This window comes from Pseudomonas retamae (genome assembly GCF_043496865.1).
GTDB classification, from domain to species: Bacteria; Pseudomonadota; Gammaproteobacteria; order Pseudomonadales; family Pseudomonadaceae; genus Aquipseudomonas; species Aquipseudomonas retamae.
Genome location: NZ_JBIEIL010000001.1, coordinates 56,384 through 114,054, shown reverse-complemented (window position 1 = coordinate 114,054; position 57,671 = coordinate 56,384). Strand labels below are relative to the sequence as shown.

At 61.7% G+C, this 57,671-nt stretch carries 42 protein-coding genes and 1 pseudogene (2 of these 43 running past the window's edge); 32 read left to right on the top strand and 11 right to left on the bottom strand.

The features are described 5' to 3' along the window. From ACGSLL_RS00490 to ACGSLL_RS00405, 18 genes and pseudogenes are all read left to right on the top strand, one after another. A pseudogene (locus ACGSLL_RS00490) lies at positions 1–82 on the top strand (methyl-accepting chemotaxis protein) (its annotated part extends 446 nt beyond the left edge of the window); the annotation flags it as partial. A 238-nt stretch (positions 83–320) separates the two neighbouring features. Next, positions 321–767 carry a DUF411 domain-containing protein gene (locus ACGSLL_RS00485; protein WP_394502074.1) on the top strand — a complete coding sequence of 149 codons (447 nt, stop codon included), beginning with the start codon at positions 321–323 and terminating at the stop codon, positions 765–767. Beyond that, positions 767–1,201: a YqaA family protein gene (locus tag ACGSLL_RS00480; RefSeq protein ID WP_394503057.1), complete on the top strand. Its 435-nt coding sequence runs from the start codon at positions 767–769 to the stop codon at positions 1,199–1,201. Before ACGSLL_RS00485 ends, ACGSLL_RS00480 begins: the two co-directional genes overlap by 1 nt. A gap of 87 nt (positions 1,202–1,288) precedes the next feature. Beyond that, complete coding sequence (locus ACGSLL_RS00475) at positions 1,289–2,332, top strand: alpha/beta fold hydrolase (protein WP_394502072.1); 1,044 nt, start codon at positions 1,289–1,291, stop codon at positions 2,330–2,332. A gap of 13 nt (positions 2,333–2,345) precedes the next feature. Further along, complete coding sequence (locus ACGSLL_RS00470) at positions 2,346–3,314, top strand: D-2-hydroxyacid dehydrogenase family protein (protein WP_394502069.1); 969 nt, start codon at positions 2,346–2,348, stop codon at positions 3,312–3,314. 601 nt (positions 3,315–3,915) lie between these two features. Next, positions 3,916–5,502, top strand: coding sequence for a glycogen synthase GlgA (gene glgA, locus ACGSLL_RS00465; protein ID WP_394502067.1), 1,587 nt, complete (start codon positions 3,916–3,918; stop codon positions 5,500–5,502). A 17-nt stretch (positions 5,503–5,519) separates the two neighbouring features. Continuing rightward, positions 5,520–7,316 carry a malto-oligosyltrehalose trehalohydrolase gene (gene treZ, locus ACGSLL_RS00460; protein WP_394502065.1) on the top strand — a complete coding sequence of 599 codons (1,797 nt, stop codon included), beginning with the start codon at positions 5,520–5,522 and terminating at the stop codon, positions 7,314–7,316. Next, positions 7,313–9,391 carry a 4-alpha-glucanotransferase gene (gene malQ / locus ACGSLL_RS00455; RefSeq protein ID WP_394502063.1) on the top strand — a complete coding sequence of 693 codons (2,079 nt, stop codon included), beginning with the start codon at positions 7,313–7,315 and terminating at the stop codon, positions 9,389–9,391. Before treZ ends, malQ begins: the two co-directional genes overlap by 4 nt. After that, positions 9,388–12,156: a malto-oligosyltrehalose synthase gene (locus ACGSLL_RS00450; RefSeq protein WP_394502061.1), complete on the top strand. Its 2,769-nt coding sequence runs from the start codon at positions 9,388–9,390 to the stop codon at positions 12,154–12,156. The genes malQ and ACGSLL_RS00450 overlap by 4 nt, the downstream gene beginning before the upstream one ends. A 27-nt stretch (positions 12,157–12,183) precedes the next feature. Next, positions 12,184–12,531 (top strand): DUF2934 domain-containing protein, encoded by a 348-nt coding sequence (locus ACGSLL_RS00445; protein ID WP_090283722.1) that lies wholly within the window; start codon positions 12,184–12,186, stop codon positions 12,529–12,531. A 225-nt stretch (positions 12,532–12,756) separates the two neighbouring features. Beyond that, positions 12,757–14,916 (top strand): glycogen debranching protein GlgX, encoded by a 2,160-nt coding sequence (gene glgX / locus ACGSLL_RS00440; protein ID WP_394502058.1) that lies wholly within the window; start codon positions 12,757–12,759, stop codon positions 14,914–14,916. Between the two features lies 1 nt (position 14,917). Continuing rightward, positions 14,918–15,916 carry an acyl-CoA dehydrogenase family protein gene (locus ACGSLL_RS00435; protein WP_394502055.1) on the top strand — a complete coding sequence of 333 codons (999 nt, stop codon included), beginning with the start codon at positions 14,918–14,920 and terminating at the stop codon, positions 15,914–15,916. Then, a complete protein-coding gene (locus ACGSLL_RS00430; RefSeq protein ID WP_394502053.1) occupies positions 15,913–16,671 on the top strand; it encodes a PIG-L deacetylase family protein in 759 nt (252 codons plus the stop codon). Before ACGSLL_RS00435 ends, ACGSLL_RS00430 begins: the two co-directional genes overlap by 4 nt. Further along, positions 16,668–17,267, top strand: coding sequence for an SAM-dependent methyltransferase (locus ACGSLL_RS00425; protein ID WP_394502050.1), 600 nt, complete (start codon positions 16,668–16,670; stop codon positions 17,265–17,267). The genes ACGSLL_RS00430 and ACGSLL_RS00425 overlap by 4 nt, the downstream gene beginning before the upstream one ends. Further along, positions 17,264–17,950: a glycosyltransferase family 2 protein gene (locus tag ACGSLL_RS00420; RefSeq protein ID WP_394502048.1), complete on the top strand. Its 687-nt coding sequence runs from the start codon at positions 17,264–17,266 to the stop codon at positions 17,948–17,950. The genes ACGSLL_RS00425 and ACGSLL_RS00420 overlap by 4 nt, the downstream gene beginning before the upstream one ends. A 150-nt stretch (positions 17,951–18,100) precedes the next feature. After that, positions 18,101–18,859 carry a PIG-L deacetylase family protein gene (locus ACGSLL_RS00415; RefSeq protein ID WP_394502046.1) on the top strand — a complete coding sequence of 253 codons (759 nt, stop codon included), beginning with the start codon at positions 18,101–18,103 and terminating at the stop codon, positions 18,857–18,859. Between the two features lie 214 nt (positions 18,860–19,073). Further along, positions 19,074–19,856 (top strand): endonuclease/exonuclease/phosphatase family protein, encoded by a 783-nt coding sequence (locus tag ACGSLL_RS00410; RefSeq protein WP_090283735.1) that lies wholly within the window; start codon positions 19,074–19,076, stop codon positions 19,854–19,856. A gap of 387 nt (positions 19,857–20,243) precedes the next feature. Next, the gene (locus ACGSLL_RS00405; protein ID WP_394502043.1) at positions 20,244–21,287 is read left to right on the top strand and encodes an autotransporter domain-containing protein; all 1,044 of its coding nucleotides are present in this window, start codon (positions 20,244–20,246) and stop codon (positions 21,285–21,287) included. A gap of 126 nt (positions 21,288–21,413) precedes the next feature. On the opposite strand, the gene glgB is transcribed toward ACGSLL_RS00405, so the two are convergent. The 3 genes from glgB to ACGSLL_RS00390 form a co-directional block, all read right to left on the bottom strand. After that, positions 21,414–23,648 carry a 1,4-alpha-glucan branching protein GlgB gene (gene glgB, locus ACGSLL_RS00400; RefSeq protein WP_394502041.1) on the bottom strand — a complete coding sequence of 745 codons (2,235 nt, stop codon included), beginning with the start codon at positions 23,646–23,648 and terminating at the stop codon, positions 21,414–21,416. 2 nt (positions 23,649–23,650) lie between these two features. Continuing rightward, positions 23,651–26,992, bottom strand: a complete 3,342-nt coding sequence (gene treS, locus ACGSLL_RS00395; RefSeq protein ID WP_394502039.1) for a maltose alpha-D-glucosyltransferase — start codon at positions 26,990–26,992, stop codon at positions 23,651–23,653. Positions 26,993–27,161: 169 nt separating this feature from the next. Further along, on the bottom strand, positions 27,162–29,156 hold the full coding sequence (locus tag ACGSLL_RS00390) for an alpha-1,4-glucan--maltose-1-phosphate maltosyltransferase (protein ID WP_394502037.1): 1,995 nt from the start codon (positions 29,154–29,156) through the stop codon (positions 27,162–27,164). A 217-nt stretch (positions 29,157–29,373) separates the two neighbouring features. Between ACGSLL_RS00390 and ACGSLL_RS00385 the strand changes: the two genes are divergently transcribed. Then, a complete protein-coding gene (locus tag ACGSLL_RS00385; RefSeq protein WP_258449191.1) occupies positions 29,374–29,532 on the top strand; it encodes a hypothetical protein in 159 nt (52 codons plus the stop codon). 317 nt (positions 29,533–29,849) lie between these two features. Here ACGSLL_RS00385 and ACGSLL_RS00380 read toward each other — a convergent pair whose 3' ends face one another. Beyond that, positions 29,850–30,362 carry an MgtC/SapB family protein gene (locus ACGSLL_RS00380; RefSeq protein ID WP_394502034.1) on the bottom strand — a complete coding sequence of 171 codons (513 nt, stop codon included), beginning with the start codon at positions 30,360–30,362 and terminating at the stop codon, positions 29,850–29,852. Between the two features lie 124 nt (positions 30,363–30,486). Between ACGSLL_RS00380 and ACGSLL_RS00375 the strand changes: the two genes are divergently transcribed. From ACGSLL_RS00375 to mapR, 3 genes are all read left to right on the top strand, one after another. Further along, positions 30,487–30,735 carry a DUF3203 family protein gene (locus ACGSLL_RS00375; RefSeq protein WP_394502032.1) on the top strand — a complete coding sequence of 83 codons (249 nt, stop codon included), beginning with the start codon at positions 30,487–30,489 and terminating at the stop codon, positions 30,733–30,735. Between the two features lie 195 nt (positions 30,736–30,930). Further along, complete coding sequence (gene ccoG / locus ACGSLL_RS00370; protein ID WP_394502030.1) at positions 30,931–32,373, top strand: cytochrome c oxidase accessory protein CcoG; 1,443 nt, start codon at positions 30,931–30,933, stop codon at positions 32,371–32,373. A 132-nt stretch (positions 32,374–32,505) separates the two neighbouring features. Then, on the top strand, positions 32,506–33,915 hold the full coding sequence (gene mapR / locus ACGSLL_RS00365; RefSeq protein WP_093101296.1) for a GntR family transcriptional regulator MpaR: 1,410 nt from the start codon (positions 32,506–32,508) through the stop codon (positions 33,913–33,915). A gap of 131 nt (positions 33,916–34,046) precedes the next feature. Here mapR and ACGSLL_RS00360 read toward each other — a convergent pair whose 3' ends face one another. From ACGSLL_RS00360 to tpx, 7 genes are all read right to left on the bottom strand, one after another. Beyond that, entirely contained in the window at positions 34,047–34,793 is a 747-nt protein-coding gene (locus ACGSLL_RS00360; RefSeq protein WP_394502027.1) for an SDR family oxidoreductase, read from the bottom strand. 121 nt (positions 34,794–34,914) lie between these two features. Continuing rightward, positions 34,915–36,996: a putative bifunctional diguanylate cyclase/phosphodiesterase gene (locus tag ACGSLL_RS00355; protein WP_394502025.1), complete on the bottom strand. Its 2,082-nt coding sequence runs from the start codon at positions 36,994–36,996 to the stop codon at positions 34,915–34,917. Between the two features lie 351 nt (positions 36,997–37,347). Next, on the bottom strand, positions 37,348–38,817 hold the full coding sequence (locus tag ACGSLL_RS00350) for an efflux transporter outer membrane subunit (RefSeq protein ID WP_394502023.1): 1,470 nt from the start codon (positions 38,815–38,817) through the stop codon (positions 37,348–37,350). Further along, positions 38,814–41,921, bottom strand: coding sequence for an efflux RND transporter permease subunit (locus ACGSLL_RS00345; RefSeq protein ID WP_394502020.1), 3,108 nt, complete (start codon positions 41,919–41,921; stop codon positions 38,814–38,816). The genes ACGSLL_RS00350 and ACGSLL_RS00345 overlap by 4 nt, the downstream gene beginning before the upstream one ends. Positions 41,922–42,057: 136 nt before the next feature. Then, complete coding sequence (locus ACGSLL_RS00340) at positions 42,058–45,159, bottom strand: MdtB/MuxB family multidrug efflux RND transporter permease subunit (RefSeq protein ID WP_258449183.1); 3,102 nt, start codon at positions 45,157–45,159, stop codon at positions 42,058–42,060. Next, the gene (locus ACGSLL_RS00335; RefSeq protein WP_394502018.1) at positions 45,156–46,463 is read right to left on the bottom strand and encodes an MdtA/MuxA family multidrug efflux RND transporter periplasmic adaptor subunit; all 1,308 of its coding nucleotides are present in this window, start codon (positions 46,461–46,463) and stop codon (positions 45,156–45,158) included. Before ACGSLL_RS00335 ends, ACGSLL_RS00340 begins: the two co-directional genes overlap by 4 nt. Positions 46,464–46,637: 174 nt before the next feature. Further along, the gene (tpx, locus tag ACGSLL_RS00330) at positions 46,638–47,138 is read right to left on the bottom strand and encodes a thiol peroxidase (protein ID WP_203418250.1); all 501 of its coding nucleotides are present in this window, start codon (positions 47,136–47,138) and stop codon (positions 46,638–46,640) included. Between the two features lie 322 nt (positions 47,139–47,460). Here tpx and ACGSLL_RS00325 point away from each other — a divergent pair, with 322 nt between their 5' ends. The 10 genes from ACGSLL_RS00325 to ACGSLL_RS00280 all read left to right on the top strand — a co-directional run. Further along, positions 47,461–47,892 (top strand): YciI family protein, encoded by a 432-nt coding sequence (locus tag ACGSLL_RS00325; RefSeq protein ID WP_394502015.1) that lies wholly within the window; start codon positions 47,461–47,463, stop codon positions 47,890–47,892. 229 nt (positions 47,893–48,121) lie between these two features. Then, entirely contained in the window at positions 48,122–49,498 is a 1,377-nt protein-coding gene (locus ACGSLL_RS00320; protein ID WP_394503055.1) for a DUF1254 domain-containing protein, read from the top strand. An 11-nt stretch (positions 49,499–49,509) separates the two neighbouring features. Continuing rightward, positions 49,510–50,460 (top strand): SphA family protein, encoded by a 951-nt coding sequence (locus ACGSLL_RS00315; RefSeq protein WP_394502013.1) that lies wholly within the window; start codon positions 49,510–49,512, stop codon positions 50,458–50,460. Between the two features lie 24 nt (positions 50,461–50,484). Continuing rightward, positions 50,485–51,465 carry an AAA family ATPase gene (locus ACGSLL_RS00310; RefSeq protein ID WP_394502011.1) on the top strand — a complete coding sequence of 327 codons (981 nt, stop codon included), beginning with the start codon at positions 50,485–50,487 and terminating at the stop codon, positions 51,463–51,465. After that, on the top strand, positions 51,462–52,397 hold the full coding sequence (locus tag ACGSLL_RS00305) for a DUF58 domain-containing protein (RefSeq protein WP_394502009.1): 936 nt from the start codon (positions 51,462–51,464) through the stop codon (positions 52,395–52,397). Before ACGSLL_RS00310 ends, ACGSLL_RS00305 begins: the two co-directional genes overlap by 4 nt. After that, on the top strand, positions 52,394–52,975 hold the full coding sequence (locus tag ACGSLL_RS00300; RefSeq protein WP_394502007.1) for a DUF4381 domain-containing protein: 582 nt from the start codon (positions 52,394–52,396) through the stop codon (positions 52,973–52,975). Before ACGSLL_RS00305 ends, ACGSLL_RS00300 begins: the two co-directional genes overlap by 4 nt. Then, a complete protein-coding gene (locus ACGSLL_RS00295) occupies positions 52,962–53,954 on the top strand; it encodes a vWA domain-containing protein (protein WP_394502005.1) in 993 nt (330 codons plus the stop codon). Before ACGSLL_RS00300 ends, ACGSLL_RS00295 begins: the two co-directional genes overlap by 14 nt. Before the next feature lies 1 nt (position 53,955). Then, positions 53,956–55,539 carry a VWA domain-containing protein gene (locus tag ACGSLL_RS00290; RefSeq protein ID WP_394502002.1) on the top strand — a complete coding sequence of 528 codons (1,584 nt, stop codon included), beginning with the start codon at positions 53,956–53,958 and terminating at the stop codon, positions 55,537–55,539. Then, the gene (locus ACGSLL_RS00285; protein WP_394502000.1) at positions 55,536–56,975 is read left to right on the top strand and encodes a hypothetical protein; all 1,440 of its coding nucleotides are present in this window, start codon (positions 55,536–55,538) and stop codon (positions 56,973–56,975) included. Before ACGSLL_RS00290 ends, ACGSLL_RS00285 begins: the two co-directional genes overlap by 4 nt. Beyond that, positions 56,972–57,671: the 5' portion of an HAD family hydrolase gene (locus ACGSLL_RS00280; RefSeq protein WP_394501998.1), read on the top strand. It continues 323 nt past the right edge of the window; 700 of the gene's 1,023 nt are visible here — the first part of the coding sequence; the start codon lies at positions 56,972–56,974; its stop codon lies beyond the right edge, outside the window. Before ACGSLL_RS00285 ends, ACGSLL_RS00280 begins: the two co-directional genes overlap by 4 nt.

Below are 57,671 nucleotides of genomic sequence, written 5' to 3'. Positions count from 1 at the left end.
GACCAGCGAACTCAACACTCGCCAGTTGCTGGAAGCCAATAGCCGGGTCAGCGCGATCATGGGGCGGTTCAAGGTTCGCTGAATCACGCACCCACGGGGATTCAGAGGTTGCACGAGTCCCTGTGGGAGCGAGCCTGCTCGCGAAAGCGATCTGTCAGTCACTCCTTCATTGTCTGGATAATTGCATTCGCGAGCAGGCTCGCTCCCACAGGGGTCTGCTGATGTTTTTGCAACAACCTGAAACACTGCGTTGATGCCACACAGCGAAAACCGGGCAAAATGCGCTCTCTTCTGACCGCCACCCGAGCCGAGAATCCGTCATGCGAACCCACCTGCGTCTGCTCGCCCTCAGCGCCCTGTTCATCTCCTCCCTCGCCCAGGCCGCCGACCTTATCCCGATCGAAGTCCACCGCGACGCCAACTGCGGCTGCTGCAAAAAATGGATCAGCCACCTCGAAGCCAACGGTTTCAAGGTCGACGATCACGTCGAAAGCGACATGAGCAGCTTCAAGCAACAGCACGGCGTGCCGCCCCGTCTGGCCTCGTGCCACACCGCAATCATCAACGGCAAGTTCGTCGAAGGCCACGTCCCGGCTGAACGGGTGCTGGCCCTGAGCAAGCGCGACGACCTCCTCGGCGTGGCGGCGCCAGGCATGCCGATGGGCTCGCCGGGCATGGAAATGGATGGCATGAGCGATGCCTGGCAAGTGATCGGTCTGAACAAGGACGGCGCTGATGTCGTCGTGGCGGATTACCCGGCGCATTGATCGGGGCCGCTTACGCCGGGCTGTTCCTTGCTGCGTTCGGCGCCGCGACGCTGCTGCCCCTGCAATCGGAAGCGCTGCTGATCGGTTTGATCGTCAGCGAGCGTTACTGGCTGTGGGGACTGCTGGCCGTGGCGACGCTGGGCAACGTCCTCGGTTCGCTGGTCAACTGGTGGCTGGGCCGAGGGCTTGAACGCTTTCAGAACCGGCGCTGGTTTCCGGTCAGTTCACAACACATGGCCAAAGCTCAACAGCATTACCAGCGCTTCGGTCATTGGTCGCTGCTGTTCAGTTGGCTACCGGTGATTGGAGATCCGTTGACGCTGATCGCCGGGGTCATGCGCGAGCCGCTCGGGCGCTTCCTGCTGATCGTGACCCTGGCCAAAGGCGCCCGTTACGGCGTGCTGGCCATGCTGACCCTGGGCTGGCTCGGTTGAACCATCGGCCACGATCATTGCCTGTTTTTAACGTCGCCATAATCCGGCCGTTCGAGCATCGGCCCATTTCAAACGGAGTTTGACCTTATGCCTGTCTCGTTTTCCCGCTGGCTGCCCGGCCTGCTTCTTTGCACTGCCCTGCCCTTGTCCGCTCAGGCTGCCACACCCGCCGCAGCCGAAGGCCCGGCCTACGGCCCCGAGCTGCAAGGCTTCGATTACCCCTACACACTGAAACACTTTGCCTTCGAATCCCAGGGTAAATCGCTGCAGATGGGTTACATGGACGTCGCCGCCAACGGCAAGGCCAATGGCCGCACCGTGGTGCTGATGCACGGCAAGAATTTCTGCGCGGCAACCTGGGACAGTTCGATCAAGGCGTTGAGCGAGGCCGGTTACCGGGTGATTGCGCCGGATCAGATCGGCTTCTGTACCTCCAGCAAACCCGAGCACTACCAATACACCTTCCAGCAGCTGGCGACCAACACGCAGCAGTTGCTCAAAGCGTTGGGCATTCAAAAAGCCACGCTGCTGGGCCATTCCACCGGCGGCATGCTCGCTACCCGTTATGCCTTGCAATACCCCGAGCAGGTCGAGCAGCTGGCGATGGTCAATCCGATCGGCCTGGAAGACTGGAAAGCCCTCGGCGTGCCGTATCGCACTGTCGATCAGTGGTATCAGCGCGAACTGAAAGTCAGCGCCCAGGGCATTCGCGACTATGAACGCACCACCTATTACGACGGCCGCTGGAAGCCGGAATTCGACCGCTGGGTCGACATGCTCGCCGGGCTGAGCAAAGGCCCGGGCAAGACCCAGGTCGCGTGGAACTCGGCGCTGATCTACGACATGATCTTCACCCAGCCGGTGTATTACGAATTCAAGGACCTGAAGATGCCGACGCTGTTGCTGATCGGCACCTCCGACACCACCGCGATCGGCAAGGACATCGCCCCGCCGCAAGTCAAAGCGAAGATCGGCCACTACGACGTGCTCGGCAAGCAAGTCGCCGAACTGATCCCGCAATCGACACTGGTGGAGTTTCCCGGCATGGGCCATGCACCGCAAATGGAAGAACCGGCGCAGTTCCACAAGGCCCTGCTCGACTGGCTGAATACATCCAATCCCGTTCGTTGATGAGGTAAGGCTGATGGCGGTGCAGATCGCAGTGATTGATGACTGGCAGGACGTGGCCCGCGACGTGGCCGACTGGTCAGTCCTGGACAGCATCGGTGAAGTGACTTTCGTGCATGACTACCCGGCGGACAACGTCACCCTGGCCGAACGTCTGGGCCGCTATCAGGTGATCTGCGTGATGCGTGAGCGCACGCGTTTCGACGAGAACCTGCTCAAGCGCTTGCCGGCGCTCAAGTTGCTGGTCACCGGCGGCATGCGTAACGCAGCACTGGACATGTCGGCGGCGGCAAAACTCGGGATCAAGGTCTGCGGCACCGACAGTTACAAGCACGCCGCGCCCGAGTTGACCTGGGCGCTGATCATGGCTGCCACGCGCAATCTGCACAACGAAGCCAACGCCTTGCGCAACGGTCAATGGCAGCAAGGGCTGGGCGGTGACCTGCATGGCAAGACCCTCGGCATTCTCGGGCTGGGCAGTATCGGCCAGCGCGTGGCGCAGTTCGGTCAGGTGTTCGGCATGCGCGTGATTGCCTGGAGCGAAAACCTCACTGCCGAACGCGCCCAACAGGTCGGCGTGACTTACGTCAGCAAGCAGGAACTGTTCGAGCAGGCCGATGTGCTGTCGGTGCACCTGGTGCTCAGCGAACGCAGCCGCGGGCTGGTCGACGCCCAGGCGTTGGGCTGGATGAAGCCGACTGCGTTGCTGGTCAACACCGCGCGCGGGCCGATCGTCGACGAAGCCGCGTTGATCAAGGCATTGCAGAAACAACAGATTGCCGGGGCAGCGCTGGATGTCTTCGACCAGGAGCCACTGCCGGCCCTGCACCCGTTTCGCACACTCGAAAACGTGCTGGCGACGCCGCATGTGGGGTATGTCAGTCGGCAGAACTATGCGCAGTTCTTTACGCAGATGATCGAGGATATTCAGGCATGGGCTGCGGGGGAGCCGGTTCGCCTGTTGAATCAAGACATCCATGGGTAACGGTGGTGTCCCGCCCATCGCATTCGCGAGCAGGCTCGCTCCCACACTGGATCATGCCAGGCACCACGTTTCGAGGTGCCCTGAGGTCCAACGTGGGAGCGAGCCTGCTCGCGAAGCGGCCAGCACAGTCCTTGCCCCCGAACACATCGCACCACAACAGTGCAGTCGCCCTCCCCACTAGCACAAAATCGTGACCGCTCAGTCACCATTTTGGCCCTCCGTCGTAAAAATACCTGCCCTTCGTCGGTGCGTTTGCGCCGATACAGCAAAATTTTCTTCCGCACAAACCGATTGTCGAACAATTTACCCATTTGCTCTGGCCCGCTCTAGGATCTGGCCTAGACTGATTTTCGCAGGGTGAAACCGCCCGGTCACATCGTCGAAAAAAACTCGAAACTTTTGCATCGCGCGTCGGGTCATCAAGAAGACAGAGCCAAAACGACTGGTGCAATCCTTGCAATGGCTTCACCACCCATTCTGCTTGCGCGTGTTGGGTAGCGTTTGCTCACCGATGCGTGGCGCGTTTGCGCCCGGTCACAGGACGTGGCTCTGAACTTCGTTTGTACGAGACAAGAACAGATCAACACTACGGGAGATACATATGATCAGTGCGGCATTGGATATTCAGGGAGAGCGTGCTCACCAGGTGATTGGCGACTCGAGCACCGTCAGCGTTCCCGGCAGCCGATCGATCAACGTTCCCGGCACCCGGACGCTGGCTCCGGTCGCGAGCCAGAATCCCAACAAGAAAAAGGTTTTGTTTGTCACGTCGGAGATCGCCGATCTGGTGAAAACCGGCGGCCTGGGCGACGTCTCCGCCGCCCTGCCCCGCGCCATGGCACATCTGCACGATGTGCGCGTGCTGATTCCCGGTTATCCGCAAGTGATGCACAGCGAGAACCCGATTCACATCATCGGCGAACTCGGTGGCCATGCTGCGCTGCCACCGTGCAAGATCGGGCGCATGGACATGCCCGATGGTCTGGTGATCTACGTGTTGATCTGTCCCGAACTGTACGAACGTGAAGGTGGCCCATACGGCGCCAACAACGGCCGCGACTGGCCGGACAACCATATTCGTTTCGCCCGCCTGGGGCTGGCCGCTGCCGATATCGCCGCCAACCTCGCGCAGATTCACTGGTGCCCGGATCTCGTTCACGCCCACGACTGGCCAGCGGGTCTCGCCCCGGCCTACATGCACTGGCGCGGGCAGCGTACGCCGACGCTGTTCACCATTCACAACCTCGCGTACCAGGGCGTGACCAGCCTCGGTTCCTGCCCGGAACTGGGTATTCCCGCCCACGCCCTGCAGCAGGAAGGCATGGAATTCTACGGCAAGATGTCGTTCCTCAAGGCCGGCATGGCCTATTCCAGCCACATCACCACGGTCAGCGCCACCTACGCGCAGGAAATCACCACCCCGGATTTCGGCTGCGGCCTCGACGGTTTCCTTGCCGCCAAGACCCAGCAAGGCTTGCTCAGTGGCATCCCTAACGGCATTGATGAAAGCTGGGATTCGGCCACCGACCCGCACCTGTTCGCGCCATTCGCCATCGGCGACTGGGAAGGCAAAGCGGTCAACGCCGCCCATGTTCGCGAGCTGTTCGGCCTCAACGACTCCAGCGGCCCGCTGTTCGCCGTGGTCTCGCGTCTGGTCTATCAAAAAGGTCTGGACCTGACTGAAGCGGTGTCCGAGTTCATCGTGCAGAACGGTGGCCAGATCGCAATCATCGGCCGTGGCGAGCCGGAGGAAGAACAGGCCATGCGTGAACTGGCGCTGCGCTTCCCTGGCCAGATCGGCGTGCGCATCGGCTTCAATGAAACTGACGCACGGCGCATGTTCGCCGGTAGCGATTTCCTCTTGATGCCTTCGCGTTACGAGCCCTGCGGCCTGAGCCAGATGTATGCCCAGCGCTTCGGTTCGTTGCCGGTGGCGCGCAATACCGGCGGGCTGGCCGACACCATTGAAAATGGCGTGACCGGCTTCCTCTTCGATGAATCCACCGTCGACAGCTACAAGGAAGCCCTGAGCCGCGCGTTCAAGGTCTTCGCCTTCCCCGAGCTGCTCAATGCCATGCGTTGCCGGGCAATGGCGGCGCCATTCAACTGGAGCAAAGCGGTCGAACCGTACGCCGAACTCTACGAAAAACTGGTGGCCAAGGCATTGGGTAAAGCCAGCCACAAATAATCAGGGAGGTTTCCAAGATGCCGTCAAGGACCCAAGAAACCTGGCCCCACGGCGCGATCGTGCTGGACGCCGAACACACGCAATTTGCTCTGTGGGCTCCCGATGCGTTTTACGTCAGTGTTGAACTGGCCGATGGTCAATCACTGCCCATGCTGCCGCAGGGTGATGGATGGTTTGTGATAAAGGCCCGCTGTCCGGCGGGCAGTCGCTACCGCTACTGTATCGATGGCGAGCTGGAGGTGCCGGACCCGGCTTCCAGGGCTCAGGATGGCGACCTCGATCGCCACAGCGTGGTAGTCGACCCGCACGCTTACACCTGGCGCCACAGCGCCTGGAAGGGCCGGCCGTGGAACGAAGCGGTGATCTACGAGCTGCACGTCGGTGCGCTCGGTGGCTTTGCCGAAGTCGAGCAACATCTGGCCCGGCTCACTGCACTGGGTATCACCGCCATTGAATTGATGCCGCTGGCGCAGTTTCCGGGTGATCGCAACTGGGGTTACGACGGCGTCCTGCCCTACGCCCCGCAAGCCTCTTACGGCACGCCGGAACAACTCAAACACCTGATCGACACCGCCCATGGTCATGGTCTGGCGGTGATCCTCGACGTGGTCTACAACCACTTCGGCCCGGACGGCAACTATCTGCACCGCTACGCGAAAAGCTTCTTCCGTGAGGACCAACATACGCCGTGGGGCGCGGCGATCGATTTCCGCCGCAGTGAAGTGCGCGAGTTCTTCATCGAAAACGCCCTGATGTGGGTACTCGAATATCGCTTCGACGGCCTGCGTCTGGATGCCGTGCATGCGATTGGCGACTCCGACTTCCTCCGTGAAATGGCCCAACGGGTGCGACAACAGGTCGATCCGAGCCGTCACGTCTGGCTGACTGTCGAAAACGAGCTGAATCAGGCCAGCCTGCTGGAGCACGATTACGACGCGCAATGGAACGATGACGGGCACAACGCCCTGCATGTGCTGCTGACCGGGGAAACAGACGCCTATTACGCTGACTACGCCGAGCAACCGACTGAGCAACTGGTGCGCTGCCTGAGTCAGGGGTTTGTTTTCCAGGGTCACGTCAACCGTCATGGCGAACGGCGTGGCGAGCCGAGCGAGCATTTGCCGTCCACGGCATTCGTATTGTTTCTGCAGAACCATGACCAGATCGGCAACCGCGCGTTTGGCGAGCGCCTGCATCAACTCGCCGACCCACGCGCATTGCAGGCAGCGACCGTGCTGTTGCTGCTGTCACCGATGGTTCCACTGATGTTCATGGGTGACGAGTTCGCCGCCGAGCAGCCGTTTCTGTTTTTCACCAGTCATCACGGTGAACTGGCGGAACTGGTACGCGAAGGCCGGCGCAATGAATTCGCCGCGTTCAGCGCCTTCGCCGATCCGCACAAACGCGAGACGATCCCCGATCCGAATGCCGAAGCAACCTTCCACGCGTCTCAACCCCGGCAAGAAAGCGGCAACCAACGCCAACAGCAAACCCTCGAGCTATACCGCGAGCTGTTGCACCTGCGCCATCAGCACATCACTCCCCACCTGCCCGGCACGCAAACGCTGGGCGCGCAGAAACTCGGTCACGCCGCAGTCAGTGCGCGCTGGCGCCTGGGCGATGGCAGTGAGCTGCGAATTGACCTGAACCTCAGCGACACGCCAGTGGTCAACCCTCCACACACCGACGCCGTCTGGCTGTTTCAGCAGCCTGCCGGTGTCACCCCGGATTCGGGCGAACTGCCCGCGTATTGCGCGCTTGTCAGCCTCACGGCCGCAACCCCTTTGCTACCTCTGGATGGAGAGCGCCTATGAGCGATGCGCAACTGGAAATACTCGCCAGCCGAGCCGGCCTCGCCGTCGACTGGATCGACGCCAACGGGCGTCAGCAAAAAGTCGCTCCTGCGGTACTCCGCAATGTCTTGATCGGCCTCGGCCACCCCGCCAGCACGGCGCAGGAAATCGATGCCAGCCTGCTGGAATTGCAAGCGGCGCAGCAGGACCACCATCTGCCGCCGCTGCTCACTTGCGATGTCGGCGCACCGTTGGATCTCACGCGTTATTTCGCCCCGGAAACCCCTTGCGAGATCCACCTTGAAGACGGCTCGCGACTGGATCTCAAGCTTGATTCGCAAGCGATGCTGCCCGGCATCATCCCCGTTGGTTATCAGCAAGTGCACATTGGCGATCAGTATTTCACCCTGGCGGTGGCGCCGGAACGCTGCTTCAGCGTCGCCGACGCCGTGGACAATCCAATCCCCCGCGCCTGGGGCCTGAGCGCGCAGTTGTATGCCTTGCGCCGTCCCGGCGACGGCGGCTTCGGCGACACCCTGGCCTTGGAAGAACTGGTGCGCGTGGCCGGTGAGCGCGGCGCCGACGCTGTGGCGATCAGCCCGATGCACGCGATGTTCAGCGCCGACACCAGCCGCTACAGCCCGTATTCGCCATCGAGTCGTCTGTTTCTCAATGCCTTGTATGCCGCGCCGGGCACAATCCTCGGCGAGCGGGCATTGCGCGACGCCATCGAGGCGGCCGGCTTGGGCCAGCAGTTGACGCAACTCGAAGACCTGACGCTGATCGACTGGCCGGCCGCGGCCGAGGCCAAGCAAAAATTGCTGCAGGCCTTGTACGACGGCTTTATCGCTGGTGACCATCCGTTGCACCCGGACTTCGCCAGCTTCCGCCACAGCGGCGGCGAAGCGCTGGAGAATCATTGCCGTTTCGAAGCGATTCAGGAAATGCGCGCCGCCCGTGGCGAAAGCCTCGACTGGCGCGAATGGCCGGAACACTGGCGTGATCCGCGCGGTGCGGCGCTGGCAGCCTTCGCCGAGGAATATGCCGAGCGCATTGGCTATTTCGCCTTTTGCCAATGGCTGATCCATCGCTGCCTGGAACGCGCACAAACGGCTGCGCGCAGTGCCGGCATGAGCATCGGCCTGATCGCCGATCTCGCCGTAGGTGCCGATGGTGCCGGCAGCCAGGCGTGGAGTTTTCAGGATGAATTGCTCGCCTCACTGACGGTCGGCGCACCGCCGGACATTCTCAACCGTTCCGGTCAGGGCTGGGGCATCTCCGCGTTCTCGCCCGAAGGCTTGGTGCGCAACGGCTTCCGCGCCTTCATCGACATGCTGCGGGCCAATTTCGCCCACGCCGGTGGCTTGCGCATCGACCACGTCATGGGCCTGCAACGTCTGTGGGTAATCCCCAATGGGGCCGATCCCGCCGACGGCGCGTACCTCTATTACCCGTTTGACGACATGCTGCGTTTGCTCACGCTGGAATCCCACCGTCACCAGGCCATCGTGCTTGGCGAGGACTTGGGCACCGTGCCCGAAGGCCTGCGCGAAAAGCTCGCCGCGCGCTCGATGCTGGGCATGCGCGTGCTGTTGTTCGAGCAGGACAACACGCATTTCAAGCCAATACTCGACTGGCCGGACAACGCCCTGGCGACCACCAGCACCCACGACCTGCCGACGCTCAATGGCTGGTGGCACGGCCGGGATATCGACTGGAACGCCCGCCTTGGGCTGGTCGACGCCAACGGCGAAATCGACTGGCGCCATCACCGCCAGCGCGAGCGCGAAGGCCTGCGCAGCGCGTTGAGCCAGGACCCGCAGAATTTTCGCGAGGAATCCCACGAGGCCGATCAAGTGGTCGATGCCAGCGTGCGCTTCCTCGGCCACACCCGTGCGCCGCTGGTTCTTTTGCCGCTGGAAGATGCCCTCGGCATCAACGAGCAGGCGAATCTGCCGGGCACCACTGACACCCACCCGAACTGGTCGCGGCGCCTGCCGGGCACCAGCGAAACGCTGCTCGACACCGACGATGCCGCGCGACGCCTGGAATTGCTCGCCTGCGCCCGACTCCAGGCTGCCGAGCGTGACCAATGAACCAAACGCTTATCCAGCCGCTGCGCGCGACCCTGCGGCTGCAATTTCATAAAGGTTTTACCCTCGAACAAGCGGTGCCACTGGTGCCGTACTTCGCCCGCCTGGGCATCAGCCATGTCTACGCCTCGCCACTGCTGGCAGCGCGCGCCGGCTCCATGCACGGCTACGATGTGGTCGACCCGACCCAGGTCAACCCGGAACTTGGCGGCGAAGCGGCGCTGCGGCGTCTGGTCAGTACCCTGCGCGAACACAACATGGGGCTGATTCTGGACATCGTCTCCAACCACATGGCGGTGGGCGGCAGTGACAACCCGTGGTGGCTCGACCTGCTCGAATGGGGCCGACTGAGCCCTTACGGCGAATTCTTCGACATTCAATGGCATTCCCCGGACCCGCTGATGGAAGGGCAGTTGTTGCTGCCGTTCCTCGGCAGCGATTACGGGGTGGCGTTGCAGGAAGGCACGCTGAAGCTGCAATTCAACGCGCAGACCGGCGGATTCCACGTTGAGCATTACGACCACCACTTCCCGATCTGCCCCAATGATTACGGCGAACTGCTCAAGGGCGATGAAGCGCTGAAATCCCTGGCCGATCGTTTCAGTGCGCTGAGTTATCAGACCGATGCGCATTCGCTGTCGATTCCGTTGAAACAGGAATTGCAGCAACTGGCCAGCGACCCGCAGATGCTGCAAGTGATCGAGCGCAATCTGCAGCATTACGATTCGACCACAGCAGAAGGCTTCGACAAGCTGCATCAATTGCTTGAGCGCCAGAGCTATCGCCTCGCCAGTTGGCGTACCGCAGCGGACGACATCAACTGGCGGCGCTTTTTCGACATCAACGAACTCGGCGGTTTGCGCGTCGAACGCCCGGCAGTGTTCGAAGCCACCCACGGCAAGATCTTCCAGTTGATTGAAGAAGGTCTGGTCGACGGCCTGCGCATCGACCATATCGATGGCCTCGCCGACCCGCGCGGTTATTGCCGCAAACTGCGTCGGCGTCTCGACAGCCTAGCGCCGGGGCGGCACTTGCCGATCTACGTCGAGAAGATTCTCGGCGCCGGCGAAACCCTGCGCCGCGACTGGGCGGTGGACGGCACCACCGGTTATGAATTCATGAATCAGCTGTCGCTGCTGCAGCACGATCCGGACGGTGAACATGTCCTCGGTGAACTGTGGCAGCGCCGCACCGAACGCCCCGCCGCGTTTATCGAAGAAGCACAATTGGCACGTCAGCAGATTCTCAACGGCTCGCTCGCCAGCGACTGCGAAAGTGTCGCCCAGGCGTTGCTGCAAGTGGCCCGCGATGACCTGATGACCCGTGACTTGACGCTCGGCGCGATCCGCCGGGTGTTGCAGGCGCTGATCGTGCATTTCCCGGTATATCGCACCTATGTCAGCGCCATGGGCCGCTCGGAACAGGACGAGGTGTTCTTCCAGAAAGCCATGGAAGGTGCCCGGCAAACCCTCAGCGAAGCCGACTGGCCAGTGCTCGAGTGTGTCGCCGGCTGGCTCGGTGGCACGCCGTGGCGACGCAAGCCGCGCGGGCGTTCACGCAAGATTCTCAAGCACGCCTGCGTACGTTTTCAACAACTGACCTCCCCCGCCGCCGCCAAAGCCGTCGAAGACACCGCGCTGTATCGCTCGGCAGTCCTGCTGTCGCGCAACGATGTCGGCTACGACACCGAGCAGTTCAGCGCGCCGCTGAGTGACTTCCATGCCGTCAATCAACAGCGTCTAAGCGAATTCCCGGACAACTTGCTCGCCACTGCGACCCACGACCATAAACGTGGCGAGGACACCCGTGCGCGGCTGGCCGTGCTCAGCGAACGCAGCCATTGGTACGCCGAACAAGTCGAATTGTGGCGCGCCCTCGCCCGCCCGGTGCGCAGTGACGAGCACATGCCGTCGAATGGCGATGAACTCATCCTCTATCAAGCCTTGCTCGGCAGTTGGCCGCTGGACCTGCGCGACGACGATCAGGCCGGGTTCGCCGACTACGCCAAGCGAATCTGGCAGTGGCAACAAAAAGCCCTGCGCGAAGCCAAGCTGCAAAGCAGTTGGAGCGCACCGAACGAAGCCTATGAAAACGCTGCGCAGGCCTTCACTGAAAAACTCCTGACCAGCGCTGAAGGCGAACTGTTGCGTGCGGCGCTGAGCAAAACCGTCAACAGCATTGCTGCCGCCGGTGCGCTCAACGGCCTGGCGCAAACCTTGCTGCGCATGACCGTGCCGGGGGTGCCGGATCTGTATCAGGGCAACGAGTACTGGGACTTCAGCCTGGTCGATCCGGACAATCGCCGGCCGGTGGATTACCCCGCGCGCGCGCAGGCGCTGCAGGCGCAATCGGCACCCGCAGAACTGCTGGCGAACTGGCGCGACGGGCGCATCAAACAAGCGTTGATCGCCGAGGTGCTGAACCGGCGCGCAGAGCATGCCGAACTGTTCCGCCGTGGCAGCTATCAGCCTCTGGAAGTGCTCGGTAGTCAGGCGCACAACGTGCTCGCCTTCGCCCGCGAACACCAAGGCAAACGGGCCGTTGTGATCGTGCCGGTGCGGTGCGCGACGCTGCTGGAAAACAGCGCCCTGCCGCAAGTGGATGCGCTGCGCTGGGGCGATACGCGGGTGGTTTTACCGTTCGCCGCCTCCGAGACAAACCTGAAGGGACTTTTTGCCAGCGCAGCAGTCACAAAAAACAGGGAGCTGAATGTCAGCGACGCGCTGGGGGATGTCCCGGTCAATCTCTTTATCCAACACTTAACGTAAGCATGAGTTCAGTTCAGGAGTATTGCGATGAGCACCGACGATAAACGCATTCGCGAATTCGCTTATCAGATATGGGAATCGGAAGGTAAACCCGAAGGCCATGAGGAGCGCCACTGGGAGATGGCGCGCAAGCTGGCTGAGGCCGAAGCACTGGCACCGAAGAAGCCGCCAAAGGCCACGGGCAGCAAAACCGCCGGCAAGACCGCGACCAGCAAGGCGACTGAGGGTAAAGCGGTAAACGGCAAGACCACGCCGGCGGCGAAAGCCAAACCGGCAGCGAAGGCCAAGCCGGCCAGCACCCCGAAAGTGGTGCCGCCAGGCGAAAAAGCTGCCGAGAAGAAACCGCGCGCGCCGAGAAAGCCTCCGGCGATCTGACGCTACTCGAGTATTGAACTGAACGAACGTATGGCGGGCTTGCTCGCCATCGAGGGCCAACTCGCCCTCAAGAAACACCCAAAACTACCCTGTGGGAGCGAGCCTGCTCGCGAAAGCGGTGGGTCAGCCACAAAGATGTCGATTGTTCCGACGCCTTCGCGAGCAGGCTCGCTCCCACAGGAAATGCACTCATCCAGCAACATCCGCGTTTTTGCAGGAGCAATCATGACCCGTCCAAAAAAAGCCGAGCCCGCCGCGCACGCCGAGCCGTCCAGAATCCGTGAAGGCCTGCCCTTCCCGCTCGGTGCGACCTGGGATGGTCTGGGGGTAAACTTTGCTCTGTTTTCCGCCAATGCCACCAAGGTCGAACTGTGCATCTTCGACGATGCCGGTGAAGTCGAACTCGAGCGCATCGAACTCCCCGAATACACCGACGAGATCTACCACGGCTATTTGCCCGATGCGCATCCCGGCCTGATCTACGGCTACCGCGTTTACGGCCCCTATGATCCGGCCAACGGCCACCGTTTCAACCACAACAAATTGCTCATCGACCCGTACGCCAAGCAGTTGGTGGGCGAACTGAAATGGTCGGAAGCGCTGTTCGGCTACACCATCGGCCATCCGGACGCCGATCTCAGTTTCGATGAACGCGACAGCGCGCCGTTCGTGCCCAAGTGCAAGGTCATCGACCCGGCGCACACCTGGGGTAACGACCACCGCGTCAGCGTGCCATGGGACAAAACGATCATTTATGAAACCCACGTGCGTGGCATCAGCATGCGTCACCCTTCCGTGCCGGAAAACGTACGCGGGACCTTTGCCGGGCTGATGGTCGACGATGTGCTCGAACACGTCCGCAAGCTCGGCGTATCCACCGTCGAATTGCTGCCGATCCATGCCTTCGTCAATGACCAGCATCTGCTGCAAAAAGGCATGACCAACTACTGGGGCTACAACAGTATTGCCTTCTTCGCCCCGGACCCGCGCTATCTGGCCAGCGGCAAGATCGCCGAGTTCAAGGAAATGGTCGCGCACCTGCACGATGCCAACCTCGAAGTGATCCTCGATGTGGTCTACAACCACACGGCCGAGGGCAACGAGCAAGGCCCGACCCTGTCGATGCGCGGTATCGACAACGCCTCGTACTACCGTTTGATGCCCGACGACAAGCGCTACTACATCAACGATTCCGGGACCGGCAACACCCTCGACCTGAGCCACCCATGCGTGCTGCAAATGGTCACCGACTCGCTGCGCTACTGGGCCAGTGAAATGCACGTGGACGGTTTCCGCTTCGACCTGGCGACTATTCTCGGTCGTTATCACGACGGTTTCGATGAGCGTCACAGCTTCCTCGTCGCTTGCCGTCAGGACCCGGTGCTGCGTCAGGTGAAAATGATCGCCGAGCCTTGGGACTGTGGCCCGGGTGGTTATCAGGTGGGCAACTTCCCGCCAGGCTGGGTCGAGTGGAACGACAAGTTCCGCGACACCGTGCGCGCGTTCTGGAAAGGTGACGACGGCCAGCTCGCCGACTTCGCCAGCCGCATGACCGCCTCGGGCGAGATGTTCAATCAACGCGGGCGCCGGCCTTACGCTTCGGTGAACTTCGTCACCGCGCACGACGGTTTCACCCTCAACGATCTGGTCTCGTACAACGACAAGCACAACGAAGCCAACGACGAAAACAATCAGGACGGCAGCAACAACAACCTGTCGTGGAACCACGGCGTCGAAGGCCCGACCGACGATGCGGAAATCAATGCGCTGCGCCACCGGCAGATGCGCAACTTCTTCGCCACCCTGCTGCTAGCCCAAGGCACGCCGATGATCGTCGCCGGCGATGAGTTCGCCCGCACCCAGGACGGCAATAACAACGCCTATTGCCAGGACAGCGAAATCGGCTGGGTCAACTGGGACCTGAGCGAAGACGGCAAGGCCCTGCTGAAGTTCGTCAAGCGCCTGATCAAGCTGCGTCTGGCCTACCCGATCCTGCGCCGTGGGCGTTTCCTGGTCGGCGAGTACAACGAGGATATCGGCGTCAAGGACGTCACCTGGCTAGCGCCGGACGCCACCGAGATGACCACCGAGCACTGGCATGACGCGCACAACCGCTGCCTGGGCATGCTGCTCGACGGTCGCGCGCAGGAAACCGGGATCCGCCGCAAGGGGGCCGACGCGACGCTGTTGCTGGTGGTCAACGCGCATCATGACATTGTCAATTTCGTTCTGCCGGAAGTGCCCGATGGCGGTTTCTGGACGTGCATGGTCGATACCAATCAGCCGGCGATTCGCGGTCAGGAACGCTTCGACTTCGGCCACGAATACTCGGTGACCGGGCGCTCGTTGCTGTTGTTTGAACTGCAACGCGACGAAGAAGATTGATATGGACCTGCAAAGCTATCTGGCCCGACGTGCGCCGGATTACCCCGCCACCGCTGCCCTCGGTCAATGCCTGCGGGCAATGGTCGAGGCCGGACTGGATCGCTTGCCGCTGCCCGGCAGCGGTCACACGCTGGAGCGTTTTCAGCGTCTGGCCGCGGTCGGTGGGCACGATCTGGGGCTGTGCAAATTGTACGAAGGTCATACCGACGCACTGGCCATTATCGAACAATTGGGCGGCACCCCGACACCGGGCAGCACTTGGGGCATGTGGGCGGCAGAACCGCCGCAGGCACGCGTCAAGGTCAGCCCGGCCGGGCACATGGTCAATCTGAATGGGCGCAAGGCCTGGTGTTCCGGCGCCGCGGTACTCAGTCATGCCCTGCTCACGGCGTGGAACGCGGACGATCAGCAACAACTGGTCGCGGTGGCCCTTGATCAACCCGGCGTGACCATTACCGAGCAAGGCTGGCAAGCCGTGGGCATGAGTGCCACCGGCAGCGTCGAGGTGGAGTTCGAGAATGCCGAGGCTCAAGCCATCGGTGATCCCGGCGACTACCTGCAACGGCCGGGTTTCTGGCAAGGCGGGATCGGCATCGCCGCGTGCTGGTACGGTGCGGCGCGGCAGATCGGCGAACGTTTACGCCAGCACTGTGCCGAACGCGACGAGCCGCACGCGTTGGCGCATCTTGGTGCGGTTGACAGTGCCTTGCAGGCGGCAGCCAATGTGCTGCGTTTCAGCGCGTTGCAAATCGATGCCCAGCCCGAAGCCGACGCTGAATTGCTGGCGCGGCGTGCGCGGGCGGTGGTCGAGCAGTCGGTTGAACAGGTGTTGCGTGACACTGGCCGAGCACTGGGCGCCGGGCCGTTTTGTCAGGACCGACGCTTCGCTCATCTGGTGGCTGACCTGCCGGTGTTCCTGCGCCAGAGTCACGCCGAGCGCGATCTCGCCGCGCTCGGGCAAAGAGTTGCACAGCAACCCGGCGAGGTCTGGGCACTATGAAAGCCAATCCGATTGTCGGCCAGGGCACCTCGCTGCATCAGTGGCAGAACTCGCGGCGCCTGGCGGAGCTGCCGGTAATCGATGTGCTTGATCTGGTGCCGCCCGGCGCACGCGCAGTGATCGTCGCACCGCATCCGGATGACGAAGTGCTCGGTTGCGGCGGGCTGATGCAACTGCTTGCCGCCGCCGGGCGGCCGATGCAACTGATCTCGGTCACCGACGGCAGCGCCAGCCATCCCGGCTCGACCCGCTGGCCGGTCGAACGCCTGAGCGTCGTGCGCCCGCAGGAATCCGCCGAAGCCTTGCGCCGTCTCGGCTTGCCGATGCACAGCCTGAAATGGCTGCGCGGCGGTTTCAACGATACGCAAGTGGCGGCGCAGGAACAGGCGCTGAGCGAATTCATTCAAAGCTATCTGCATCCCCAGGACGTGCTGTTTACCACGTGGCGTGAGGACGGTCACAGCGATCATGAAGCGGTCGGCCGCGCCAGTCTCGAAGCGGCGCGCCGCGCTGGCGTGGTGTGCCATGAGCTACCAGTGTGGACCTGGCACTGGGCGACGCCGGAAGACGCAGCAGTGCCGTGGCAACGCGCGCGCAAAATTCTCCTTTCACCGACCCACGTCGCACGCAAGCGCCACGCCGCCCATGCGTTCGCCAGCCAACTGGAAGGCGATCGCGATGCCGGGCTTGCGCCGGTATTGGCGCCGTATGTTCTTGAGCGGCTGTTACAGCCATTCGAAGTGGTGTTCGTGTGAGCGTCGAGGATCGCTACTTCAACGGCCTGTTTTCCGGTAACGACGACCCATGGGCATTCCGCCAACGCTGGTACGAACAGCGCAAACGCGCGATCACCCTCGCCGCCCTGCCGCGTCCGCACTATCGGGCGATCTTCGAACCGGGTTGCGCCAACGGTGAATTGAGCGCCGAGCTGGCTAACCGTTGCAGCCGCCTGGTCTGTTGCGATACCGCCGGCGCGGCGGTGAAGCTGGCGCAAACTCGCTTGAGCCTGTTCGAGCATGTCGAAGTGCGCCAGAACCGCCTCCCCGGCCATTGGCCGGAGGAAAAATTCGACCTGATTGTATTTAGCGAAATCGGCTACTACCTCGACCGCCAGGATCTGACAGAAGTGATCCGCCACATCAGCAATTCTCTGACTGCCGACGGCCAATTACTGGCCTGCCACTGGCGCCCGCCGATCGAGGGCTGCCCGTTGAATGCACGGCAGGTCCACGATCAGATCCATGAACAGCTGGCATTGCCGCGTCTGGTGCTGCACCAGGAAGCGGATTTCATTCTTGAGGTGTGGAGTCGCGAGCCACGTTCGGTGGCGGCGCTGGAGGGTTTGCGTTGATTGGGATCGTGATTCCGGCACACAACGAAGAGGCGTTACTCGATGAGTGCCTGCGCGCCGCATTGCGCGCCAGTCAACATGTGCAACTGGCCGGCGAGGAAGTGCAGGTGCTGGTGGTGCTCGACAGCTGCACCGATCGCTCGGCGCAGATCGTTAGTCGATACCCGGTGCTGAGCCTGTCGATCGACGCCAGTAATGTCGGTGAAGCGCGCGCCGTCGGCGCCTGGTGGCTCCTCGAACGCGGTGCACGCTGGATCGCTTGCACCGACGCTGACAGCCGTGTCGCCGACGATTGGCTGGTCGCTCAGCTCGGCCTGCAGGCTGACGCGGTATGCGGCACGGTGACTGTCGAGCACTGGCCCGACTCGGTCGATGAAGCGGCGCAAATCCGCTATCACCGCCACTATCAGGCGCGTGAGGGGCATCGACATATCCACGGCGCCAATCTGGGCTTCAGCGCCGCAGCTTATATCACTGCCGGCGGCTTCAAACCGCTGGCCTGCGATGAGGACGTGCACCTGGTGCGCGCCCTGGAACGCTCGGGTGCGCACATCGCCTGGAGCCATCGCCCACGGGTGCACACCAGCGCCCGCCTCGACAGTCGCGCCCGTGGCGGATTCGGCGACTTTTTGCGCAATCTGGCACAGTCAGGCGAAAAAAATACGGATCAGATTGATCTGTGACGCGACGAATCCCGTGTCTTGAGCAATACTCTGCATCGCGGTAACCCAAGGGTCGGAGCACCGCACAGTTGCAACCCATTTGCCTTCAGCGTTCGCGGATCGCGTCTACGACCGATGACGCCGGGCATGCCACACAAGGACGTCGCCCTGATGAAACCGTTCATCCTCAATGACAGCAATCTGCCGGCGCAAATCTGGAACACCGCCGCGCAGCTCGACAGCATTCCCGTGATCAATACCCTCAGCCTGGTGCCCGCCGGCGCCCGCGCCGTATTGATCGCCCCGCATCCCGGCGATGAGGTGGTGACGTGCGGTGGCCTCCTGCAACTGCTCGCCAACCTCGGCCACCCGCTGCAATTGCTCTCGATCACCGATGGCAGCGCCAGCCACCCCGGCTCGCGGCAATGGTCGGAAAAACGCCTGAGCGTATTCCGCCCGCAGGAAAGCGTCGAAGCCCTGCGCCGCCTCGGCCTGCCGATGCACAGCCTGAAATGGGTGCGCGGTGGTTTTACCGACAACGCGTTGCGCGAACAGCAAGCGCAGGTCTGCGAGTTCATCAGCCGTTACCTGCGCCCCGGCGACGTGGTTTTCAGCACCTGGTGCAACGACGGCAATGATGACCATGAAGCGGTCGGTCGAGCCAGCGCCAAAGCCGCTGAACGGGTCGGCGCGCGCTACCATGACGTGCCGGTCTGGGCCTGGCACTGGCCGGAGCGCGAACAGCAGCAGATTCCCTGGGAACGCGCACGCAAAGTGCGCCTCGACACCTGGACCGTCGCGCGCAAAAGCCACGCCACCCACGCCTATGCCAGCCAGCTCAACGGTGAGCCGGCCATCGGCATCGCACCGCTGTTGCCGCCGGTGATTCTGGAGCGCATGCGCTTGCCCTACGAAATCGTCTTCGTCTGACCGCAAGATCCCTCTGTACGAACGAGCCCGTGTGGGAGCGAGCCTGCTCGCGAATCGGCCTTCACATTCAACATTTCAGTAGGCTGACCCGGCGCTTTCGCGAGCAGGCTCGCTCCCACAAGGGCTCGGTGGTGTTCAATGACCATTTGAGACGGAACTGCCACCGCTCCCCATCAGTCGCATGAACAAGCGTGCGCAATTTCGAGGAGTGAACGTGTCCAGCGAACCCGAGCGTCAGCGTGTCGACGCACCCGTCATTCATCGCCTGCGCGTGTTGACGGTCAATACTCACAAGGGCTTTACCGCACTCAATCGCCGTTTCATCCTGCCCGAGTTGCGCGAAGCGGTGCGCAGTACGGCGGCCGACCTGGTGTTCCTGCAGGAAGTGGTGGGTGAACATGAACGGCATTCGAGTCGTTACAACGAATGGCCGCAAACCTCGCAGTACGAATTTCTCGCCGACAGCATGTGGAGCGATTTCGCCTACGGGCGCAACGCCGTGTACCCCGACGGTCATCACGGCAATGCCCTGCTGTCGAAATACCCGATCCGCGAATACCGCAACCTCGACGTCTCGATCACCGGCCCGGAACGGCGTGGCTTGTTGCATTGCATACTCGATGTGCCGGGGCACGCCGAAGTGCATGCCATTTGCGTGCATTTGAGCCTGCTTGAAAGCCACCGGCAATTGCAGTTGAAGCTGCTTTGCCAGTTGCTGGAATCGTTGCCTGACGACGCACCGGTGATCATTGCCGGCGACTTCAATGACTGGCAGTTGCAAGGCAACGTCGCCCTCGCCCGGCGCGATTATCTGCACGAGGCGTTCGAGCGTCATCACGGCCGACCGGCAAAGACCTATCCTGCACGCTTCCCGCTGTTGCGACTGGACCGTATCTATTTGCGCAATGCCAGCAGCCACGATCCGCAGATCCTCGGCAACAAGCCCTGGACGCATCTTTCCGATCATTTGCCGCTGGCGGTGGAAGTGCATCTGTAGCCGCAATTTTGACAGTGCCTTGCTCGGCGCCGAGGTCGGCGGCGCCACTGTTGACGCATGGACGACTACCTTCCGTCGGCGACTAAACAGCTCTACCTGGCTGTTGCGCAAGCGATTCCTCGCACAAACAACCACTTAGTAATACGCCGAAAAACAAGGATTTGGCGGAGCCGTTTTGCCATTACCGCCCATCGTCCAGTTTCTTGACGCAAGGGCGTCGCTCTTCTTATCTCTACCTTACTACCCCGGAATTACTACCGGGACGAACCTCCGGCCACTCGCAAAAGCGAGCGGTCCCGGCTCGCCCCGCTCCATTCGGTCGCCCCTCGTTCGGGGTAGGAGAGGCGCCACATCGAGATGCCGCATGCGCCTGCAAGGTAGACCGCCATGAAAACTTCACTCACCCCACAAGAGATCAAAATCACTTTCTGCACCGTGTCGAGCTCGATCCTGTTGTGCTCGTCCATGGAGGCCAAGGCCGAGCCAGCGGCGGATGACGCCCGCATCTGGTATCGCGCGGATGTGCCGGTGATGACCCTGCCCGCCACGGTGATTACCCCAGGGGATGCGCAAGACGCACCCTTGGTCAGCGAACATCTGGCGCCGTCAGCCTGGGATGAGTTGTACGGGCGCAGTGCGCGGCAGGCGCAAACCGATGTGTTGTCGTCAGGCTATGCGATTGCCGGTAGTGGCGAAAGCAAAGGCCCGGCGTTGCTGACCCTGCAAAGCAACAACGGTTTTACCCAAACCATCGGCTTCATCGGTGGCGATAATCAGATTCAGGCCAACCGCAACGGCCCGCTGACCAGCCGCGCCCTCGCCGCGCCCGGTACTGACACGTTGAATCTGCAGGGCCAAAGCCTCGGTGCCTATTACAGCCTGACCGGCGCTCAGGGCTGGCATGTCGACCTGTCCGCCAGCGCCGGCCGGGTCAGTGGTTTCAGCCGCAACGCGCAGGGCGCACGCCAGGTCACTGAAGGCAGCGCGATGACCTTCTCGGTCGAAGGCGGTTTTCCCATCGGGCTCAGCGAAAACTGGGTGGTGGAACCGCAGGCGCAATTGATAAACCAACGCATCAGCCTCGACACGCCTTACGCGGGGTCCGGTAATTCCTCCAGCGAGCTGTCGGCGTGGAGCGGCCGCGTCGGTGCGCGATTGAAAGGCAGTTACGATTTGAACGGTTTGCCGGTGGAACCCTACGTGCGCACCAACCTCTGGCACACGGTCTATACCGGCAGCACGGTAACCCTGGATCAGGTCGACAAGATCAGCAGCAGCCGCAAGTCATCAACTGTGGATTTAGGCCTCGGACTGGTAGCACGCATGAGTCCGACGGTGAGCCTGTATGTCAGTGCCGATTACAGCAGCGACGTCGATGACAATGATTTGAACGGGTTGATTGGTAGCCTGGGAGTGCGGATGCGTTGGTGATTTCAGCTTCACCCATAGCCCCCTGTGGGAGCTGGCTTGCCAGCGATGGCGGCGTGTCAGTCACTGTCAATGCTGAAAGTGCCCGCGTCATCGCGGGCAAGCCCGCTCCCACAGGATCTGGGTGGTTTACTGACCCTCTGGCTTGAGAATCAACACCGCCAGCGGCGGCAGGTTCAATTCCAGCGATAGCGCTTGACCATGGCTCGGCACCTCTTCGGTCTGCGCCCCGCCACCGTTGCCATAGTTGGAACCGGCGTAAGTCTCAGCGTCGCTGTTGAGCAGTTCCTTCCAGCGCCCGGCAAACGGCACGCCAACCCGATACGCCTGACGCGGCACTGGAGTGAAGTTGGCCACCACCAGCACCGGTTCACCCTCCTTGCTCCAGCGCAGCCACGCATAAACGCTGTTGATCGCGTCATCACCGATCAACCACTGGAAGCCCTGTGGCGCGTCGTCCTGATCGTGCAGCGCCGGCTCTTCGCGATACAGCCGATTGAGGTCGCCGACCAACTTCTGCACGCCTTTGTGCTCGGAATATTGCAGCAGGTACCAGTCCAGTTGCTGATCGTGGTTCCACTCGCGCCACTGGCCGAACTCGCAGCCCATGAACAGCAGCTTTTTGCCCGGGTGGGTCCACATGAAACTCAGATAGGCGCGCAGGTTGGCGAATTTCTGCCAGCGGTCGCCGGGCATCTTGTCGATCAGCGAGTGCTTGCCGTGCACCACTTCGTCGTGGGAGATCGGCAGAATGAAACGTTCGGACCAGGCGTAGACCAGACCGAAACTCAGTTCGTTGTGATGATGGGCGCGGTACACCGGGTCCTGCTGGATGTAATGCAGCGAATCGTGCATCCAGCCCATGTTCCATTTGTAGGAAAAGCCGAGGCCGCCCTGCTGGGTGCTCTGGCTGACACCGGGCCATGCCGTGGACTCTTCGGCGATCACCAGCGCGCCCGGCGCTTCCAGTTCGACCACGTCGTTCAGGTGGCGCAGAAAGTCGATCGCCTCGAGGTTCTCGCGCCCGCCGTGGCGGTTCGGCACCCATTCGCCGGCCTTGCGTGAATAGTCGCGATAGAGCATCGAAGCCACCGCGTCGACGCGCAAACCGTCGATATGGAAATGCTTCAACCAATGCAACGCCGAAGCCAGCATGTAGCCATGCACCTCAGTGCGGCCAAGGTTGTAGATCAGGGTGTCCCAGTCCTGATGGAAGCCTTCCAGTGGGTTGGCATATTCATACAGCGCGGTGCCGTCGAATTGCGCCAGGCCGTGGGTATCGGTCGGGAAATGCGCCGGCACCCAGTCGAGGATCACACCGATATCGGCCTGATGGCAGGCATTGACGAACGCGGCGAACTGATCCGGCGTGCCATAACGCGCGCTCGGCGCGAACTGCGAGAGCAACTGATAGCCCCACGAACCGCCGAATGGATGCTCCATGATCGGCATCAATTCGATGTGAGTGAAACCGAGTTCTTTCACGTACGGAATCAGTCGATCGGCCAGCTCCGGCCAGCTGTACTGGCGCGCTACTTCGCCGAGATCGTCCAGCTCGCATTGCCACGAACCGGCGTGCAATTCGTAGATCGACAGCGGCCTGGCACGTTGCTGACGCTCGTGGCGGCTGCTCATCCACTCCTGATCCTGCCAGTCGATCTGCAAGGGCGAGGCGACTTTCGAGGCGGTGTCCGGCGGCAGGCTGGTGGCCAGCGCCATCGGGTCGGCCTTGAGCGGCAAAATGCCGTGCGAGCCAAGAATCTCGTATTTGTACAACTCACCCGCTTGCATACGCGGAATGAACAGCTCCCACACCCCGGAGGGGTGGCGCAAGCGCATCGGATGGCGGCGACCGTCCCAGACGTTGAAATCCCCGACCACCGAGACCCGCCGGGCATTCGGCGCCCACACGGCGAAACGCACACCGTCGACGCCGTCGACGGTTTTCAGCTGCGCACCGAGGCAGGCACTGAGGTCGCGGTGATTGCCTTCGGCGAACAGGTACAAATCCATCTCACCGAGCAACTGGCCAAAGCTATAAGGATCTTCCGCGACCTGCTCGCCACCCGCCCAGCGGGTGCGCAGCAGGTATGAACGCGCCTGGGCAAAGTGGCCGACGAACAGGCCGGGCGTTTCAGTCATTTCCAGCGGACCGAGTTCTTCGCCGCTTTCCTTGTCCAGCACCGCCACACTTAGCGCGCCGGGCAGATAGGCGCGGATGAATTGCCCGCCAGCGCCATCGCCGTGCGGACCGAGAATGGAAAAAGGATCGTGATGCTCAGCACGCACCAAGGCATCGATATCTTTTGCCGAGGGCAGCAAGGCCTCTTTGACCTGACCCTGTTCCTTGTTCGAGAAACTCATGACTACTCTCCACCAAGATCGGAAAAGGGTTTAAGCCCCGTCAATAACCCATACAAACCGTGCAATGGCACGGGCAGCCACGTGGGGCGATTCAAGGCTTCATAGGCCACTTCATAGGCCGCCTTCTCCAGGCCGAACAGCGCCAGCGCGGCGTCGGCACCTTCAGGATCCTGCCAGGCATGATCAAGGTTAGCCGCTGCCTGGCGATAGGCCTGAACAAATGCCTCGCGGGCTTCACGCAGATAGCGTTCGGCGACGCGTTTACGCGCAGCTTCAGCTTCGGCGCTGTTATCGACGCTGTGCACGTTGATGGTCATCGCCGCTGCGTAATCGAAGGAACGCAGCACTCCACTGACGTCCTTGTACGGACTGTGTTTGCCACGGCGCTCACTCAACGGCCGTGCCGGTTCGCCCTCGAAATCGATCAGGTAAGCATCGCCCTTGATTACCAACACTTGCCCCAGATGCAAGTCGCCGTGGACGCGAATGCGCAGCCCGCCGGTGGCTTTTTTCGCCAGATCCTGCACATGGGCGAGGATGGTTTTCTTGTCGTCGATCAAGCGCTTGACCAGTTTCTGGTCCGCGGCGCTGAGTTCGCCCTGATGCTGCTTGAGCAGGGTCAGCGCACGCTCGACTTGTGCGGCAACGTCCTTGCCGGTCGCCTGCATGTCCTTGGCCGACGCCACTTGCGGTGCGAAATCGGCATTGTCGGTCGGCGCGGCGAGCACCTGATGCATTTCGCCCAGACGCTGGCCGAGCATGCCGGCAAAATCCTTCAGCTCGCCGAGGGCGTTGTAATGTTGCTCCTGCTCGGAGACGGCATCAGCCAGCTCGTCGCGCAATGCCCGCTCCAGATTGTTCTGTGTCCATTCCCACGCATCGCCCTGATTGCTCAGATAGCCTTGGGCGATCATCAGCAGGTTGTCTTCGCCTGCGCCATCGCGGCGAATCACCGAACCCAGCAGCGGAGAGATATTGGCAAATCCGGCCTCGGTCAGGTAAGCGCTCATCTCCAGTTCCGGGTGTACGCCAGAAGCGACTTTACGTATCAGCTTAAGCACCAGGCTGTTGCCGATCACCACCGAGCTGTTCGACTGTTCGGCCGACAGATAACGCACTTCCGACTCTGCGCCGAGGCCAAGTTTTTCCAGATGCGGTGTCGAGGCAAAGCGGATTTCCCCCTCGGCCGACTCCAGCACCGTGTCGTTCTGCATGCCTTGCAGCACCGCACGAACAAAGGCTTCAAGGCTGAACGCATCGGTGATCAGACCGACCTGTCGCACGCGTCTTACACGCGACAGCGCCAATTGCTGCGGCAACGCCGGACCGACCTGATCCTCTGCGATGAAGCCGAACGGCAATTGATAGCGATGGGTCTGGCCGCCAGCAGTGACCTCGATCTCGCTGAGCAGCACCGGATGCTGGGCATCGCCGAAACGCACGCCGTAGGCCAGATGGACCTTCTCGATCGCCGCGTCCTTGCCGGCGAACCAGCGGCGGTTCTGCAACCAGTTCGGCAGAATGCTTTGCTCAAGCGTCGTGCGCGATGGCGCTTCGAGCAGTTCTTCCATGCGTTTTTTCAGCACCAAGGTGGTGAAGTCCGGCAGGCTCTGCGCCGGCTCGACGTGCCAGCTCGGCATCTGGTTTTCTGCGGCCAGACCGAACCAGTAGAAGCCGTAAGGCGCCAGGGTCAGGAGGAAATTCAACTGGCCGATCGGTGGGAACGCGTTGCCGCCAAGCATTTCCACCGGGACCATCCCGGCATAGGCTGAAAGGTCCAGCTCCACCGCTTGCGCACTGCGCGACACGTTGGCCACGCAGAGAATGATCTCGTGCTTGCCGTCGACATCGGTGTATTCGCGGATATACGCCAGCACCCGCCGGTTGTTCGGCGAGAGCATTTTCAACGAGCCACGGCCGAACGCCTTGGACTGCTTGCGCACGGCGAGCAGGCGACGCGTCCAGTTCAGCAGCGAATGCGGATCACCGGACTGGGTTTCGACGTTGACCGATTGATAACCATAGAGCGGGTCCATGATCGGCGGCAGCACCAGACTCGCCGGGTCGGCGCGGGAGAAGCCGCCGTTGCGGTCGATCGACCACTGCATCGGCGTGCGCACGCCATCGCGGTCGCCCAGATAGATGTTGTCACCCATGCCGATCTCATCGCCGTAATACAGGGTCGGCGTGCCGGGCATCGACAGCAACAGGCTGTTGAGCAATTCGATGCGCCGGCGATCACGCTCCATCAACGGCGCCAGACGGCGGCGGATGCCAAGGTTGATCCGCGCGCGACGGTCAGCGGCGTAGTAATTCCACAGGTAATCGCGCTCCTTGTCGGTGACCATTTCCAGGGTCAGCTCATCGTGGTTGCGCAGGAAGATCGCCCACTGGCAGTTGGCGGGAATTTCCGGGGTCTGACGCAGAATATCGGTGATCGGAAAACGATCTTCCTGCGCCAGCGCCATGTACATGCGCGGCATCAGCGGGAAGTGAAAGGCCATGTGGCATTCATCGCCGTTGATGCCGGCAGCATCGGTGTCACCGAAGTACAACTGCGTGTCTTCCGGCCATTGATTGGCTTCGGCGAGCAGCATGCGGTCGGGATAGTTGGCGTCGATCTCGGCGCGGATCTGCTTGAGGACGTCGTGGGTCTCCGGCAGGTTTTCATTGTTGGTGCCGTCACGCTCGATCAGGTACGGAATCGCGTCCAGACGCAGGCCATCGATGCCCATGTCCAGCCAGTAACGCATCACCGACAGCACCGCTTTCATGACTTGCGGATTGTCGAAATTCAGGTCCGGCTGGTGCGAATAGAAGCGGTGCCAGAAGTACTGGCCGGCGACCGGGTCCCAGGTCCAGTTGGACTTCTCGGTGTCGAGGAAGATGATCCGCGTGCCGTCGTATTTCTGATCGTCATCCGACCACACATAGAAATCCCGCGCCGCGGAGCCGGGCTTGGCCTTGCGCGCCCGTTGAAACCAGGGGTGCTGGTCCGAGGTGTGGTTGATGACCAGCTCGGTAATGACGCGCAAGCCGCGCTTGTGCGCCTCGGCGATAAACCGCCGCGCATCGGCCATGGTCCCGTAATCGCTGTGCACGCCGCGGTATTCGGCGATGTCATAGCCGTCATCGCGGCGTGGCGAAGGGTAGAACGGCAAAAGCCAGATGGTGTTGACGCCGAGGTCGGCGATGTAATCGAGTTTGGCGATCAAGCCGGGAAAGTCGCCGATTCCGTCATTGTTGGAGTCGTAAAACGATTTGACGTGAACCTGGTAGATCACCGCGTCCTTGTACCAGAGCGGGTCTTTGATGAAGGCGGCTGCCTTGGGTTTCTTCGCCATGTGAAACTCCTGTTCAATTCTGGAAAAACCGTGAGCCGTTCACTTGACTCGAATGCGCTGCATACCCTGTGGGAGCGAGCCTGCTCGCGAATGCGTCTGGACATTCACCGAAGGCGTCGCCTGCAAGATCGCTATCGCGAGCAGGCTCGCTCCCACAGGGGTTGGATGTTCACGCAGTAATCCGCCAGATCCCGAACGGCTGATACGCCGGGTCGATGCGCATGAACTGGTATTTGCCATGCCAGTCCCAGCGGTGGCCGTTCATCAAGTCCTCGCCGTGGGTGGTCGCATCGTCTGGCAGACCCATTTCCCACAATGGCAGTTCAAAATTCGCTTCCTGGACGTTATGCGGATCCAGGCTGACCGCCACCAGAATGAAATTGCTGCCATCCGCGCTGCGCTTGCCGAAGTACAGAATGTTGTCGTTCCAGGCGTTGTAGACCTTCAGGCCCAGGTGCGTGTGCAGCGCCGGGTTCTGCCGGCGGATGCGGTTGAGCTGGGCGATCTCGGCAATGATGTTGCCCGGTGCGGTGAAGTCGCGGACGCGGATCTCGTATTTCTCCGAGTCCAGATACTCCTCCTTGCCCGGCACGGGTGCCGATTCGCACAGCTCGAAACCCGAGTACATGCCCCACAGGCCCGAGCCCATGGTCGCCAACGCCGCCCGAATGAGAAACCCGGGGCGCCCGGAGTCATGCAGGAACGCCGGGTTGATGTCCGGCGTATTGACGAAGAAATTCGGCCGGTAGCATTCGCGCCACGGCGACTGATTCAGCTCGGTGAAATATTCAGCCAGCTCGGCCTTGGTATTGCGCCAGGTGAAATAGGTGTAGCTCTGCGTGTAACCCACCTTGCCCAGACGCGCCATCATCGCCGGTGTGGTGAAAGCTTCAGCGAGGAAGATCACTTCCGGGTACAAGGCGCGCACATCGGCGATCAGCCATTGCCAGAACGGCAGCGGTTTGGTGTGCGGATTGTCGACGCGGAAGATCTTCACACCCTCCTTCACCCAACCGATGACGATGTCACGCAATTCAACCCACAGGCTCGGAATCGCATCCGGCGCATAAAAGTCGACGTTAACGATGTCCTGATATTTCTTCGGCGGGTTCTCGGCGTATTTGATCGTGCCGTCCGGGCGCCAGTTGAACCAGCCCGGATGCTCTTTGAGCCACGGGTGATCCTGGGAGCACTGGATGGCGAAATCGAGGGCGATCTCCAGCCCATGATCCGCAGCCGCTGCGACCAGCCGGCGAAAATCTTCACGCGTGCCGAGCTGCGAGTGGATCGCTTCGTGGCCGCCCTCCTCGCTGCCGATCGCATACGGGCTGCCGGGATCATCCGGGCCGGCAGTCAGCGAGTTGTTGCGACCTTTGCGGTGCGCACGGCCGATCGGATGGATCGGCGTGAAGTACAGCACGTCGAACCCCATGTCCTGGATCATCGGCAAGCGTGAATGCACATCGTTGAACGTGCCGTGGCGCTTGGGATCGTCGGTGATCGAGCGCGGAAACAGCTCGTACCAACTGGCGAACTCGGCCAGTTCACGTTCAACGTCAACGGGGAATTCGGGGCTGATGCTCAGATAGGCGCGGTGATCGGCCTGGGCCATCAGCTCTGCACTGCGCGAGTGCAGAAACAGCGCGACCTGCTCGGTTTCGAGCAGGCCGGACAATTCGTGGTGCAGCGCTGCGAGGTCTTCGCTGAGCTGGCCTTCGCTGCGTTCGGCGGCCTGCTGCACCATGCTGCGGCCTTCCTGCAGTTCGAGCGATACCGGCACGGCGGCACTGTGCTTTTTCTCCAGTTCATACTGAAAACTGGCGAAGTGATCGATCCATGCCTCAATGCAATAGACGTAGCGGCCCTGCTCCTCCGGGCGGAACTGGCCTTGCCAGCCGTTATTGCCCTGATCGGCCATCACTTCGGTCTGCCAGACCTCGGCGCCGGCTTCGCGCCAACGGATGCGCACCGCCAGTTTGTCGTGGCCATCGGCGAAGACTTTGCTGGTGACGACCACGTCGCGCCCGGCGATCGACTTGACCGCGAACTGGCCGCCATCGAGGGTCGGCATGGTGTTTTCGATGACGATACGCGGCAGCAGCAAGGCTTGCGACAGCGGCATGTGCGGGTTATAGCTGTGCTCGGAAGGTTTATCAGCAGTCATTGAGCATCTCTCCTTCTACGCCCCAAGGACGCTCTTGTGCCTGATCACTGTTCGCGACAAGGCAGCCGCCCCGTGTTGAACTCACTTAGGTTCCGAGCGACCGGCGCGGAAAAAAGTTCAGATGAAATTGCTGTGTCACGACCGCGGATCGAAATCACCGCAAGGTGGTCAACCCACTTAAGCACGTCCCAAGCCATGTGCCACACGGAGGTTACCAATGACTATCCCGATCCCGGCGGAAACGCCGGACCCGAACATCGACAAACCGACCCTGCCGGAAACCGAACCGCCGCCGGTGCCCGAGCAGGAACCGCCCGGCACCACGCCGCCGCCGAAAGAAGAACCACCAAGCACGATGCCCCCGGTTATCGTCTAACCCCGCACACTGATCATTCCCACGCTCTGCGGGGGAATGCAGCCCGTTTTTTTGTACCCGATCGTTCCCACGCTCCGCGTGGGAATGCAGCCCGGGACGCTCTGCGTCCCTTCTGAAGCTGGAACGCGGAGCGACCCTTGAGGCATTCCGACGCAGAGCGTGGGAATGCAGCCCGTTTTTTTTTACCGATCGTTCCCCACGCTCTGCGTGGGAATGCAGCCCGGGACGCTCTGCGTCCCTTCTGAAGCTGGAACGCGGAGCGACCCTTGAGGCATTCCCACGCAGAGCGTGGGAACGATCACCGTGGCAGCAATCAGTCAGAGGTGGTCGTTCTTGTCGACGTCCTTTTCGAACACCCGAACCACATGAGGCATCACGCTGAAGATCGCCAGGGCCAGAATCGTACTCAGCAGCGCCGTCGCCTCCTTGCCCAGCCCCACCGCCACGCCGATTGCCGCCGTCATCCATAACCCGGCCGCCGTCGTCAGGCCTTTGACGTGAGCCTCGTCGCCCTGCTGATTCTTCAGAATGGTCCCGGCGCCGAGAAAGCCGATCCCGGCGATCACGCCCTGCAACACCCGACTCATGGCATCGGATTCCGCACCCGACGTCTGCGGCACCAGCACGAATAACGCGGCGCCCAGCGCCACCAGCATGTGCGTGCGCACACCCGCAGCCTTGCCCTTGTGCTCGCGCTCGAAGCCGAGAATGCCGCCGAGCACCGCCGCCATCACCAGGCGTACGGTGATGCGGGTGATCTGTGATGCATCGGCGACGTCGGCAAATTCAGCCTGCAGGGTTTGCCACACCTCGTCCCACCAGTCTTCCATCGTGCACTCTCTTGTTATTGGCTTGATAAACGATGGACAACGGCGACCATTAATCGGTTGCGCAGAACGATCGGCACGCTGCGCTTCCTAACGTACAGATCTCACTGGAACAAGGACTGCCGCGATGCCTGTTCGAATCGATGAAACCAACCCTGAGCAAAAGGTCTGTTTTTTTACCGTTGAACACGGCGAGGAAATACGCCTGTGCAGCGACTTGACTGTGATCACCGACACCGACAAAGCCATGTCGGCCGTCGATATCGAAGGTCAGCGCATCTACCTGACCGAAGCTGAAGTCGACGCACTGACCGTCGCCGGCGCCAAAGACGGTCGCGAACACGTGAAAGCCGACACCGGTGATTCGGTGGTTTGACTGACCTTGATCAACACCGTGCGCGAACGCCTGCGATAGGCGCTTGCGCCTTTGTCCGCGTGCTGCTTCAAGTTGACGCAGGCGCTGCGCCAAAGCTCATCTGATCCGCTTTTTATTCAAATACCTGAGTCTGTTCTGCAAACAGATCGACGCTCATAGTGCTCCGGCCTGATGGAGGCTGATGAGCAAACGACCATGAGCGAACAGATTCCCGTCCGAACCGTTGAAGCGTCCCCCACCCAAGCACCTCATATAAAGAAGGTGCCCGCACGCCCGCTGAAGGCCACAGTCAAGTCCAGCGACCAGCAGATCCACACCCGCAGCTTCACCGGTCTGTTCCGCAGCTTGCGCCTGAGCGGCGCAGGGTTTCTGTTTGCGTTGTTCTTCGGCACCGTGTGGCTGAACTGGGGCGATCGCCAGGCGGTGCTCTGGGATCTGGCCGAGAGCAAGTTCCACATCTTCGGCGCAACCTTCTGGCCACAGGATTTCATTCTGCTGTCGGCGCTGCTGATCATTGCCGCGTTCGGCCTGTTCGCCATCACTGTGTTTGCCGGCCGCGTCTGGTGCGGCTACACCTGCCCGCAAAGTTCGTGGACGTGGATTTTCATGTGGTGCGAAAAGATCACCGAAGGCGAGCGCAACCAGCGGATCAAACTGCAAGCCGCGCCGTGGACCTTGAACAAACTGGCGCGCCGCGCGGCCAAGCACACCTTGTGGCTGGCGATCAGCGTGCTCACCGGGCTGACCTTCGTCGGCTACTTCACGCCGATCCGGCCCCTCGCCGAGGAGCTGGTGACTTTGCAGATCGGCGGGGTCAGCCTGTTCTGGGTGTTGTTCTTCACCGCCGCCACTTACATCAATGCCGGTTGGCTGCGCGAGGCGGTGTGCATGCACATGTGTCCGTACGCGCGGTTTCAGAGCGTGATGTTCGACAAGGACACCCTGACCATCGCCTACGACGCCGCCCGCGGCGAAAACCGTGGCCCGCGCAAACGCGAAACCAAACCTGTAGAAGCCGGACTTGGCGATTGCATCGATTGCCAACTGTGCGTGCAGGTCTGCCCGACCGGGATCGACATCCGCGACGGCTTGCAGATGGAGTGCATCGGTTGCGCCGCGTGCATCGACGCCTGTGACTCGATCATGAACAAGATGAACTACCCGCGCGGCCTGATCCGCTACAGCTCCGAGCGCGAATTGCAGGGTGGCAAGACGCATCTGCTGCGCCCACGTCTGATCGGATACACGTTGGTGCTGCTGGTGATGATCGGCGCGCTGGCGCTGGCGTTGGTGGAGCGGCCAATGGTCTCGCTGGACGTAACCAAGGATCGTGGGCTGTTTCGCGAAAATGCGTTGGGGCAGATCGAGAACATCTACAGCCTCAAAGTCATCAACAAGACTCAACATCGACAGAACTACAACCTGCAACTGGTCGACGCGGATGGCTTCCAGTTGCAAGGGCAGACCGAACTGAGCCTGGCGCCCGGCGAGATTATCGATGTGCCGGTGTCCGTGGCGATGACCAGCGAACGGCCGAGCAGCAGCTCGCAGACGTTGAGTTTCAAGATCGCCGACAGCGACGAGCCACAGGTGTACAGCGTGGCCAAGAGCAGGTTTGTTGCGCCGATGAATCGTTGAGCCGTTAGACTGCGGCGCGGCCTTCGCGAGCAGGCTCGCTCCCACAAGGGAATGCGCTCAAGTGTGGGAGCGAGCCTGCTCGCGAATGAAGGCAACACGGTTTTCCAGAATGAAACCCAATGCGGACACAAGATGAAACGCTACGAAAAATTCGCCGACGACATCGCTGAACTGATCCGCTCCGGCGTCCTCGGCCCCGGCCAGCGCGTGCCGTCGGTGCGTTACGCCAGCCAGACCTACGGCGTCAGCCCGTCCACAGTGTTTCAGGCCTATTACCTGCTCGAGCGCCGCGGCCTGATCCGCGCGCGGCCGCGTTCCGGCTATTTCGTCAATACCCATGCGCCGAGCCCGTTTTCCGAGCCAGTGATCAGCCATCAGGTCAACGAATCCACCGAAGTCGACGTCAGCGAACTGGTGTTCTCGGTACTGGATTCGATCAAGGACCCGAACACCGTGCCTTTCGGCTCGGCATTTCCCAGCCCGACCCTGTTCCCGCTGCAACGGCTGTCGCGCTCGCTGGCCAGCGCCGCGCGGGAGATGGACCCGCGCATGGTGGTTACCGACATGTCGCCGGGCAATCCGCAATTGCGCCGGCAAATCGCCCTGCGCTACATGGTCGGCGGGCTGATGCTGCCGATGGAAGAACTGCTGATTACCAACGGCGCCCTCGAAGCGTTGAACTTGTGTCTGCAAGCGGTGACCGAACCCGGCGATCTGGTGGCCATCGAAGCCCCGGCGTTCTACGCCAGCCTACAAGTGCTCGAACGCCTCAAACTCAAAGCCGTGGAAATCCCCGTGCATCCGCGCGACGGCATCGACCTCGGCGTGCTCGCGCAGACGCTGGAACGCCATCCGATCAAGGCCTGCTGGTGCATGACCAGTTTCCAGAACCCGATGGGCGCGACCATGCCCGAGGCGAAGAAGCAGGAACTGGTCGAATTGCTGCGCGAGCACCAGGTGCCGCTGATCGAAGACGATGTCTACGCCGAGCTCTATTACGGCCAGCACGCGCCGAAACCGGCCAAGGCATTCGACACCGAAGGGCTGGTGATGCATTGCGGCTCGTTCGCCAAAAGTCTCGCCCCCGGCTACCGCATCGGCTGGGTCGCCGCCGGGCGCTACGCGCAAAAGATCGAACGACTGAAACTGATGACCTCGCTGTGCGCCTCGATGCCGGCGCAAGCGGCGATTGCCGATTACCTGCAACACGGCGGTTACGACCGTCACTTGCGCAAATTGCGCTACGCCCTGGAAGAGCAGCAAAGCGCCATGCTCGCCGCTATTGCCCGCTATTTCCCCGCGCAGACGCGGGTCAGCCAGCCGGCAGGTGGGTACTTTTTGTGGCTGGAATTGCCACCGCAGATGGATTCGCTGAAGTTGTTCCAGATGGCGCTGGCGCAGGGCATCAGCATCGCACCGGGGCCGATTTTCTCGCCGACCCAGCGGTTCAGGAATTGTATTCGGTTGAATTACGGCAGCCCGTGGACCGAGGATTCGGAAAAGGCCATGGAGACGTTGGGGCGGATTGTGCGGTCGTTCTGACAGATTGATATTGCCTGGACTGGCCCTTTCGCGAGCAGGCTCGCTCCCACATTGGTTCTGTATTCACAAATCTACTGTGGGAGCGAGCCTGCTCGCGAAGAGGCCGGCGCGGGCAACACAAATTTCAAAATTCAGCGTCCGCCCCCCAGATCCACAAACGTCCCCGTCGCATACGACGCCTTGTCCGACAACAACCAGACAATCGCCTCCGCCACTTCATCCGGGCGCCCGCCACGGGCCATCGGGATCGCCGATTCCAGCTTGCTGACCCGGTCCGGGTCGCCGCTTAAGGCATGAAAATCGGTATAGATATAACCCGGACGCACCGCATTGACCCGGATGCCCTCGCCCGCGACTTCCTTCGAAAGCCCGACGGTGAAGGTATCGAGTGCGCCTTTGGAGGCGGCGTAATCGACGTATTCATTCGGCGAACCGAGGCGCGCGGCGACGGAGGAGACGTTGACGATGCTGCCACCCTGCCCGCCGTGCTTGGGCGACATACGCAGGATCGCGTGCTTGGCGCAGAGGATCGGCGCCAGCACGTTGGTTTTCATGATTTTCAGAATACGGAATTCGGACATCTCATCGACCCGCGACTTCTGCCCGACGGTGCCAGCGTTGTTCACCAGTGCGGTAACCCGGCCCAGTTCGGTGTCGACGCGATGGAACAGCGCGATCACTTCGTCTTCGATACTGACGTCGGCGCGCACTGCAATGGCTTGGGCGCCGAGCGCACGGACTTGCTCCAGCACGCTGTGCGCAGCCTGTTCATCCGACTGATAGTTGATGCAGATCCGATAGCCCTGCGCGGCAGCCAACAGCGCCGTAGCGGCGCCGATGCCGCGCCCGCCGCCGGTGATCACGATGACTTTATCCATGCTGGCCTTTCCCCCAAATGCACACGTGACAGTCGGGGCCAAGAATAACCGTCATTGCCGGGTTTTGCATGCGCTCCCCTGTGGGAGCGAGCCTGCTCGCGAAGAACGATGACGCGGTCAATCAGGCCAGCGCCAGCGCCTCACCGCGCACAATGTCCTGCATGAACCGCTCGGCCGGCATCGGATGCCCGAGCAGATAGCCCTGCAAGGAATCGCAGCCCAACTGCGTCAGAAACTTCTGCTGCACCCCGGTTTCGACCCCTTCGGCAACAATCCGCAGACCCAACGCCTGCCCCAGCGCGACGATCGCCGAAACAATCGCCGCGTCATCGCTGTCATGCTCCAGATCGCGGACAAACCCCCGATCGATCTTCAGCTCGTTGGCCGGCAGACGCTTGAGGTACATCAGGCTGGAATAACCGGTGCCGAAGTCATCGATCGACAGGTCGACGCCCATGTCCGACAGCTCCTGCAACACGGTCATGCTCGCATCGGCATCGCTCATCGCCGTGGTTTCAGTGATTTCCAGGGTCAGGCTGTTCGCTGGCAAATGGTGCGTGGCCAAGGCCTTGGCCACGCTGCGCACCAGTCCGGTGTGGCAGAACTGCAAGGCCGAGAGGTTCACGGCGATACGCCAGTCGGTGTAACCGAGCACGAACCATTCGCGCATCTGCCGGCAGGCCTCGTTGAGCACCCACTCGCCGATCGGAATGATCAGGCCGCTTTTCTCCGCCAGCTCGATGAACTTGTCCGGCATCAGCATGCCGTGCACCGGGTGCTGCCAGCGCAGCAATGCTTCGGCCCCGACCGCGCGGCCATTGCCGGCGTCGAACTTGGGCTGGTAATGCAGGCTGAACTGGCTGTGCTCCAGCGCCGCGCGCAGGTCCTGCAACAGCTGCAACTGCTTGCGCGCGTTGTTGTTCATTGACGCATCGAAAAAGCTGTAGCCGTTTTTCCCGCCGCCCTTGGCGTGGTACATCGCCGCGTCCGCGTTCATCAAGAGTTCCTGGGCGTTATGGCCGTTGCCCGGATACAGGGCAATGCCGACGCTCGCGGATATCTGCAGATCATGGTCGGCGACGCGGAACGCCTGAGCGATCAAGCCGACCTGGCGCGCAGCCAGGCCCAGTGCATCGTTGGGCTCGCTCAGACGCACCAGCAGAACGAATTCATCGCCGCCGATCCGCGCCAGCGTGTCCTGGCCGCGCAAGTCTTCACGCAGACGCACACCGACTTCGCGCAGCAGCTGGTCGCCCATGTGATGACCGAACGCATCGTTGACCGGTTTGAAACCGTCCAGATCGATGAACATCAGCGCGAAGCAGCCGCCGTGCTCGTCGACCTTTTTCATCGCCTGATTGATGCGATCGTCGAGCAGCATGCGATTCGGCAGGCCGGTCAGCGGGTCGTGCAGCGCCAGCTGGGTCAGTTCGCGGTTGGCCACGGTCAACGAATGTGCGAGGTCGGCGGTACGCGCCTCAAGGCGCGCATCGAGGATCGAGGTGAGCAAGGCAATCGACAGCACCGCCAGCGTGGTGATCAAGACCAGTCCGTCGAGGCCGTTGCCTTTCAATCCGTTGAGCGTGGCGCCGCAGAAACTGCCCGCCGGGAATTGCGCAGCGGCCATGCCGGTGTAATGCATGCCGACGATGGCGACACCCATGATCACCGCTGCGCCGGCACGAATCAGCCGCACATGAGGCGAATGCTGGCGCAGACGGAAGGCGATCCACAGCGCTGCGGCCGAAGCGCCGACGGCGATCAGCAACGAGGCGCCGAACAGCGCCGGATCGTAATCGATGCCCGGAGTCATGCGCATCGCCGCCATGCCGGTGTAGTGCATGGCGCTGATGCCTGAACCCATGATCAGTGCACCGAAGCCCAGTTGCAGGATCGGCAACTTTGGCTGACTGACCAGCCACAGGGCAAAGCCGCAGGACAGTACGGCAATCAGCAGCGACAGCGCGGTGAGGACAATGTCGTAGCCCAGATCGATCGGCAGCTTGAAGGCGAGCATGCCGATGAAGTGCATCGACCACACGCCGACGCCCATGGCGAACGCGCCGCCGGCCGTCCAGAAATGCACGGCGCGGCCTTTGGCAGTAGCGATGCGGCCGGTGAGATCCAGTGCGGTGTACGAAGCGAGGATCGCCACGCACAACGAAATGAAAACCAGAGTGGAGGAGTAACTACCGATGAGCATGGGGATTCTCGTGGACACCCAACGCACAATCGCGTCCATTCTCGGTCGGGTAAATGCGGCGATTGTACTGATTGCGCGGAAGAACGCACTGACAAAGTTATCAAATGGCCATCAAGCCGATGAAGCGGTGTCAGATCGTCTTACAATCGGCCGGTTCGCAGATTTCTGAAGCGCTGATCGTTCCCACGCTCTGCGTGGGAATGCAGCACGGGACGCTCCGCGTCCGATATAAAGCCGAACGCAGAGCGTCCGTAGAGGCATTCCCACGCAGGAGCGTGGGAACGATCCATGCGGGCAGTGACCGCGTGGACGCTTTCGCGAGCAGGCTCGCTCCCACAAGTGTTCGGCCAGTTATTGCGTGTCGCTGACTTCCAGCTGGCCATCCCAGCCACCGCCCAGTGCGGCAATCAACTGCACGCTGGCGATCAGGCGGCTTTGCAGAATATTCAACACACTGCGCTCGTTGCTCAGCGCCGTGGCTTGCACCACGACCACGTCGATATAGGCAATCAACCCGGCCTTGTACTGGTTTTCGGTCAGGCGCAAGGAATCGCGCGCCGCGTCGAGCGCTTCCTGACGCACCGCGGCTTCTTCTTCATACACCTTGAGCTGCACCAGATAGTTTTCCACTTCGCGGAAACCGTCGAGCACGGTCTGCCGGTACTGGGCCACGGTCTGGTCATACACTGCTTCGGTGCGATCAACCTCCGCCGAACGCTGGCCGCCGTCGAACAACGGCAACGCCAGCTTCGGCCCCACCGACCAGAAACGGTTCGGCAGGCTGACCAGGTTCTGCGACGTGCTGCTGCTGTAGCCGCCACTCAAGCTCAGGGTCAGATCCGGGTAGTACGCGGCTTTCGCCACGCCGATATTGGCGTTGGCAGCAATGACCGAGCGCTCGGCCGAAGCAATATCCGGACGGCGTTCCAGCAATTGCGACGGCAGACTCACCGGCACCTGCGGCAGTTTCGGGATGGTCTGCACTTCGGCAATGCTGAAATCGGCCGGCGCTTGCCCGGTGAGCACGGCAATGGCGTTTTCGAATTGCGCGCGCTGCCAGATCAGGTCGACCAGATCGGCCTGGGTGCTTTTCAGCTGGGTCTGCGCCTGCGCTACCGCGTCACGCCCGGAAACTCCGGCACGGTACTGGTTCTGGGTCATCTGCAACGATCGCTGATAAGCCGCGACCGTCGCTTCGAGAAGGCGTTTCTGCTGATCGATCACGCGTAACTGCAGGTAGTTTTGCACCAGTTCCGACTGCTGGCTCAGGCGCATCGCCGCGAGATCGGCAAAACTGGCCTGGGCGCTGGCCTCGTCGGCTTCGAGGCCACGGCGCAGTTTGCCCCAGATGTCGGCCTCCCAACTGACCCCCAGCTCGGCGTTATAGGTATCGCGGATACCACTGGAAGAACTGCTCAGGCTCGAACTGCTGCTGCCGGTGCCCTGGCTGGAGCGAGTCTTGCCCAGGCTCAGGTCGACGCTCGGGTAAAACGCCCCGCGCGCGCTGCGCACCAGGGCCTGGGCCTGCCGGTACTGGGCTTCCGATTGGGCGACGGTCTGGTTGGAGCTGTTGAGTTTCTCGATCAACCCGTTGAGCTGCTGATCGCCATACAACTCCCACCAGGCACCGCGAGCCAGCGCATCGCTCGGGTTGGCCTGGGTCCAGCCTGCGGCTTCCTTGTACTGCGCGATTTCAGCCGTCTGCGGGCGTTGATAGTCCGGGCCGACAGCGCAGGCACTGAGCAGCGTCACGCACAGCGCCAGGCTCAGCAAACGCGAGCCCCGTGCAGTGGCCAGATTGAAAAGCGAACGGTCAGTCATAGCGGAGTTTCCAGAGCGGCGTCAGTGCGCACGCCACGCCATTTGTTGAAACGATGGCGCAGCTTGTCGAGATAGAGGTAAACCACCGGGGTGGTGTAGAGCGTGAGAATCTGGCTGAAGACCAGCCCGCCAATGATGGTCAGACCCAGCGGCTGGCGCATTTCCGCACCCTCGGCACGGCCGAGCAGCAGCGGCAACGCGCCGAGAATCGCCGCCAGCGTGGTCATCAGAATCGGGCGCAGCCGTTGCAGGCAGGCGCTGCGGATCGACTCCAGCGGCGACAGGCCCTGATTGCGCTCCAGTTGCAACGCCAGGTCGATCATCAGGATGGCGTTTTTCTTCACCACGCCGATCAGCAGGAACAGGCCAAGCAACGAGATCAGGCTGAACTCGCTACCCAGCACATAGATCGACAGCAACGCGCCGACACCCGCCGACGGCAGTGTGGAAAGAATGGTCAGCGGATGAATATAGCTTTCGTACAACACGCCGAGGACCAGATACACCGCCAGCAGTGCGCCGAGAATCATGAACGGCTGGCTCTTCTGCGTCGCGGCAAAGGCGTCGGCGGTGCCGGCCATTTTCGCGATCACGTCTTCCGGCAAACCGACCTTGGCGATCGCCCGCTCGATGGCGACGCTGCCCTGCTCCACTGTCACGCCTTCAGCCATGTCGAACGCGATGCTCTCGGAGGCGAACTGGCCTTCATGGCTGACACGGTCGTCCTCCAGGCTGTTTTCGTAATGAGCGAAAGTCGACAGTGGCACGCGCGCGCCATCGGCGGTGATCACCTGCACTTGCTTGAGGGTCACCGGGTCCTGGGCATATTTCTGATTGACCTCCATCACCACCTGATACTGGTTGAGGCTGTCGTAAATGGTTGAGATCTGCCGCTGGCTGTAGGCGTTGTTGAGCACGGCGGTGACCATGTCCATGTCGATACCCAGGCGCTTGGCCTGATCGCGATCCACGATCAGGGTGACTTGCTGCGCCCCCGCGCCTTCTCGGGCATCGATCGCGGTCAATTCAGGCAAGGCGCGCAGCGCGGTGACCACTTTCGGGTACCACTTGCGCAGCTCGCCCAGATCACCGCTTTGCAGGATGTAACTGTACTGCGAGGTGGTCTGCTCGCGGCCGCCGCCAAATTGCAGGTCCTGGTCGGCCATCAGCATCAGTTGCGCACCGGGCACCTTGGGCATTTCCTTGCGCAGGCGTTCGATGACTTTCTGTGCGTTGAGCTGGCGGTCCTTGATCGGCTTCAGGCGCACCAGCATGAAGGCGTTGTTGGTGCCGTTGGTGCCACCGATGAAGCCGGCAACGCTCTCCACCGCTGCGTCCTTGAGCACGGCACGGCGGAAGATCTCCATTTTCGGCTGCATCACGCTGAACGACAGGCCGTCGTCGCCGCGCACAAAACCGATCAACTGGCCGGTGTCCTGCTGGGGCATGAAGGTTTTCGGCACCACCACGTACAGGGCGACGTTGACCGCCACGGTAATCAACAGGCTGAGCAGCGTCAGACGGCGGTGGCGCAGCACCCAGTCGAGACTGCTGGCGTACTTGTCGACCATCCAGTCGTTGGTCCGCTGGCTCCAGCGTTGCAGGCGATTTTCCTGACCCGGCGTGTGCGGCTTGAGCCAGCGCGCGCAGAGCATCGGCGTCAGAGTCAGAGACACCACCAGCGAGACGATAATCGCGGCCGCGAGGGTAATGGAAAACTCGCGGAACAGACTTTCAACAATTCCGCCCATGAACAGAATCGACAGGAACACCGCGACCAGCGAGACGTTCATCGACAGCAAGGTGAAGCCGACTTCCTTGGCGCCGAGATAAGCGGCCTGCATCGGTTTGACGCCTTCGTCGATGTGCCGGGAAATGTTCTCCAGCACCACGATCGCATCGTCCACCACCAGGCCGGTGGCAAGAATCAGCGCCATCAGCGACAGATTGTTCAGTGAGAAACCGTACAGGTACATCACCGCAAAGGTGCCGACCAACGACACCGGCACCGCCAGGGTCGGGATCAGTGAAGCGCGGAAATTCCCGAGAAACAGGAACACCACCAGAATCACCAGGGCGACGGCGATCAACAGGGTCATTTCCGCTTCGTGCAGGGTGGCCTTGATCACCGGCGAGCGGTCCATCGCCAGGTTCAGCTTGACGCTGGCCGGCAGCACCGCTTGCAAGGCCGGCAGTTGCGCCTTGATCTCGTTGACCGTCTCGATGATGTTGGCACCGGCCTGGCGGTTGATCACCAGCAGCACCGCCGCGTCATCGTTGAAGAAACCGCTGTTGTAACGGTCTTCGACGCCATCGCTGACCTTGGCCACGTCCTTGAGACGCAGCGCCGCGCCGTCGGCGTAGTGGATGATCAGCGACTCGTAGTCCTTGGCCTTCTCCAACTGGTCATTGGCCTGGATCTGCCACAGGCGCTGTCCGTCCTCGACCGAACCTTTGGGCCGGCGCACGTTGGCTTCGGCGATGGTCTTGCGCACATCGTCGAGCGCCACGCCGTACTGGTTCAGCGCCTGCGGCTCCAGCTCGATGCGCACCGCCGGCAGCGAACTGCCGCCGATCTGCACTTCGCCGACGCCCTGCACCTGCGACAGACTTTGCGAGAGGATGGTCGATGCGAGGTCGTAGAGCTGGCCTTTCTCCAGCACGTCCGAGGTCAGCGACAGGACCATGATCGGCGCCTGCGACGGGTTGACCTTTTTATAGGTCGGCATGCTGCGCATTCCGCTGGGCAGCAGATTGCGCGAAGCGTTGATCGCCGCCTGCACCTCCCGCGCCGCGCCGTTGATATCGCGATCAAGGTCGAACTGCAGAATGACTCGAGTCGAGCCCTGACTGGAGCGACTGCTCATGGTGTTGACGCCGGCGATCGCACCGAATGAGCGCTCCAGCGGCGTCGCCACGGTCGAGGCCATTACCTCCGGGCTGGCGCCGGGCAGGCTTGCCTGCACGACGATCACCGGGAAATCCATCTGCGGCAGCGGCGACACCGGCAGCAGACCGAAACTGACGCCACCGAGCAGCATGATGGCCAATGAAAGCAGCATGGTTGCCACGGGGCGTTTGATGAACGGACCGGAGAGATTCATGGGTTCCGGCTCCCGCCACCGAACCCTGTGGGAGCGAGCCTGCTCGCGAAGGCGCTTTCAAATTGCATATTGATGGTGACTGACCCAGCGCTTTCGCGAGCAGGCTCGCTCCCACAGGGGTTATGTGCTGCGCCTATCATACCGAGACCTCTTCAGCGTCAGCCTTGCGCTTGCCAAAGCGTCGGCCGAGGCGGTCGAAGTACAGGTAGATCACCGGTGTGGTGAACAGCGTCAGCACCTGGCTCACCAGCAAGCCGCCGACCATGACCAGACCCAGCGGCTGGCGCAGTTCAGCGCCGGAACCGGTCGCGAGCATCAGCGGCACCGCACCAAACAATGCCGCCAGCGTCGTCATCAGAATCGGCCGGAAGCGCAGCAGCGCCGCCTGATAGATCGCCTGTTCCGGAGCCATGCCCTGGGTGCGTTCGGCATCGAGGGCGAAGTCGATCATCATGATCGCGTTCTTTTTCACGATGCCGATGAGCAAGATGATGCCGATGATCGCGATCATCCCCAGATCGTTGCCGCTGAGCAGCAGCGCGAGCAACGCGCCGACCGCAGCCGAAGGCAGGGTCGAAAGGATCGTGATCGGGTGGATATAGCTTTCGTACAGCACGCCGAGCACGATGTACATGGTCACCACCGCCGCCAGAATCAGCAGCAAGGTGCTCGACAGCGACGCCTGGAACGCTTCGGCCGCGCCCTGGAACTGGGTCTGCACGCCGACTGGCATGCCGATGTCCTGCTGCACCTGTTCGATCACGTCGACCGCATGCCCCAGCGCCACACCGGGGGCCAGGTTGAAGGACATCATCACTGCCGGGAACTGGCCGATATGGGTGATTGCCAGTTGCGCCTGCCGCTCCTCGACATGGGCCAGGCTCGACAGGCGCACCTGCGCATCGTCGGTGGTCTTGACGTGGATCTGATCCAGCGCCTGCGGGCCGATGCGTTCACCGGCCTGAGCTTGCAATACCACGCGGTACTGGCTGGCCTGGGTGTAGATGGTCGAGATCTGCCGCTGGCCAAAGGCGTCGTACAGCGCATCGGTGATGTTCGACACCGAAACGCCCAGGCGTGAAGCAGCATCGCGGTCGATCACCAGATAGACCTGCAAGCCCTTATCCTGCAAGTCACTGGCGACGTCAGTCAGTTCGGGACGCTGGGCCAGTGCTTCGACCAGGCGCCCGCTCCATTGGCTCAGCAGTTCGGCGTCCGGCGAGGACATGCTGAACTGGTATTGGGTGCGGCTGACGCGGTCTTCGATCGTCAGGTCCTGCACCGGCTGCATGAACAGGCGGATACCGACGAGCTTGTCCAGCTTGGGTTGCAAACGCGCAATCACTTCACTGGCGCTCAGATCACGCTCGCTGTGCGGCTTGAGATTGATCAGCAAGCGGCCACTGTTGAGGGTGGCGTTATCGCCATCGACACCGATATACGACGACAAGCTTTGCACCGCCGGATCTTCGAGGATGACCCGGGCCAGTTCCTGCTGACGCTCGCCCATGGCAGCAAAGGAAATCGACTGCGGCGCTTCGGAAATCCCCTGGATCACGCCGGTGTCCTGCACCGGGAAAAAGCCCTTCGGCACCACCATGTAGAGGAACACCGTCAACGCCAGCGTGCCGATGGCTACCAGCAAAGTCAGCGGCTGATGCTTGAGCACCCACTGCAACATGCGCCCGTAGCCGGCGATCATCCAGTCGATGAAGGCGCCACTGGCCCGATAAAAACGGCCTTGTTCGTGCTCTTGCGGTTCACGTTTGAGCAGGCGTGCGCACATCATTGGCGTCAGGGTCAGCGACACCACCAGCGAAATCAGAATCGCCACCGCCAGGGTAATGGCGAACTCGCGGAACAGCCGCCCGACCACGTCGGCCATGAACAGCAGCGGTATCAATACGGCGATCAGCGACAGGGTCAGGGAAATCAGCGTGAAGCCGATCTGTCTGGCGCCCTTGAGCGCGGCCTGCATCGGGCTGTCGCCCTCCTCGATGAAGCGCGAAATGTTTTCGAGCATGACGATCGCGTCGTCGACCACGAAACCGGTGGCAATGGTCAGCGCCATCAGGGTCAGGTTGTTGACCGAGAACCCGGCCAGGTACATCACGCCGAACGTGCCGATCAGCGACAGTGGCACGGCCACCGACGGGATGATCGTCGCGCTGAAACGACGCAGGAACAGGAACGTCACCATCACCACCAAAGCGATGGCGATCAGCAATTCATGCTGCACGTCGGTGACCGAAGCGCGGATGGTCTGGGTGCGGTCGGTGAGCACCGTCACGTCGAGGCCGGCCGGCAGGTTGTCGGTAATGCTCGGCAGCAACGCCTTGATGCGGTCCACCACCTCGATCACGTTGGCACCGGGCTGGCGCTGAATGTTCAGCAGCACCGCCTGATTCTGGTTGGCCCACGCCGCCAGACGCTCGTTCTCGGCACCATCGACGATCTCGGCGACGTCCTTGAGCCGCAGCGGCGCGCCATTCTTGTAGGCGAGGATCAGGTTGGCGTAGTCCTCGGGCGAGGTCAGCTGGTCGTTGGCATCGAGCATCGACACCCGCGTCGGGCCGTCGAAGTTACCCTTCGGCTGGTTGACGTTGGAGGCGCTGATCAAGGTGCGCACGTCCGACAGGTTCAGGCTGTTCGCCGCCAGGGCCTCCGGGTTGACCTTGATCCGCACCGCCTGACGCTGACCGCCGGCAATGCTGACCATGCCGACCCCGCTGATCTGGGCGATCTTCTGCGCCATGCGCGTATCGACCAGATCGTTGAGCTTGGGCAGCAGCATGGTTTTCGAGGTGATCGCCAGCGTCAGTACGGGCGTGTCCGCCGGGTTGACCTTGTTGTACACCGGCGGTGCCGGCAAGTCGGTCGGCAGCAGATTGGTCGCGGCATTGATCGCCGCCTGCACCTGCTGCTCGGCGACATCCATATTGATGTCGAGGCTGAAGCGCAAGGTCAGCACCGAAGCGCCGCCGGAACTGGTCGAAGCCATTTGCGTCAGGCCGGGCATCTGCCCGAACTGGCGCTCGAGCGGCGCCGTCACTGCGCTGGTCATCACATCCGGGCTGGCGCCGGGATACAGGGTCATGACGCGGATGGTCGGGTAATCGACCTGGGGCAGCGCCGACACCGGCAACAGGCGATAAGCGATCAGACCGGCCAGGACAATGGCCAGCATGCTCAGGGTGGTGGCTACCGGTCGGAGGATGAACAGCCGCGAAATGTTCATGCGCCCTTCTTGGCCTTGTCCGTCACGGCGGCGTCCGGCGCGTTGGCGGCGGATTTGCCTTGCAGGTGTTCGGTCGGCGTGGTCGGCACCTGATTGCTGTCGTTGACCACTTCCACTTCACTGCCCTCTTTCAGGCGGTCGGTGCCTTCCAGCACCACGCGGTCGCCTGCCGCCAACCCTTCGGTGACGACGGTGTTCTCGCCATCACTGGCGCCGATTTTCAACTGGCGAATCGTGACCTTTTTGTCGCCGTCCAGCGCATAGACGAAGGTGCCGTTGGTGCCGAACTGAATCGCTGCCGACGGTGCCAGCACCACGCTTTTCAGCGTGTCGGCGAGCAAGTGAACGTTGACGAACTGATTGGGGAACAGCGCCTGATCGCGGTTATCGTAACGGGCCTTGAATTTCAGGGTGCCGGTGGCGACGTCGATCTGGTTGTCGAGGCTTTGCAGTACGCCAGTGGCCTGTAGTTTGCTGTCGCCGCGATCCCACGCTTCAGCCGACAGTTTGGCGCCGCTGCGATAGCGTGCGAGTACGGTGTCGAGGCTGTTTTCCGGCAAGGTGAAAGCCACGCTGATCGGCTGCGTCTGGGTGATCACTGCCAGCGCGGTAGTGTCGTTGGCGGTAACGAGGTTACCGACGTCGACCTGACGCAAGCCGACACGCCCGGCAATCGGTGCGCGGATCTTGGTAAATTCGAGGTTGAGCTTGGCGTCGTTGACCGCGGCCTGATTGGTCTTGACCGTGCCCAGATACTGGCCGACCAGCGCTTCAGCGGTGTCCAGGGTCTGCTTGGCAATGCTGTCTTCTTTATACAGGCCGCGATAACGCTCGACGTCGACCTGAGCGTTTTTCAGCTGCGCCTGATTCTGCAGCAAAGTGCCTTCGGCCTGCAGCAAGGCGTTCTGGTACGGACGCGGATCGATCTCGGCCAGGACATCGCCGGCCTTGACCATTTGCCCTTCTTCGAAATTGATCTTCATCAGCTCGCCGCCAACCCGGCTGCGCACGTTGATGGTATTGAGCGCCGTCACGGTGCCCAGCGCCTTGTAATACAGCGGGAAATCCCCCGTTACGGCTGGCGCCACGCGCACCGGAATCGGCCCGGTGCCGCCACCGAAGCCCGGCCGCATCATCCCCGAACGCCCGGTGTGCCCGGCCGCAGCCTTGTCACCGCCCTCCTTGTGGGCGGAACCGGCGGGCCAGAATTTCCAGCACAGGACGGCGATCACCAACAGGACAAGCAGGCTGATCAGCCAGCGACGGGATTTGCGGGAGGACGATTGCATGGAGTTATTGACCATTGGGCGCGTGGGCTTCTATTACGGGAGGCTGAACGATAAGCACTGACTGGATTTAAGCAAAGCAGCTTTACCGGCAATTTACCTTGCACTTACGTTTCAAGGTGTGAGGCAAAACCCTGATACACAAATGAAAACGGCCTGGACAGGGCCAGGCCGTCAACAATTGTAAAAGCCTTACTTGAGAACGGACAGTGCCGCTTCGTAGTTTGGCTCTTCAGCGATTTCCTTGACCAGTTCGCTGTGCAGGACGTTGTCGTTTTCGTCCAGCACCACTACTGCGCGGGCGGTCAGGCCTTTCAGCGGGCCGTCAGCGATGGCTACGCCGTAGTTTTCGATGAACTCGGCACCGCGCAGGGTCGAGAGGTTCTTGACGTTTTCCAGACCTTCGGCACCGCAGAAACGCGCCTGGGCAAACGGCAGGTCAGCGGAAATGCACAGCACCACGGTGTTTGCGATGTCGTTGCCCTGCGCGTTGAACTTGCGCACGGAGGTGGCGCAGGTCGGGGTGTCGACGCTTGGGAAGATGTTAAGGATTTTGCGCTTGCCGGCAAAGTCTTTCAGGGTGACGTCAGACAGATCGCCGGCAACCAGAGAAAAGGCTGGCGCCTTGGAACCGGCTTGTGGCAACTGGCCGTTGACTTGAACCGGATTGCCTTTGAGGGTGACTTGAGCCATGACTTGAGTCCTTCTGATGTTTTTGATTGGAAAGCATGCAAGAGGCGGAAGTTAACCATGAAATGGCCTGGCGAGCTAAACCCTTCGGTGAATTGTTGGGGTGCGCCGCGGCAAATTGTATACAACCCAGCGCCAATCCCCTTGTAGGAGTGCGCCTCCGCCCTATCCGGGTGTGACCCACAATCACCCGGGGGCTCACCCCCCGCTTTCGCGAGCAGGCTCACTCCTACATTTTTTGCGGTATTGCGTGGAATGGTGTCGATTCAGCGCTGCGCCATTCGACCAGCTAGCGAAACCTCCCTTTTTTTCAGGAGCACCCGCCATGCGTTTCATGATTCTTGTCAAAGCCAGCGCCGATTCGGAAGCCGGTGTCATGCCCAGCGAAGAACTGCTCACCGCCATGGGCAATTTCAACGAAGCACTGGCCCAGGCCGGCGTTCTGGTCAGCGCCGATGGCCTGCATCCGAGCAGCAAGGGCGCACGGGTCCGATTCTCCGGCGACCAGCGCAGCGTGATCGACGGACCGTTCATCGAAACCAAAGAGCTGATCGCCGGCTACTGGGTCTGGGAAGTCAAATCGAAGGAAGAAGCCATCGAATGGGTCAAGCGCTGCCCCCATCCGATGCCCGGCACCGATGCGGAAATCGAGATCCGCCAGGTATTTACCATGGAAGACTTCGGTGCCGAGTTCACGCCCGAAGCGCGAGCGCAGGAAGAACGAATTCGTGAACAAATGATGAAACCAAAGAATTAATCCGTTCGACTGGCTAACCCCCGATTAGCTGCTAGCGTCAGACAGACGTGTCCTACAGGCTTGATTAAACAAGGGATTACGCCGTAACGGCCAACAATGGCCGAGTTATCCGTAGCCAACAGGGAATCGGGATATGTGGAATCGAACACAGCGGGCGGCAGCTTGCGGCATTGTCGAGTGCGCTCATCGGCGTGCAGCAACCACGCTCAAAACCATCGTTTACGGCGTTATGGCCCTGACTGCCAGTTGCGGCGTCGGTGCGCAGGGTTTCACTGCCGACCCGCAGGAGGCGCGGGCCATTGCCAGGGAAGCGTACCTGTACGGTTTCCCCGTGGTGGAAATGTACAAGACGCTCTACACCCAGGCGATCGACAGCAAAAGCCCGAACTACAAGGCGCCGCTCAACCGCATCGGTAACACGGCCAAAGCCTTTACCGCCAAGGACACAGCGTTTGTCACGCCAAATGCCGACACACCTTATTCGTTCGTCTGGATGGATCTGCGCGCCGAGCCGCTGGTCCTGACGCTGCCACCGATCGAGGAACACCGCTATTACTCGGTACAACTGATCGACGCCTACACACAGAACTTCGCCTATCTGGGCACCCGCAGCACCGGCAACAAGGGTGGCCATTTCATGATCGCCGGACCCGACTGGCAAGGTCAGCAACCGGTCAATGTCGACCGCATGGTGCGCAGCGAAAGCAACATCGCCTACGCCCTGTATCGCACACAATTGTTTGATGACAAGGACTTGGCCAAGGTCAAGCAGATCCAGCAAGGCTACAAGGTCGAACCCCTTAGCCAGTACGTCAAACAGAAAGCCCCGGCGCCAGCGCCGAAGGTCAGCTGGCCGAAACCGACGCCGACCATGAGTGAAACACCGGAACTGTTCGGTTACCTGAACTTCATGCTCGCTTTCACCACACCACAGGACGTCGAAAAAGATCTGCTCGCGCGCTTCGCCAAAATCGGCATCAGCGCCGGCCAGCCTTTCGAACTGAAAAAACTCAGCGCCGAGCAGCGCAAGGCACTGGAAGACGGCATCAGCGACGCGAAAGCCGAGTTTGCCGAGTTCAAGAAAAGCAAGGTCGATACCCATCAGGTCACCAGCGGTGACTTCTTCGGCACCCGTGATCACCTCAAGGGCAACTATCTGTATCGCTATGCCGGGGCCAACATGGGCATCTTCGGCAACTCCGCCGAGGAAGCGAATTACATCGGCTATTTCGTCGACAAGGACGGCCAACCCGCCGATGCCTCGAAACACGATTACACCTTGCATTTCGCCAAAGGCGCCCTGCCCCCGGCGGACGCGTTCTGGTCGCTGACCATGTATGACGGCAAGAGCAAGTTACTGGTGGCCAATCCGCTCGATCGCTACCTGATCAACTCGCGGATGCTGCCCGACCTCAAGCTTGATGCCGATGGCGGCCTCACCCTTTATGTACAACACAGCAACCCTGGCAAGGACAAACAGGCCAACTGGTTGCCGGCACCGAACGGGCCGTTCTACGGGATTCTGCGCTTGTATCTGCCCAGGCCCGAGGTGGCCAGCGGTGAATGGAAAATGCCAATGCTCAACCCGGTCAACTCGAAACAGTAAGCGGAGTCATCATGATCAAGCCAATTGTCGTGCGCCCGCTGTTGGCGCTGTGCATGATCGGCAGCCCTCTGCTTTTTGCCGCAGAGGGCGGCGTCGGCCGACCGATCACCGGTCAGCAGGTGTTTGCCAACGCCGGGGCCGTCCCGCCCGAACCGGGCTGGATCATGTCGCTGACCAGCATCTGGTACGACGGCTCGCTCAAGGGCAGCAAAGGCGCGCCGATTTCCGGTGCGGTCAGCGGCGGGCTCGACATGAAAGTCTCTTACACCATGGGCAATTTCACCCATGTCTGGGACACCGGCCCGGGTCGCTGGAATTACGCCTCGGCGATCGGCGTGCCGGTGCAATACACCGACATCAAGGCCAGCGTCACCGGTCCGCGCGGGCGAACCCTCGGCAACAGTGATTCGGCGACGCAATTTGCTGACGCGCTGATTACCCCGATTGCCGCCGGTTACCACTTTGATGAGCGCAATCACCTGTCCTTCTCCTTGCCGATCTACGTGCCCACCGGCGCCTACAACAAGGACCGCCTGGCTAACGCCGGACAGAACAATTACACGTTCATGCCAACCATCGCGTTTACCCACCTGGATGGCAAGGGTGGCGAGTTCAGTCTGATGAGCGCCTTCGAGCGCTATAGCGAAAACGACGCCACCGACTATCGCAACGGCAATATCTTTCGCCTCGATGCCCTCTGGACCCACGGTTTTGGCAACGGCTGGAACGCCGGTATCGCCGCCGGCTACATCCAGCAATTGACCGACGACAAGGGCCAGACCGCCGATGCCTTTAACGGCTACCGCGGGCGCGCAGTCGGCGCCGGGCCGGTGCTCGGCTGGGCCGGCAAGTTCTCCGATGCCCAGGCCACCGTCAGTGCGCGCTGGGTGCCTGAGTTCGACACCAAAAACCGCCCCGAAGGCAATGGCTTCAGCGTCAACCTGACCCTGGCATTTTTCTAGACCCGGCCACAAAGGACTGTCCTCATGACCGCGCTCAGCGACCTCAACGCCCTGCAAGCCAGCATCGCCGAAGCGGTGCTCGGTCAGGATCAAGTCATCCGGCAGATCCTGCTCGGCCTCCTGGCCAACGGCCATTTATTGCTGGAAAGCCTGCCGGGGCTGGCCAAGACCCGCACCGTCAAAGCGCTGGCCAAACACCTTGATGCGAAAATGAGCCGCATCCAGTTCACCCCGGATTTGTTGCCCTCAGACATCACCGGTGCCGAGGTGCTGCATCAGGTCGAGGGCAAGAATGAAATCCGTTTTCAGCCCGGCCCGCTGTTCGGCAACCTGATTCTCGCCGACGAAATCAACCGCGCCCCGGCCAAGGTCCAGGCAGCGTTGCTCGAAGCCATGGAGGAACGGCAGATCACCGTGGCCGGCAACAGCCATGCGCTGCCGGAACTGTTCATCGTCGTGGCGACGCAAAACCCGATTGAGCAGGAAGGCACCTACCCGCTGCCGGAAGCGCAGATGGACCGTTTCCTGATGAAGGTGCTGCTCGATTATCCGAGCGCCGAAAACGAAAGTCAGGTGCTGCGATTGCTGCGTAACGAAGAGTTCGCCCATGGCGCGAGTACTGCGCCAGCCAAGGGGTTCAACCTCGCCCAGGAAGTGATTTTCGCGGCGCGCAAGGAAGTCAGCGCCGTGCACGTTTCGCCGGCCATCGACAGCTACCTGATCGACCTGATCAACGCTACCCGCTATCCCGCCGATTACGACGAAGACCTGGCACGCTGGATCGCCATCGGCGCCAGCCCGCGCGGCGGTATCGGTCTGGACCGTTGCGCGCGCGCCGATGCATGGTTGCAGGGGCAGGATTTCGTTTCCCCGGACAACGTCCGCGCGGTGGTGCATCCGGTGCTGCGCCATCGTCTGCAACTGAGTTACGACGCAGTCGCCGATGGCGTCAGTGCCGATCAGGTGCTGGATCGCATCCTCGATAAAGTTGCGATTCCGGCATGAACACCGACGGGCTGGTCTACGTGTCGCTGGCGCAATTGATGGCGCTGGAGTTCAAAGCCCGTGACCTGAGTTTTCTTGCCCGCCAGCCACGCGGCAGCATTCTTGCCGGCAACCATGCCTCGCGGCTGCGCGGGCGCGGTTTGAACTTCGATGAGCTGCGCCGCTATCAGCCTGGCGATGACTTGCGCCACCTCGACTGGCGCGCGTCCTTGCGCACCGGCAAACCGGTGGTGCGCACCTTCACCGAGGAGCGCGACCGCCCAGCGCTGATCGTGGTCGATCAGCGCATGTCGATGTTCTTCGGCTCGCAGCGCAGCTTCAAATCCGCCCTCGCCGCCGAACTGGCGGCACTGGCAGCGTGGATGGTGTTCAATGCCGGCGATCGGGTTGGCGGGCTGGTATTCAACGACCAGCGCATCGACAGCATCGCGCCGTTGCGCAGCCGCAAACGCGTGGAGGCGTTGCTTAGCCGCGTCGCCGAACATAATCAGGCGCTGAATGCGAGCAACCCCGACGCCGAAGATGAAGCGCAACTGGACACCGCCCTGCAACGCTGCCTCGCACTGGCCGGGCATGATCATCTGATCTGCATCGTCAGCGATTTCGCCGGGGCCGGCGCGCGCACTTTGCAGCTGCTACGGCAACTGGCGACGCACAACGACGTGATCGCCTTGCAGGTCTACGATCCGCTGGCCCTGAAACTGCCGAGCAATGGCCGATTGCTGGTGACTCAGGGTGAGCTGCAGGTCGAGCTGGCGGTCGACAGGCGCAACGTTCGCCAGCCGTTGGGCGATTTCCTCAGCGGTCGCCTGCAAGACGTCGCCAGCTTGCTGCGCCGCAGCCAGGTGCCGCTGATGATGTTCAGCAGCGCCGAAACCGCGCACGAACAATTGCGCGCCGAACTGGGCAAAAGCGCCGGAGCGCGTCGGTGAACCCGAACATCCCCAGTATCGACCAGCTCAAGGAGCTGGGCTTGCCTGCGCCGGTCAGTTACGCGCCGCAGACGTGGGGCTGGTGGGTACTGCTCGGGATTTTGCTGCTCGCCGCGTTGCTTGTCGGTTTGCGGCGTTATTGGCAATGGCGCAGAGACGCATATCGACGCGAAGGCCTGGCGCGACTGGCGCAACTGCGTGAGCGCAGTGATGATTTGAATGCCTTGCGCGAACTGCCGGAACTGCTCAAACGCGTGGCGCTGTCGATGCCCACACCGATCCCTGTGGGAGCGAGCCTGCTCGCGAAGAGGCCGGCACATTCCAGAACTGTGGTGACTGACACAACGCTTTCGCGATCAGGCTCGCTCCCACAGGGTATAGCGGTGCTTGGGAGGGACGATTGGCAAGCCTTCCTGCAACGCCACAGCAAAAAACCGCTCCCCGCCGACCTCAGCACTCAACTCGCGCAACTCGCCTACGCCCCTGACGACACCCTGCGCGCCCTGCCCGCGCCGCAACGTCAGGCGCTGTTCGACACCTGCCAATACTGGGTGGAACATCACCATGTGGCAGCTTGATTACCCCTGGCTGTTGCTGCTGATGCCGCTGCCCTGGCTGGCTTACCGCTATCTGCCCGCCTACAACGAAGCGCGCAGTGCCGTGCGCGTGCCGTTTTTTGCGGCGATGAGCCGCGCGGTCGGCGAAGCGCCGGGGGTTGTCGGTAGCCGCCGCAATCACTGGCAACTGCTGCTCAACCTGCTGGTCTGGGCGCTGATCCTGCTCGCCGCCGCGCGCCCGGTTTTTGTCGAAAAACCTCTGGAGCGGCAACAACCGGTGCGCGACCTGATGCTCGCGATCGACCTCTCGCAGTCGATGGAAACCGAAGATTTCACCAATGCCAACGGCGAGAAAATCAATCGCCTCGCAGCGGTCAAAGACGTCGTGCAAGGCTTCATCGACAAGCGCAAGGATGATCGCCTCGGCCTGATCGTGTTCGGCAGCGGCGCCTATCCGCAGGCGCCGCTGACCCTCGACCATGCCAGCCTGTCACTGCTGCTCGCCGACACCGGCATCGGCATGGCCGGGCCCAACACGGCGATCGGCGATGCCATCGGCCTGAGTCTCAAGTTGCTGGATCAGGCCCACGAGCAGGAAAAAGTGTTGATCCTGCTCACCGACGGCAATGACACCAGCAGCGCAATTACCCCGGATCACGCGGCGCAAATGGCCGCCAGCAAAGGCGTGATCATCCACACCATCGGCATCGGCGACCCTGGCGCGTCCGGCGAAGCCAAGGTCAATCTGCCGGCGCTGGAGCAGATCGCCCAGAGCACCGGCGGTCAGTTCTTCCGCGCTGAAGACCGTAACGCGCTGAATCAGGTCTACGACACGCTCGATCGCCTCACGCCGCATCAGGTGAAAACCCTCAGCCATCAGCCGCAGCGCGAGCTGTTTTATTGGCCATTGGCCGCGGCACTGCTGATGCTGGCGCTGTATCACCTCGGCGCGATGCTGCGGGTTCGGCTGGCCTTCGCTCGTCAGCGCGAGGAGGCCTGAGATGGAGATCAACCTCAGCAATCTGCACTTTCTGCGCCCGGCATGGTTGCTGCTCGCGCTGTTCGCGGTTTTTTTGCCGCTGCTCTGGCGTCGCGGCCGTGATCTGCAAAGGCGTCTGCGCGGGCAGATCGCCGAACACTTGCTGGCGCATTTGTTGGTCACGCCTGAAGATCACCAGCGCCTGCGCCCAGTGCATGGGCTCTGCGCGTTATTGATCCTTGGGGCGGTCGCCGCCGCCGGCCCGACCTGGGAACAGGACCGTCCGGATTTTCTGGAAAACCGCGCACCACTGATCCTCGCGGTGGATCTGTCACTGTCGATGGATGCCAACGATGTGCAGCCAACCCGGCTTCAAGCGGTAAAGCACAAGCTGCACGATCTGATCCAGCGCCGCGCCGGCGCGCGCACCGCACTGATTGCCTACGCCGGCAGTGCGCATCTGGTGTTGCCGGCGACCGATGATCCTGCGCTGCTCGATACTTTCATCCAGGCTCTGAGCACGGGATTGATCGAAAAACCGGGCAAAGACGTTGGCGCCGTGATCGATCAGGCGAAACGCTTGCTCGACGCGGAAAAAACACCCGGCACCCTGCTGCTGCTCACCGATGGCGCCGACACCGCGCCACTCGACGGACTGAATCAGCGTTTGCACGGTAGTTCATTGCAAGTGCTGGTGCTGGCGGTGGGCAGCGTCGACGGCAGTGTCATTCGGGACGCCAATGGCCAGCCGCGCAGCGATGGCAACGGGCGCCCGGTGCTGGGCAGCTTCGATCAGGCCGCGCTCAAGCAACTGGCGTCTGCGGTTGACGCACCGCTGGGCAGCCTGACGCTCAATGGCGACGATCTGGACTGGATCGAATTGCACGCGCAACGGCACTTTCAGACCAGCAGCGCCGAACAGCGCGAATTGCACTGGAAGGACGCTGGCTACTGGCTGTGCTGGCCGCTGTTGTTGCTGGCGCTGTTCAACGTGCGCAAGGGCTGGAGCGTCAACTGGTTGCCCGCGTTTGTGCTAGCCGTGGGCCTGGGCTGGCCAGCGTCGCCAGCACAGGCCAACGCACTGACCGACGCCTTTTTCACCCGCGACCAGCAGGGCCGCTGGGCCTTCGAACACGATCATTTGCCGCAGGCGGCGGCGCTGTTCGTCGACCCGTACTGGAAAGGTGTTGCGGCCTACCACGCCGCCGATTATGACCTTGCATTGGCGACCTTCGCACGGCTGGACACACCGCAGGCTTATTTCTATCTGGGCAATATTTACGTGCGCCGCTTCAAGTTCGATCAGGCCATCGCTGCGTATACCCAAGCCTTGAAACTGCAACCGCAGTTTCCCGAAGCCACGGCCAATCTGGCCCTCGCGCAGGCGCTGCTGAAAGACACCGAAAGCGCCGAGCAGAACGCCCCTGAAACCAAACCCGACGAGGTGAAATTCGACAAGGCACCGGGCAAGGGCCAGAGCAAAGCGATCAAGACTGAGCAAGCGGCGTCCGACGCGCTGTGGCTGCAGAACCTGACCACCTCGCCGGCGAAGTTCTTGCGGCAGAAGTTCAGGTTGCAGGATCAACAGGAGGCAGCCAGTCGATGATTTTTTTCAGACCTGCTGCCGCCATCGCTGGCAAGCCAGCTCTCACAGGGTATTGCAGAGTAGTCAAATCTCGCCTTGACACAGTGAGCCCCTGTGGGAGCTGGCTTGCCAGCGATGGGGCCCGATCATTCATCACAAAAATCAGCTTGCTAATGAGCTGCCTGTTCACACTTCAGGCCTTCGCCGCCGACCCCCAACTCAAAGTCCAGGCCCATCTGCAGCCGGCCGAAGGCGCGATGGTCGGCGGTCTGGTCGAGCTGCAACTCGACGTTCTCACCGATACCTGGTTCACCAGTGCCGCCACCCTCCCCGATCTCAAGCTCGACGGTGCCTTGGTCACGCCGCCGGACGGTCAGGCGCAGCACCTCAATCAAAGCTTCGACGGCGTGGCCTTTAGTGGCTTGCGCTACCGCTACCTGATCACCCCCAACGTCGCGCAAACCTTCGATATTCCGGCGCTGACCGTGCGCGCCACACCCGGCCAGGCCAGCGCGGAGCTCAGCGCGCAGAGCCAACCGTTGCAGTTCGATGCGGCGCGACCGCCCGGTTTCGCCGAGGGTGAAACGCCGCTGGTAGCATCGGCGCTGCGCTTTACGCAAGAAGTCGTCCATTCGGCCACGCCGCTGAAAGTCGGCGACAGCATCAGCCGGCGGTTGATCCTGCAAGCGAACGGCGCGCTGGCGATGACCCTGCCAATACCGCCACTTGGCGATGTCGGTGGCCTGAGTCGCTATGTGCAGACCCCGCAAGTCAACGCCATGGACGACGGTCGCGGCAATATCCTCGGTGGTCAACGCATCGACAGCGTCAGCTATCGAGTTGATCAGGCAGGTTCGTACACGCTGCCGGCGATCGAGATGAAATGGTGGGACGCTACGGCGAAACAGCTGCGCAGCGCACAAGTCCCGGCGGTGACTTTTGAGGCAGCGGCGAACAACGCTTATCAACCGGTGTTTTCGATCAGCGACGACCTCAAGCAACTGGGTCGCGATCAACTGCGTTTTTCCACGCGCTGGTTGCTCTGGCTGGCCGTGTTTGTCGCGGTGATCAGCGCCGTTTATCTGCTGCGCCCTGCGTTCACTCGCGCTTGGCAACGCTGGCAGGCACGCAGACATGCCAGACAGGTGGCACGCCTGCAATCTGCCGCATTCGCCTGGCAACAAATTGATGGCCAGTTGCAAGCCCGCCCGGCGCAATTGAGCGCGCTGTATCTGTGGCTGCGGCGCAGCCGACAGGGGCTGAAACTGGTCGAGGCCGGGCCGCGCTTGCAAGGACTGTTACGCGGGCTTTACGGGCGTCAACCGACCACTGAGCAAACACTTGTTCAACTGCGCCAATCCTTGACTACGCTTCAAAGTCAGGCCGAACAGCAGCAGGTAAAAACGGCCTCGGCGCTGCGTCCGCTCAACCCCGTTCACGAGAAGGATTTCCCATGACGAACCCGATGCTGTACCGCCAACGTTTCGGACTCGCCTTGCTCTTTACGCTGGCCTTGCCATTGCTGGCCCAGGCCAGCGAGCCCCTGCCGTCGTGGCACGAGGGGCCGGCAAAAAAGAGCATCATCGAATTTGTCCAGGCCGTGACCGACCAGAGCAGCAAGGACTTCGTCAAACCGGCCGACCGGATCGCCGTGTTCGACAACGACGGCACTTTGTGGAGTGAGCAACCCGCCTACTTCGAACTGCTCTTCGCCTTTGACGAAATCAAGCGCACCGCGGCGCAGCATCCCGAATGGAAAACCACCCAACCGTTCAAAGCGGTCCTCGAGAGCGATCACAAAGCGCTGGCTGCGACCGGCATGGAAGGCGTGCTGAAAATCGTCGGCGCCACCCACACCGGCATGACCACCGAGGCCTTTGATGACTATGCGAAAACCTGGCTGAGCCAGGCGCGCCACCCGAAGACCGGCAAGCCTTACACCGAAATGATTTTTCAGCCGATGCTGGAGATGCTCGATTACCTGCGCAAGCAGGATTTCAAGACCTACATCGTTTCCGGTGGCGATACCGGCTTCATGCGTGCCTTTGCCGAGAAGGTCTACGGCATTCCCCCCGAGCAAGTGATCGGCACCACGTTCATCACTTCCTTCCAGTACAAGGACGGCAAGGCCTCGATCCTGCGCACGCCGAAAC

Bases quoted from the DNA above. Each gene is read 5' to 3' on its own strand.
- ACGSLL_RS00485 (WP_394502074.1), top strand. From the start codon at position 321: ATGCGAACCCACCTGCGTCTGCTCGCCCTCAGCGCCCTGTTCATCTCC.
- ACGSLL_RS00475 (WP_394502072.1), top strand. From the start codon at position 1,289: ATGCCTGTCTCGTTTTCCCGCTGGCTGCCCGGCCTGCTTCTTTGCACT.
- ACGSLL_RS00470 (WP_394502069.1), top strand. From the start codon at position 2,346: ATGGCGGTGCAGATCGCAGTGATTGATGACTGGCAGGACGTGGCCCGC.
- glgA (WP_394502067.1), top strand. From the start codon at position 3,916: ATGATCAGTGCGGCATTGGATATTCAGGGAGAGCGTGCTCACCAGGTG.
- treZ (WP_394502065.1), top strand. From the start codon at position 5,520: ATGCCGTCAAGGACCCAAGAAACCTGGCCCCACGGCGCGATCGTGCTG.
- malQ (WP_394502063.1), top strand. From the start codon at position 7,313: ATGAGCGATGCGCAACTGGAAATACTCGCCAGCCGAGCCGGCCTCGCC.
- ACGSLL_RS00450 (WP_394502061.1), top strand. From the start codon at position 9,388: ATGAACCAAACGCTTATCCAGCCGCTGCGCGCGACCCTGCGGCTGCAA.
- ACGSLL_RS00445 (WP_090283722.1), top strand. From the start codon at position 12,184: ATGAGCACCGACGATAAACGCATTCGCGAATTCGCTTATCAGATATGG.
- glgX (WP_394502058.1), top strand. From the start codon at position 12,757: ATGACCCGTCCAAAAAAAGCCGAGCCCGCCGCGCACGCCGAGCCGTCC.
- ACGSLL_RS00435 (WP_394502055.1), top strand. From the start codon at position 14,918: ATGGACCTGCAAAGCTATCTGGCCCGACGTGCGCCGGATTACCCCGCC.
- ACGSLL_RS00430 (WP_394502053.1), top strand. From the start codon at position 15,913: ATGAAAGCCAATCCGATTGTCGGCCAGGGCACCTCGCTGCATCAGTGG.
- ACGSLL_RS00415 (WP_394502046.1), top strand. From the start codon at position 18,101: ATGAAACCGTTCATCCTCAATGACAGCAATCTGCCGGCGCAAATCTGG.
- ACGSLL_RS00405 (WP_394502043.1), top strand. From the start codon at position 20,244: ATGAAAACTTCACTCACCCCACAAGAGATCAAAATCACTTTCTGCACC.
- glgB (WP_394502041.1), bottom strand. From the start codon at position 23,648: ATGAGTTTCTCGAACAAGGAACAGGGTCAGGTCAAAGAGGCCTTGCTG.
- treS (WP_394502039.1), bottom strand. From the start codon at position 26,992: ATGGCGAAGAAACCCAAGGCAGCCGCCTTCATCAAAGACCCGCTCTGG.
- ACGSLL_RS00390 (WP_394502037.1), bottom strand. From the start codon at position 29,156: ATGACTGCTGATAAACCTTCCGAGCACAGCTATAACCCGCACATGCCG.
- ACGSLL_RS00385 (WP_258449191.1), top strand. From the start codon at position 29,374: ATGACTATCCCGATCCCGGCGGAAACGCCGGACCCGAACATCGACAAA.
- ACGSLL_RS00380 (WP_394502034.1), bottom strand. From the start codon at position 30,362: ATGGAAGACTGGTGGGACGAGGTGTGGCAAACCCTGCAGGCTGAATTT.
- ACGSLL_RS00375 (WP_394502032.1), top strand. From the start codon at position 30,487: ATGCCTGTTCGAATCGATGAAACCAACCCTGAGCAAAAGGTCTGTTTT.
- ccoG (WP_394502030.1), top strand. From the start codon at position 30,931: ATGAGCGAACAGATTCCCGTCCGAACCGTTGAAGCGTCCCCCACCCAA.
- mapR (WP_093101296.1), top strand. From the start codon at position 32,506: ATGAAACGCTACGAAAAATTCGCCGACGACATCGCTGAACTGATCCGC.
- ACGSLL_RS00360 (WP_394502027.1), bottom strand. From the start codon at position 34,793: ATGGATAAAGTCATCGTGATCACCGGCGGCGGGCGCGGCATCGGCGCC.
- ACGSLL_RS00355 (WP_394502025.1), bottom strand. From the start codon at position 36,996: ATGCTCATCGGTAGTTACTCCTCCACTCTGGTTTTCATTTCGTTGTGC.
- ACGSLL_RS00350 (WP_394502023.1), bottom strand. From the start codon at position 38,817: ATGACTGACCGTTCGCTTTTCAATCTGGCCACTGCACGGGGCTCGCGT.
- ACGSLL_RS00345 (WP_394502020.1), bottom strand. From the start codon at position 41,921: ATGAATCTCTCCGGTCCGTTCATCAAACGCCCCGTGGCAACCATGCTG.
- ACGSLL_RS00340 (WP_258449183.1), bottom strand. From the start codon at position 45,159: ATGAACATTTCGCGGCTGTTCATCCTCCGACCGGTAGCCACCACCCTG.
- ACGSLL_RS00335 (WP_394502018.1), bottom strand. From the start codon at position 46,463: ATGGTCAATAACTCCATGCAATCGTCCTCCCGCAAATCCCGTCGCTGG.
- tpx (WP_203418250.1), bottom strand. From the start codon at position 47,138: ATGGCTCAAGTCACCCTCAAAGGCAATCCGGTTCAAGTCAACGGCCAG.
- ACGSLL_RS00325 (WP_394502015.1), top strand. From the start codon at position 47,461: ATGCGTTTCATGATTCTTGTCAAAGCCAGCGCCGATTCGGAAGCCGGT.
- ACGSLL_RS00320 (WP_394503055.1), top strand. From the start codon at position 48,122: ATGGCCCTGACTGCCAGTTGCGGCGTCGGTGCGCAGGGTTTCACTGCC.
- ACGSLL_RS00315 (WP_394502013.1), top strand. From the start codon at position 49,510: ATGATCAAGCCAATTGTCGTGCGCCCGCTGTTGGCGCTGTGCATGATC.
- ACGSLL_RS00310 (WP_394502011.1), top strand. From the start codon at position 50,485: ATGACCGCGCTCAGCGACCTCAACGCCCTGCAAGCCAGCATCGCCGAA.
- ACGSLL_RS00305 (WP_394502009.1), top strand. From the start codon at position 51,462: ATGAACACCGACGGGCTGGTCTACGTGTCGCTGGCGCAATTGATGGCG.
- ACGSLL_RS00295 (WP_394502005.1), top strand. From the start codon at position 52,962: ATGTGGCAGCTTGATTACCCCTGGCTGTTGCTGCTGATGCCGCTGCCC.
- ACGSLL_RS00290 (WP_394502002.1), top strand. From the start codon at position 53,956: ATGGAGATCAACCTCAGCAATCTGCACTTTCTGCGCCCGGCATGGTTG.
- ACGSLL_RS00285 (WP_394502000.1), top strand. From the start codon at position 55,536: ATGATTTTTTTCAGACCTGCTGCCGCCATCGCTGGCAAGCCAGCTCTC.